This is a genomic window from Neopararhizobium haloflavum (assembly GCF_002750855.1).
Taxonomy (GTDB): domain Bacteria; phylum Pseudomonadota; class Alphaproteobacteria; order Rhizobiales; family Rhizobiaceae; genus Georhizobium; species Georhizobium haloflavum.
This window is the reverse complement of the sequence record NZ_NWUC01000004.1, coordinates 1-56788: the sequence shown is the minus strand read 5'-3', so window position 1 is coordinate 56788 and position 56788 is coordinate 1. Positions and strand designations below refer to the sequence as shown.

The window sequence follows — 56788 nt, the reverse complement described above, 5'->3', positions numbered from 1 at the left end:
GCGGCACCGAAAAGCTGATCGAGCACAAGACCTATACTCAGGCGATCCCCTATTTCGATCGCCTCGACTACGTCGCGCCGATGAACCAGGAGCATGCCTTCGCCCTGGCCGTCGAGCGGCTTTCCGATGTCGAAGTGCCAGTGCGCGGCCAGCTCATTCGCGTGCTCTATTCGGAGATCGGCCGGATCCTGTCGCATCTGCTGAATGTGACGACGCAGGCGATGGACGTCGGCGCCCTGACGCCGCCGCTCTGGGGCTTCGAAGAGCGCGAGAAGCTCATGGTCTTCTATGAGCGCGCGTCCGGTTCGCGCATGCACGCAGCCTTTGTGCGCCCTGGCGGCGTACACCAGGACTTGCCGCACCAGCTGGTCGAGGACATCGGCAACTGGATCGATCCGTTCCTCAAGACCGTCGACGACATCGATGCACTGCTGACGGACAATCGAATCTTCAAGCAGCGCAACGTCGACATCGGCGTCGTCTCGCTTGAAGAATGCTGGGCCTGGGGCTTTTCCGGCGTCATGGTGCGCGGCTCGGGTGCGGCATGGGACCTTCGCCGCTCGCAGCCCTACGAGTGTTACTCAGATTTCGATTTCGAGATTCCGATCGGCAAGAACGGCGACTGCTACGACCGCTATCTCATCCGGATGGAAGAGATGCGCCAGTCGGCCCACATCATGCGCCAGTGCGTCGATCGCTTGCTCGGAAAGGACAAAATCGGGCCAGTCTCCTCCCGAGACGGCAAGATCGTCGCTCCGAAGCGTGGTGAGATGAAGCGTTCGATGGAAGCGCTCATCCACCACTTCAAGCTCTATACGGAAGGCTATCGCGTGCCCGAAGGCGAGGTCTACGCGGCAGTGGAAGCCCCGAAAGGGGAGTTCGGCGTCTATCTCGTATCGGACGGAAGCAATCGTCCCTATCGCTGCAAGATCCGGGCGCCGGGCTACGCGCATCTGCAGGCCATGGACTTCATCTGCCGGGGTCACCAACTGGCCGACGTGTCGGCGATCCTCGGCTCGCTCGACATCGTTTTTGGCGAGGTGGACCGGTGAGGACGGCGGCTCTGCAGGCAGCTTGTGGGATGCTCACCCTGCTGATGGCCTTGCCGGCCATGGCCCAGACCCCCGTCACCGGTGGCTCCAGCAGCGAGGAACCGATCGGCAATGCAACAATGGGCGCGCTCTTGCAGCGCGGCTTTGAAATCAAGGCGTCGTCGCCCTCGGGCAACAAGTTCGTCGTCTTTCTCCAGAAGGATGCGCAGGCGTATGCCTGTGAGTTCGTGACCCTGACGAATTCGCGCTGCGGCGCCATCGATCAATAGAGGCTTATCCGCATGTCCGTCCGCCGTCTTGCAGAAGACACAGTCCAGCCCGCCGCCTTCGCGTTCAGCGATGAGAACATGCGCTGGGCGGAACAGACCATTCGCAAGTATCCCGAGGACCGCCAGGCCTCAGCCGTCATCCCATTGCTGATGCGTGCGCAGGAGCAGGAGGGCTGGGTTACGCGAGCGGCGATCGAGAATATCGCCGACATGCTCGGCATGCCGTATATACGCGCACTCGAGGTGGCGACGTTCTACACCCAGTTTCAGCTGAAGCCGGTCGGCACGCGCGCCCATATCCAGGTCTGCGGCACGACCCCGTGCATGCTGCGCGGTTCGGAAGAGCTGATCGATCTGTGCAAGCGCAAGATCAATGCCGCGCCGTTCCAGACCAATCCGGAAGGTACGCTGTCCTGGGAAGAAGTGGAGTGTCAGGGCGCCTGCGTGAACGCACCCATGGTGATGATCTTCAAGGATGCCTATGAAGACCTGACAGCCGAGCGGCTGGAAGAGATCATCGATCAGTTCGAGGCGGGCGAGGGAGCGGCGGTTCCGCCCGGTCCGCAAAACGGGCGGCATCTGTCGGCCCCGTCAGGCGGGTTGACGACCCTCACCGACGATGAGGCCATCGAAGGCGGGAAGGCACGCAAGCCTTCGTCGCGGGCCAGGGGCACTGGCGATGAAGCCCAGGCTCCGACCCAGGTCGGAAAGCCCCTTCCAAAAACCCCGCCGGAGGCAGATCCACAACTGGCTGAGCCGAAGGACGCGAAGGGTCCGGGCGGACCATCCAAGACGGACGACGAATCCGGCGGAGAGCCGGAAGACGCCAGGTCCGCTTCCAAGAAGGTTCCTGACCCCGCGGTGAGCGGGCACTCCAGGGCTCGTCCTTCCACAGCGCCGAAGGGCCAGCCTTCCGGCACCGATCGTCCCGACCAGCCGGACGATCTCAAGCTGATTTCGGGCATCGGACCGAAGATAGAGACCAAGCTCAACGAGTTGGGCATCTGGAGCTACGACCAGATCGCCGCTTGGAAGAAGGCGGAACGCGAATGGGTGGACGACCACCTTCGTTTTTCCGGCCGCATCGAGCGCGACGACTGGATCAAGCAGGCCAAGGCGCTCGCCAAGGGCGGCGAGGCCGAATACATTCGTGTCTTCGGCAAGAAGCCGCGGTAAAGGCAGGATAGATCGATGCTTGCAGACAAAGACCGCATCTTCACCAACATCTATGGGCTGAGGGACAAGTCTCTCAAGGGCGCGATGAAGCGTGGCCATTGGGATGGAACGAAAGGGCTCATCGACAAGGGTCGCGATTGGATCATCTCCGAGATGAAGGCGTCCGGCCTTCGCGGTCGTGGTGGCGCCGGTTTCCCCACTGGCCTTAAATGGTCGTTCATGCCCAAGGAAAGTGATGGGCGTCCGCATTATCTCGTCGTCAATGCGGACGAATCGGAACCCGGAACCTGCAAGGACCGGGATATCATGCGCAACGATCCGCACACTTTGATCGAAGGCTGCGTGATCGCCGGCTGCGCCATGGGAGCCCATGTCGCCTACATCTATCTGCGCGGCGAATACATGCGAGAGCGCGAGGCGCTGCAGGCAGCGATCGACGAATGCTACGAGGCGGGACTGCTGGGCCGCAACAACAAGTGTGGCTGGGATTTCGACGTCTATCTGCATCATGGCGCCGGCGCCTATATCTGCGGTGAGGAGACAGCTCTTCTGGAAAGCCTCGAAGGCAAGAAGGGACAACCTCGCCTCAAGCCGCCTTTCCCAGCCAATGTCGGTCTCTATGGTTGCCCGACAACGGTCAATAACGTCGAATCGATTGCCGTTGCTCCGACGATCCTGCGGCGCGGGGGCGCCTGGTTCGCTGGCATCGGGCGTGAGAACAACACCGGCACCAAGCTGTTTTGCGTGTCCGGGCATGTCAATCAGCCCTGCACCGTGGAAGAGGCGATGTCGATCCCGTTCCGCGAGCTGATCGACCGTCATTGCGGCGGCATTCGCGGCGGCTGGGACAACCTCATGGCGGTCATCCCTGGCGGGTCTTCCGTCCCGCTCGTGCCTGCCGACCAGATCGCCGATTGCCCGATGGATTTCGACAGCCTTCGCGACCTGAAATCCGGTTTGGGCACGGCGGCGATCATCGTCATGGACAAGTCGACCGACATCATCAAGGCGATCGCCCGGCTGGCCGCGTTCTACAAGCACGAAAGCTGCGGCCAGTGCACGCCATGCCGGGAGGGTACCGGCTGGATGTGGCGCGTCATGGAACGCATGGTGGAAGGCCGCGCGCAGAAGCGCGAGATCGACATGCTCTTCGACGTGACGAAGCAGGTGGAAGGCCACACGATCTGCGCCCTCGGCGACGCTGCGGCATGGCCGATCCAGGGCTTGATCCGTCATTTCCGCCCGGAGATCGAAGCGCGGATCGACGCCTATACCCATCGCGCCGACACGGGCAGAAGCCCCGTCATGCAGGCCGCCGAATAGGCCGGAATCGAACAAGGGCCGCGATCAAGCGGCCATCAAGCGAGGAAACGTCGACGAAGGGAATGAGAACCGCACGAACGACAGCAAGGAGCTCTCCAATGTCGCAACAAGCGAGTCCCTTTGAAATGACAGCTGAAGCAATGACCATGCCGATGAGCGAGATAGAGGACTGGATGAAGGGGATGGCCAAGTCCATGCCGACCATGCCGCTGTCGCCCTTGATGTCCCATCCAACGGCTGCGGCCGCCGCGGCGACGGCGCTCGGATTTGGTGCTGCCGGCCAGATGATGGGCCTGATGATGGGGTCGATGCAGGGCGCTCTTGAAGCCTCGCGCAAGCTTGGCATGCCGGTCACGCCGGTTGATTTCGAGGCGGGCCTGCGCTTCTGGGACGGCGAATGGGTTGTCGCGGCAGGAAAGGCCGCCCGTGATGAAACGGAGCAGACCGTCGCTCGCACGATAGACGCCGCGAAGGACGTGTCGGCGGACATGCGTTCAGATGCCGAAGACGCGGGCACGGCGGTCAAGAGCGCGTTGAAGGAGGCCGCCGAGGTTGTCGCGACGGTCAGCGCAGCCGCGACGGCTCCCGTGCGCAAGACGGTCACGAAGGCGGCCGAACCTGTAAAGCGGACACCGGAGCCGGCGGCGAAGTCTTCCTCGGTCGTGTCTGCCCCCAGCGCGCCACGCAAGATGGCCAGGCCCGAAAGTCCGGACGATCTGAAGCAGATTTCCGGCATCGGCCCGAAGCTGGAAGAGGTGCTGAACCGGATTGGCGTCTGGTCCTTCGAGCAGGTTGCCGGCTGGAGCGAGGCCGAGATTGCCTGGGTCGAGGATTATCTGCAGTTCAAGGGCCGGATCGATCGGGACGGTTGGCTCGATCAGGCAAAGGCGCTGTCAAAGAAATAGGTTGCACTGAAAGGCGCTTCGGTGTGAAAGCCGGGGCGCCACTTGCACGATGGGAAAAGGCGGCAGCGGCCGCGAAGGACTGAGAATGGCAAGGTTGAAAGTCGACGGACGCGAAGTCGAGGTTCCGGATCACTACACGCTGTTGCAGGCGTGCGAGGAGGCCGGCGCCGAGGTGCCGCGTTTCTGCTTCCATGAGCGGCTGTCCATCGCCGGCAATTGCCGTATGTGCCTTGTCGAGGTGAAGGGCGGGCCCCCCAAGCCGGCCGCGTCCTGCGCCATGGGCGTGCGCGACATGCGCCCGGGTCCCAATGGCGAGCCGCCGGAAGTCTTCACGACCACGCCGATGGTCAAGAAGGCCCGCGAGGGCGTCATGGAGTTCCTGCTGATCAATCACCCGCTCGATTGCCCGATCTGCGACCAGGGCGGCGAGTGCGATCTTCAGGATCAGGCCATGGCCTTCGGGATGGACAACTCCCGCTTCCATGAGAACAAGCGCGCCGTCGAGGACAAGTACATCGGCCCGCTCGTCAAGACGATCATGAACCGGTGCATCCACTGCACCCGTTGCGTCCGCTTCACCACTGAAGTCGCCGGAATCTCCGAACTTGGCCTTGTCGGGCGTGGTGAGGATGCCGAGATCACCACCTATCTCGAAAGCGCGATGACGTCGGAACTGCAGGGCAACGTGATCGACCTTTGCCCGGTGGGCGCGCTGACCTCCAAGCCGTACGCGTTCCAGGCGCGACCATGGGAACTCGGCAAGACCGAATCGATCGACGTCATGGACGCCTGTGGCTCGGCGATCCGCGTCGACACCCGCGGCCGCGAGGTCATGCGCATCATGCCGCGCGTCAACGAAGCGATCAACGAGGAGTGGATTTCCGACAAGACCCGCTTCATCTGGGACGGTCTGCGCACGCAAAGGCTCGACAGGCCCTATGTCAGGAAAGACGGCCGGTTGCAGCCCGCCAGCTGGGGCGAAGCCTTCGGTGCCATCAAGGCGGCCGTTGCCGGAACCTCGGGTGACCGCATCGGTGCGATCGCCGGTGATCTGGCAGCCGTCGAGGAAATGTATGCGCTGAAGCTTTTGATGGAGAGCCTCGGCTCGTCCAACATCGACTGCCGCCAGGATGGCGCCGCGCTCGATCCTGCGCTCGGTCGCGCCTCCTATATTCTCAACGCTTCGATCGAAGGCATCGAGGATGCCGACGCGTTGCTGATCGTCGGCGCCAATCCGCGTTTCGAAGCGCCGGTGCTCAATGCCCGTATCCGCAAGCGCTGGCGCCAGGGCAATTTCCCTATCGGCGTCGTCGGCGAACTGGCCGATCTGCGCTACGATCATGCCCACCTCGGCGCAGGTCCGGAGACGCTGTCCGGCCTTCTCGATGGCTCGCTCGACTTTGCTTCGGTCCTCAAGGACGCCAAGCGTCCGATGATCCTCGTCGGGCAGGGCGCGCTCGCCCGCGCCGACGGCGGCGCCGTGCTGCAATCGGCTCTTCGGCTTGCCGGCGATATCGGTGCGCTCGAAGCCGACTGGAACGGCTTTGGCGTGCTTCACACCGCAGCCGCACGTGTTGGAGGCCTGGACATCGGCTTCGTACCGAAAAAGGACGGGCTGGACGCGGCGGCCATGGTCGCCGAGAGTGACGTCCTGTTCCTGCTCGGCGCCGACGAACTCGACATGACGGCGCGCCGGGCTGGTTTCACGGTCTATATCGGAACGCATGGCGACGTCGGTGCCCATCACGCCGATGTCATTCTGCCCGCGTCGGCCTATACCGAGAAATTCGGTACCTATGTAAACACCGAGGGCAGGGTGCAGATGACCGCGCGTGCCGGTTTCGCGCCGGGTGATGCCAAGGAGGACTGGGCGATCCTGCGCGCGCTGTCCGATGTTCTGGGCCACAAGCTGCCGTTCGATTCACTGGGCGCACTTCGGGCGAAGCTCTACGAGTCGCATCCGCATCTTGCCGCGATCGACGAAATCTCGCCGGGCGATGCAGCCGACCTGAAGGGACGGATCGCGAAGCCGGGCAAGCTCGGCAGCGCTGCCTTTGCCTCGCCGGTGAAGGACTTTTATCTCACAAACCCGATTGCCCGCGCTTCCGCGGTCATGGCCGAATGCTCGGCGCTTGCGCGCGGCGAAGCACAAGTCGCTGCCGAATAGGCGCTGGGGGAAACGATTATGGACGGATTTTTCGCAACCTACGCCTGGCCGGCGATTGTCATCATCGGACAGTCGCTTCTGCTTCTGGTCTCGCTGCTGATCTTCATCGCCTATATCCTTTATGCCGACCGCAAGGTCTGGGCCGCCGTCCAGATGCGGCGCGGTCCGAACGTGGTCGGCCCGTGGGGATTGCTGCAGTCCTTCGCCGACCTTTTGAAGTTCGTGCTGAAGGAGCCCGTCATTCCGGCTGGCGCGAACAAGGGCGTGTTTCTTCTCGCCCCGCTCGTCTCGGTGACGCTGGCGTTGGCCGCATGGGCCGTCATTCCGGTCAACGAGAACTGGGCGGTTGCCTCGATCAATGTCGGCATTCTCTATGTGTTCGCCATTTCCTCGCTCGAGGTTTACGGCGTGATCATGGGCGGCTGGGCGTCGAACTCGAAATATCCGTTCCTCGGCGCGCTGCGCTCGGCGGCCCAGATGGTGTCTTACGAGGTTTCCATCGGCTTCGTCATCGTCACCGTCCTTCTGTGCGTCGGCTCGCTCAGCCTCACCGACATCGTCCTTGCACAGCGCGACGGCCTGGGCACGATGCTTGGCCTGCCCAATTCCTTCCTGGACTGGCACTGGCTGGCGCTTTTCCCGATGTTCATCATCTTCTTCATCTCGGCGCTCGCCGAGACGAACCGCCCGCCATTCGACCTGCCGGAAGCAGAATCCGAACTCGTTGCCGGCTTCATGGTGGAATATGGCTCGACGCCGTACATGATGTTCATGCTCGGCGAATATGCCGCCATCGTTCTGATGTGTGCGCTGACGACCATCCTGTTCCTCGGCGGCTGGCTGCCCCCGGTCGATTTCTGGCTGATCAACTGGATCCCGGGCATTTTCTGGTTCGTCCTCAAATGCGCGCTCGTCTTCTTCATGTTCGCCATGGTGAAGGCATTCGTGCCCCGCTACCGCTACGACCAGCTCATGCGCCTCGGCTGGAAGGTCTTCCTGCCGCTCTCGCTGGCGATGGTCGTCATCACCGCCTTCGTCCTCAAACTGACCGGCTGGGCCTGATCGGCCGGAAAGGGTTCTAGTCACATGGCTCTCGCACAAGCCGCCAAATCGCTGTTCCTGAAAGAGTTCGTCGGGGCCTTCTTCCTGTCGATGCGCTACTTCTTCGCGCCGAAGTCGACCTTGAACTATCCCTTCGAGAAAGGACCGGTCAGTCCGCGCTTCAGGGGCGAGCATGCGCTGCGCCGCTATCCGAACGGCGAAGAGCGCTGCATCGCCTGCAAGCTGTGCGAAGCGATCTGTCCGGCCCAGGCGATCACGATCGAGGCGGGACCGCGCCGCAACGACGGCACGCGGCGCACGGTGCGTTACGACATCGACATGGTGAAGTGCATCTATTGCGGCTTCTGCCAGGAGGCATGCCCCGTGGACGCCATCGTCGAAGGGCCGAATTTCGAGTTCGCCACGGAAACCCGCGAAGAGCTCTACTACGACAAGGACCGGCTGCTCGAGAACGGTGACCGCTGGGAACGCGAGATCGCGAGCAATATTCAGATGGATGCGCCTTACCGCTAGGCCGCCAGCCCTAGACGGGGCGTCAGCCCTGTTTTATGAGAACCGCGCGCGGGGACACCTCTCGCACTTGCGAAATGACATTCAATGACGCCGCTGCCGGTGCACTTCGCCGGCGTTAAGGTGGGGAAGACAAAAGGCACCGCCATGGGTCTCCAGGCCGTATTCTTCTATCTCTTCGCGTTCGTCGCGGTGGCGTCGGCGTTCATGGTGATCGCAGCGCGCAATCCCGTGCATTCGGTGCTTTTTCTGATCCTGACCTTCTTCAACGCGGCCGGACTGTTTCTGCTGACCGGCGCGGAGTTCCTGGCGATCATCCTGCTCGTCGTTTACGTCGGCGCCGTGGCGGTGCTGTTCCTCTTCGTCGTCATGATGCTCGACGTCGATTTCGCCCAATTGCGTTCAGGCTTTCTGGAATATGCGCCGGTCGGCGCGCTTGTCGGGCTGATTCTTGCGGGCGAACTCATCATCGTCCTTGGCGGCGCGACATTCTCGCCGGAGATCGCCGCCTCCGGCGCTCAGGCGATACCGGCACTCTCCGATCGGTCCAACACGGGCGCGCTCGGCGACGTGCTCTATACGGACTACATCTATTTCTTTCAGATCGCCGGACTGATCCTGCTGGTCGCGATGATCGGAGCCATCGTGCTCACCTTGCGTCACCGCGAGAACATTAAGCGCCAGGACATCAGCCGCCAGGTTGCCCGCACACCCGCGACGTCGGTCGACGTCGTCAAGGTCAAGCCGGGGCAGGGCATTTAGGAACGCGACGGGGCTTCAAACATGGAAATCGGTATTTCCCATTATCTGACCGTCGGCGCGCTGCTTTTCACGATCGGCGTCTTCGGCATCTTTCTCAACCGCAAGAATGTCATCGTCATCTTGATGTCGGTCGAGCTTATCCTGCTCGCGGTCAATCTGAACATGGTCGCCTTTTCCGCCTTCCTCAACGACATTGTCGGCCAGGTCTTCGCGCTGTTCATTTTGACGGTGGCCGCGGCGGAGGCTGCGATCGGCCTTGCGATCCTCGTCACCTTCTATCGCAACCGCGGCTCGATCGCGGTCGAAGACATCAACACGATGAAGGGCTGAGCCGGCCATGTATCACGCGATCGTCTTTCTGCCCCTCATCGGCGCGATCATAGCCGGCCTGTTCGGCCGCTCGATCGGCGCCAAGGCCTCCGAATATATTACGTCAGGCTTCCTGGTATTCGCTGCCTTCCTGTCGTGGATCGCATTCTTCACGGTCGCGCTGGGTGAGGGCGAAACACTTCGCATCCCGGTGATGCGCTGGATGGAATCCGGCGCGCTGTCGGTCGACTGGGCATTCCGCATCGACACGCTGACCGTGGTCATGCTGGTCGTCGTCAACACGGTCTCCTCACTGGTGCACGTCTACTCCATTGGCTACATGCACCACGATCCGCACCGGCCACGCTTCTTCGCCTATCTGTCGCTCTTCACTTTCGCGATGTTGATGCTGGTGACGTCCGACAACCTGCTGCAGATGTTCTTCGGTTGGGAAGGCGTCGGCCTCGCCTCGTATCTGCTCATCGGCTTCTGGTACAAAAAGCCCTCGGCGACAGCTGCCGCCATGAAGGCCTTCATCGTCAACCGCGTCGGCGATTTCGGCTTTGCGCTCGGCATCTTCGGCGTGTTCGTGCTTTTCGGATCGATCAATTTCGACACGATCTTTGCCGGCGCGGCCGATTTCATTCCGACTGAGGACGGCAGTGGCGGCGATGTAGTGCTGAACTTCCTCGGCTGGCAGCTCGATCGCGCCGACGCGCTGACCGTCACCTGCCTGCTGCTTTTCATGGGCGCCATGGGCAAGTCGGCGCAGTTCCTTCTTCACACCTGGTTGCCGGACGCCATGGAGGGCCCGACCCCGGTTTCCGCGCTCATTCACGCGGCGACGATGGTCACCGCCGGCGTCTTCCTCGTCGCCCGCATGTCACCGATCTTCGAGCTCAGCCAGGCGGCACTGACCGTCGTGGTCGTCATCGGCGCCATCACGGCGTTCTTCGCCGCCACGGTCGGCCTGGTCCAGAACGACATCAAGCGCGTCATCGCCTATTCGACCTGCTCGCAGCTTGGCTACATGTTCGTCGCACTTGGCATCGGAGCCTATGGCGCCGCGATCTTCCACCTCTTCACGCACGCCTTCTTCAAGGCCCTCCTGTTCCTCGGCGCGGGATCGGTCATTCATGCCGTATCCGACGAGCAGGACATGCGGCGCATGGGTGGCCTCCGAAAGCACATCCCGCGCACCTACTGGATGATGGTGATCGGCACGCTGGCTTTGACCGGCGTCGGCATTCCGGGTCTCTATTTCGGCACGGCCGGGTTCTTCTCCAAGGATGCGATCATCGAAAGTGCATTCGTCGCGCACAACGCGGCATCCGGCTTCGCTTTCACGCTGCTGGTCGTGGCTGCACTCTTTACCAGCTTCTATTCCTGGCGCCTGATCTTCATGACGTTCCATGGCAAACCGCGCGCTTCCGCAGACGTCATGCATCACGTCCATGAATCGCCCAACGTCATGTTGATCCCGCTCTATATCCTGGCGGCCGGCGCGCTTCTGGCGGGCATACTCTTCCACAAGCAGTTCTTCGGTGACTACTATGACGGCTTCTGGCAGGGCGCCCTCTTCACGCTGCCGGAGAACGAGATCGTGCACGAATTCCACCACGTTCCGTTCTGGGTCAAGATGAGCCCGTTCCTGGCGATGCTGATCGGTCTCGTCACGGCGTGGTACTTCTATATCCGCTCGCCGCAGACCCCGCGCGCGCTGGCAGCCCAGCATCACGGCCTCTACCAGTTCCTGTTGAACAAGTGGTATTTCGACGAGCTCTATGACTTCCTGTTCGTCCGCTCCGCCAAGGCGCTTGGTCGTTTCCTCTGGAAGCAGGGCGATGGCCGCGTCATTGATGGCCTGGGGCCGGACGGTGTGGCGGCCCGCGTTCAGGACATCACCGGCCGGGTGGTCAAGCTGCAGACCGGCTACCTCTATCACTACGCATTCGTGATGCTGATCGGCGTCGCTGCGCTCGTCACCTGGATGATGCTCGGGAGTTCCTTCTGATGACCGATTGGCCGATCCTTTCAACGGTCACCTTCCTGCCGCTCGTCGGGGCGCTCCTGATCCTGATGATCCGGGATGACTCCTCGGTGGGCCGGCGCAATATCCGCAATGTGGCGCTTCTGGCGACCGGCTGCACCTTCATTCTGTCGCTGTTCATCTGGGTCAGTTTCGACAACCAGGAAGCCAGCTTCCAGATGGTGGAGCGGGCCGAGTGGCTCAACACCGGCATTGCCTACCACATGGGCGTCGACGGCATTTCGATGTTGTTCGTCATCCTGACGACGTTCTTGATGCCGCTTTGCATCCTGGCCAGTTGGGAATCGGTCCAGAAGCGCGTCAAGGAATACATGATCGCGTTTCTGGTTCTCGAAACGCTGATGATCGGTGTTTTCTGCGCGCTCGACATCGTCCTCTTCTACATCTTCTTCGAGGCTGGCCTGATCCCGATGTTCATCATCATCGGTGTGTGGGGCGGCAAGCGCCGCGTCTATGCCTCGTTCAAGTTCTTCCTCTATACGCTCGCCGGCTCGTTGCTGATGCTTCTGGCGATCATGGCGATGTATTGGGACGCCGGCACGACGGACATTCCGTTGCTGCTCAACCACGACTTCCCGGAGTCCATGCAATTCTGGTTGTGGATCGCCTTCTTCGCGTCCTTCGCGGTGAAGATGCCCATGTGGCCGGTCCATACCTGGCTTCCCGATGCCCACGTCGAGGCGCCGACAGCCGGCTCCGTCATCCTCGCGGGCATTCTCCTGAAGCTCGGCGGATATGGCTTCATCCGCTTCTCGCTCGCGATGTTCCCGCTGGCCTCGGCTGATCTCGCCCCTTTCGTGTTCGCGTTGTCGGTGATCGCCATCATCTACACCTCCCTGGTCGCGATGATGCAGGACGACATCAAGAAGCTGATCGCCTATTCGTCCGTCGCGCACATGGGCTACGTGACGATGGGCATCTTCGCCGCGAACGCTCAGGGCGTTCAGGGAGCGATTTTCCAGATGCTGTCGCACGGCCTCGTATCCGGCGCGCTCTTCCTCTGCGTGGGCGTCGTCTACGATCGGCTGCACACACGCGAGATCGCGGCGTATGGCGGGCTGGTGAACAACATGCCCAAATATGCCGTCGCCTTCATGGTCTTCACCATGGCCAATGTCGGTCTGCCGGGCACGTCCGGTTTCGTCGGCGAATTCCTGACGTTGATCGGCATCTTCCGGGCAAACACCTGGGTCGCCCTTTTCGCGACCACCGGCGTCATCCTGTCGGCGGCCTATGCGCTGTGGCTCTATCGCCGCGTGATTTTCGGCGCGCTGGAGAAGGAAAGCCTGAAGGCGATGCTTGATCTGACGCGCCGCGAAAAGATCATTCTCTATCCGCTCGTCGCGCTGGTGATCTTCTTCGGCGTCTATCCCATGCCGGTTTTCGACGTCACCGCCGCGTCCGTCGACAACCTGTTGAACAATTACACCGCTGCGATCCAGTCCGCGAACGATCTCGCGCGCGCAAACTGACGCCTGGGGACATTCATGACCGTCGACATTCTCCTCCTAAGCCTCGAGCTCTCGCTGCCGGAGATCATCCTCGCCATCGGCGCGATGGCGCTCCTGATGGTTGGCGTCTTCACGGGCGAGGAATCGACCAGCATGGTCACCGGCTTGGCGGTCGGCCTGCTGATCATCGCCGGCGGATGTCTGCTGCTGGTTACGGGCGAGGGGGCGGCCTATGGCGGTGCTTTCCTCTCCGATCCGTTCTCCCGCTTCATGAAGGTGCTGATCCTCATCGGCTCCGTGACGGCCATGGTGATGTCCGTCGGTCAGGCGAAGGCGGAACGCATCAACCGGTTTGAGTTCCCCGTTCTCATCGTACTGGCAACCCTCGGCATGATGCTGATGGTCTCGGCCAACAATCTCATCGCGCTCTACCTCGCCCTCGAACTGCAATCACTGGCGCTCTACGTCGTCGCCGCCATCAATCGCGACAGCGTGCGCTCGACGGAAGCCGGCCTCAAATACTTCGTCCTCGGGGCCCTGTCTTCGGGCATGCTGCTTTACGGTGCGTCGCTCGTTTACGGGTTCACCGGCCACACCGGCTTCACCGAGATCGCGGCGGCCCTTGCGGGCGGTGAGCGCTCGCTCGGGTTGATCTTCGGACTCGTCTTCGTGCTGGCCGGCCTCGCCTTCAAGATATCGGCCGTGCCCTTCCACATGTGGACGCCCGATGTCTATGAAGGTGCGCCGACGCCGGTCACCGCCTTCTTCGCAGCCGCTCCGAAGGTCGCCGCCATGGGCATGACGGTGCGCATCGTCATCGAGGCGTTCGAACCCATCACGCCTGACTGGCAGCAGATCATCGTCTTCATCGCGATCGCGTCCATGGTGCTCGGTGCGTTCGCGGCCATTGGCCAGAAGAACATCAAACGGCTCATGGCCTATTCGTCGATAAGCCATATGGGCTATGCGCTCGTCGGCCTGGCCGCCGGGACGATGTCCGGCGTATCGGGCGTCGTGCTCTACATGCTCATCTACATGGTCATGACCCTCGGCACCTTCGCCTGCATCCTGGCGATGCGGAAGAAGGAAGAGGGCAATGTCGAAGAGATCGAGGATCTGGCGGGCCTGGCGTCCACCAATCCCTTCATGGCGACCGTCCTGACGATATTGATGTTTTCGTTGGCCGGCATTCCGCCGCTGGCCGGCTTCTTTGCCAAGTATTTCGTCTTCGTGGCGGCGATCGAGGCAGAACTCTATGCGCTCGCCGTGATCGGTGTCCTGGCATCCTGCGTCGGGGCCTACTACTACCTGCGCATCATCAAGATCATGTGGTTCGATGAGGCGACGGAAGCGTTCGTGCCCGTCTCCGGGGAACTGCGATTGGTCTACGGCCTGTCCGGTCTGTTCACCCTTGGGTATCTCTTGATCGGCGGGCCGATCGGAGCAGCAGCGGAAGCCGCCGCCACGACATTCTTCTGACCATTGGAGGCCGGACCCGCAGCTTCGATGACGTTTCGCCTCGCGCCCACGGCCTTGCAGGCCGGATATCGTCTCGAGAGCCTGGAAGCAGCCGGCTCGACCAATGCGATCGCGCTGGAAAGAGCCGGTAGCGGAGATGCAGGCGGCTTGTGGGTCGTGACGGATCGGCAGGAAGCCGGACGCGGGCGACGGGGCCGGCCATGGCAGACGGAGAAGGGCAATCTCGCGGCCTCCCTGCTCGTTGTCGGTGATCATGATCTGAAGCGCACGGCGACGCTTGGTTTCGTTGCCGGCCTTTCGCTCCATGATGCGTTGAGCGCGATCGTGCCGTCGGCGAATGTGGCGGTGGCTCTCGACGCTGGCCGATCGGCCGGTGGTAGTGCGCGCAACCGCTTTGAATTGAAATGGCCGAACGATGTTCTGGCGGCCGGCGCCAAACTCTCCGGCATCCTCCTGGAATCGACCTTGCGCCAGGACGGGAAGCAGGCAACGGCCATCGGGTGGGGTGTCAATGTGGTTTCACACCCAAGTGACACGCCATATCCGGCATCGTCCTTGCTGCAGCTTGGTGCGTCGTGCGATGCCAGTGACGTCTTCACGGCCCTGTCGGATGCGTGGCAGGAAAATTACAGCGTCTGGAACGGTCCGGCAGGTCTCGATCACATCCGCCTGCGCTGGCTGGATAGGGCGAGTGGAATTGGCAGTTCCGTCGCGGTCAATCTGGACGGACGGGTCGCCAGGGGCATATTCGAGACGATCGACGAGGATTGCCGCTTCGTCATCCGCCAGGACGATGGAACCCGGATGCACATTGCAGCCGGCGACGTTCATTTCGGCGCCGTCTCCTCGGCGCGCAACTGACCAAGGAAAGAGCTTCACACGCGATGGCTAAACAGGACGAACTGGTCTTCCTTCCGCTTGGCGGCGTCGGCGAGATAGGAATGAACCTGGCCCTTTACGGTTTTGGTCCGCCCGGTCATCGCGAGTGGATCATGGTCGATTGCGGCGTGACTTTTGCCGGCCCGGATCTGCCCGGCATCGACCTCGTGCTTCCCGATATCGCATTCGTGGAAGAAGAGCGCCGCAACCTCAAGGCAATCGTCATCACTCATGCGCACGAGGACCACTACGGCGCGCTGGCTGATCTATGGCCCGGGCTGAACTGTCCCGTCTATGTCACCCCGTTCACGGCCGGCATGCTTGAGGCAAAACGGGCCTTCGAGCGCGAACGCAATGAAGTGCCGGTGACCGTCTACAAGCCCGGCGAGACGTTTCAGGTCGGCCCTTTCACGATCGAGGCGATCCCGGTCAACCATTCCATCCCCGAGCCTGTTTCACTGGCGATCACGACGCCCGCTGGGCGCATCATCCACACCGGTGACTGGAAGATCGACGAAGCGCCGACCTTGTTGCCGAAAACGGATCAGCACCGCTTCCAGGCCCTTGGAGACGACGGCGTCCTCGCCTTGATCTGCGATTCCACCAACGCGATGCGCGATGGCGTCTCGCCGTCGGAGCGCGAGGTCAGCGCCAGCCTGAAGACGATCATCGAACGCGAGGAGGGCAGGGTGGCGATCACCACCTTCGCCTCGAATGTCGGCCGGATCCGTTCGATCGCCGAGGCTGCTCGCGATGCCGGCAGGCAATGCCTGCTGCTCGGGTCGTCGATGAAGCGTGTGGTCGATGTCGCCAGCGATCTCGGTCTGATGGAAGGTTTGCCACCCTTCATCGCGGAGGATGAATTCGGCTACATCCCGCGCGACAAGATCGTTGTTATCCTGACCGGTAGCCAGGGCGAGCCGCGTGCGGCGCTGGCGAAGATCGCGCGCGACGAGATGCGCCATGTCGCGCTGGCCGCCGGCGATACGGTGGTCTTTTCCTCGCGCACCATTCCCGGCAATGAAAAAGCAATCCTGGAGATCATGAACGGCCTGATCGACCAGGGCATCAAGGTCATCACGGACAGCCAGGAGCTCGTCCATGTGTCCGGTCACCCGCGGCGCTCAGAACTGCAGCAGATGTATCAATGGGTGCGGCCCGAGATTCTGGTGCCTGTCCATGGCGAAGCGGCCCATCTGACGGCACATGCGGAACTGGCGGAAGCGTCCGGCATTCGCCGCGTCCCGCGGGTTCGAAACGGGCAGATGCTGCGTCTTGCGCCCGGTCCCGTCGAGATCGTCGACGAAGCCCCGTGCGGCCGTCTCTACAAGGACGGTCGCCTGATTGGCGACTTCGATGAAATGGCGATCGGTGAACGGCGCAAGCTGGCATTCGTCGGCCATGTCGCCGTCAACATTCTGCTCGACGGCAAATTCGAGCTCGACCGTGATCCTGTCGTCGTCGCGCGGGGGGTTCCCGAACTTGACGACGAAGGCGATGCGATCGCCGAGCTTCTGGTGGATGCGGCAATCGGCGCGGTCGACTCGATCCCTCGGGCCAGGCGAAAAGACCTCGATACGGTACGCGAGGCGGTGAGACGGGCCATCAGGGCCGAAGCCAACAGCGTTTGGGGCAAGAAACCGGTCACGACGGTTTTCCTCACCCGCATCTGAGGAGGGCGACAATGATCGGCAAGCTCAATCACGTGGCGATCGCAGTCCCCGATCTCGCCGCCGCCAGCGCGATCTATCGCGAGCAGCTCGGGGCAAAGGTCTCCGCATCGCAGGCCTTGCCCCATCACGGTGTCACGGTGGTTTTCATCGATCTGGGCAACACCAAGGTCGAATTGCTGGAGCCGCTTGGCGAAGACTCGCCGATCGCGGCATTTCTGGAGAAGAACCCGTCCGGCGGCATGCATCACATCTGTTACGAGGTGGACGACATCAATGCCGCGCTCGATCGGATGAAGAGCACCGGAGCCAGGGTCCTTGGAAGTGGCGAGCCCAAGGTCGGGGCCCATGGCAAGCCCGTGGTCTTCCTGCACCCCAAGGATTTCTGCGGAACGCTGGTCGAACTCGAACAAGTCTGAATGGTGCCGGAGCATCCATAGCGATCATGTCGATATTTTCTGCCTTCGCCGTCTACTTCATCATCTGGTGGGTCACGTTGTTCGCGATCCTGCCGATTGGCGTGCGCACCCAGGCCGATGACGATGACATCATCCTGGGCACCGCCGAGAGTGCGCCTGTCAAGGCGAACCTCGGCCAGAAGGCGCTTTTGACGACACTCGTGTCTGCGGTCGTTTTCGCAGTCTATTTCGTGACGACGTCGGTCTATGGCCTGTCCTTTGAGTCCATTCCCCGCATCGTCCCCATCTTCGACTGATGGGTCCTTCAACAATTGCCTGAAGCAAAAAAAAACAAGGCTGAAAGCCTTGTTTTTGAAGTCCCGCGTGATCTGTACCGATGGTTCGGTGGCAGCGGATAAGTCGCGCCGAGATCTGATCCTCCCAAGACTTGACCGCGAATGGGCAGAAATTCATCGATCTCTGCCTCGTTTGTGGGCACAACCTAACGCAAGGGAACCGGACTGTCACCAGCAAATTCGCAAATTTGTCACATTGACGCCGTGCCGTCGTCGGTCATCTGTGAGTTGGCGAAACAGCGGGAGAGGCTGAACCGTCGGGTTTTCTTCACGCCGGGAAGCCGCTATGAACGCCGAGACTTCCTCATCGCCATTCTGCCTGATTCCGTTCGTAGATCAGGGCCATCACAGCCGGACCGTCCATGCGCCTGTCACGTTATTTCCTTCCCATCCTCAAAGAAAATCCCAAGGAAGCGGAGATCGTCTCGCATCGCCTGATGCTGCGCGCCGGCATGATCCGCCAGCAATCTGCCGGGATCTATTCCTGGTTGCCGCTCGGCAAGCGCGTGCTGGACAAGGTCAATCGCATCGTGCGCGAGGAGCAGGATCGCACGGGCGCCATCGAGGTGATGATGCCGACGATCCAGTCGGCCGACCTTTGGATGGAGAGTGGACGCTACGACGACTACGGCAAGGAAATGCTGCGCATCGAGGACCGGCAGAGCCGCCCTATGCTCTATGGCCCGACCAATGAAGAGATGATCACCGACATCTTCCGCGCCTATGTCCGTTCCTACAAGGCCCTGCCGCTCAATCTCTACCATATACAGTGGAAGTTCCGTGACGAGATCCGTCCCCGTTTCGGCACGATGCGCTCACGCGAGTTCATGATGAAGGACGCCTATTCCTTCGACATCGACAAGGAGAGCGCGGTCCACTCCTACAACAGGATGTTTCTAGCCTATCTCAGGACCTTTCATCGCATGGGCCTGAAAGCTATCCCGATGCGTGCCGATACCGGCCCGATCGGCGGCGATCTCAGCCACGAATTCATCATTCTTGCCGAAACCGGTGAATCGGAGGTCTTCTGCCACAAGGATTATCTGGGCTTCGACATTCCCGGCGCCGAGACGGATTTCGACGACCGGGCGGGGCTTCAGTCCGTCGTCGACAAATGGACGTCGCTCTATGCCGCGACCTCCGAAATGCACGACGAGGCTGCCTTTGCCGATGTGCCCGATGCGGCCAGGGTGTCCGCTCGCGGTATCGAAGTCGGCCATATCTTCTATTTCGGAACGAAGTATTCCGTACCCATGAAGGCCTCGGTCACCGGCCCGGACGGCAAGGACCATCCGGTGCACGGCGGGTCCTACGGCATCGGCCCGACGCGTCTCGTGCCAGCCATCATCGAGGCTTCGCACGATGAGGCGGGGATCATCTGGCCGGACGGTGTGGCGCCGTTCCAGGTGATGATCATCAACATGAAGAGCGGTGACGGCGCCTGCGAGGCGGCCTGCGACGATCTTTATGCAAAGCTGACGAATGCCGGCGTCGAAGTGCTCTATGACGACACCGACGACCGCGCCGGCGCCAAATTCGCTACGGCGGACCTGATCGGGGTGCCGAGGCAGGTCATCGTCGGTCCGCGCGGTATCGCGTCCGGTGAAATCGAGATCAAGGACCGCAAGACCGGTGAACGTCAGACGATGTCGCTCGAAAGTGCGATCAACCGGCTGATCGCGGAGCGCTAGAACGCGCCGTCGACGCCAGATTGGGAATGCTGAGATGACCGATGCGAGTGCCGTTGCCGAGGGCCCACCCGAACGCGGTACACCACCCTCCGCCGGACCGTTCTCCGCTTTCGAGCGCATGGTTGCCTGGCGCTACCTGCGCTCGCGCCGCAAGGAGGCCTATATTTCGGTTATCGCCGGCTTCTCCTTTGTCGGAATCGTGCTGGGTGTTGCCACGCTGATCATCGTGATGGCAGTCATGAACGGGTTTCGCACCGAGCTGATCGACCGCATCCTCGGCATCAACGGGCACATGATCGTCCAGCCGATTGATCGGCCGCTCGACGATTATGAGAACCTGGCCGCTGCCTTTGAAGGCGTCGAAGGCATTGAGATGGCGATCCCGTTGGTCGAAGGACAGACGCTCGCATCCGGCGCCCAAGGGGCCGGCAGTGGCGCCATCGTGAAGGGCGTGAGCGCAGACGACCTCACGCGCATGACCACGATCTCGGAAAACATCGTGTCGGGAGACATGGTGGGCTTTGCGGCAGGCGAGGGCGTCCTGGTCGGCTCGCGCATGGCAGAAGCACTCGGACTTGGCGCCGGCGATCTGATCACCCTTGTCGCCCCCGAAGGAGACGTGACACCGCTCGGCGTCACGCCGCGCGTCAAGGCATACCCCGTGTCCGGCGTCTTCGAGGTCGGCATGTCGGAGTTCGATGCCTCCATCGTGTTCATGCCGCTGGAGGAGGCGCAACTCTATTTCAATGCCGATGGCCTCGTCCAGTCAATCGAGCTATTCGTGGCCGATCCCGACCTTGTCGGCGAATATCGCGCCGGCATCGAGGCGGCGGCGGGACGTCAAATCTTCCTGTCCGACTGGCGCCAGCGCAATCAGACCTTCTTTTCCGCGCTGGAAGTCGAGCGCAACGTCATGTTCATGATCTTGACGTTGATCGTCCTTGTCGCCGCGCTCAACATCATTTCCGGCCTGATCATGCTGGTGAAGGACAAGGGTCGCGATATCGCGATCCTGAAGACGATGGGCGCGTCCTCGGCTTCGGTCATGCGGATATTCTTCATGACCGGCGCGGCCATCGGCGTCACCGGCACCATCGCCGGCGTCGTTCTCGGTGTCATCGTCTGTCTCAACGTGGAGTCGATCCGCTGGTTCTTCTCCTGGCTGTCCGGCACGACGCTCTTCGATCCCGAACTGTATTTCCTGTCTCAATTGCCTGCCGAGATGGATCCGGGGGAGACCGTCGCCGTCATCCTCATGGCATTGACGCTGTCCTTCCTCGCCACCCTTTTCCCGGCCTGGCGCGCCTCCCGGCTCGATCCGGTCGACGCCCTTCGCTATGAGTAGAAAGTGCCAATGAGCGCAGTTGTCAGCCAAGACGTCCTTCGCCTCGAAAAGGTCGAGCGTCACTACAGCCAGGGCGATACGCAGCTGGCGATCCTGCGCGGCGCTGATTTCGCTTTGAAGCGCGGCGAGATTGTCGCGCTCGTTGCCCCTTCCGGCGCGGGAAAGTCGACGCTTCTGCATGTTGCGGGCCTTCTGGAGCGACCGGACGACGGCGAAATTTATCTGGACGGCGAGCCCTGCGGGCGCCTTGGCGACGATCAGCGCACGGCCATGCGTCGCCGCGACATCGGCTTCGTCTATCAGTTCCACCACCTCCTGCCGGAATTCACGGCTCTTGAAAACATCATGATGCCCCAGCTCATCTCCGGGCTGAGACAGGCGGATGCAGCGGATCGGGCGCGACAGCTTCTCGACTATATGCGCATCGGCCATCGTGCCGATCATCGGCCGAGCGAGTTGTCGGGAGGCGAACAACAGCGCGTGGCAATCGCACGCGCCGTTGCAAACGCGCCGCTCGTCCTGTTTGCCGACGAGCCGACCGGCAACCTCGATCCCGAAACCGCGGGTTATGTGTTTGAGGCGTTGCAGGCGCTGGTCCGCCAGTCCGGCCTCGCCGCGTTGATCGCCACCCACAATCACGAACTCGCCGCACTCATGGATCGATGCGTCACACTCGCCGAGGGTCAGGTCGTTCCGGCCTGATCGACTCCAGCCCCGCTCACACGCCTTTGTGATTGCCGTGGTCACAAGCTGACCCATATGTCCGTGCTTCTGGTCATTCCGGCAGCAGGAGGGACGCTGCTGCCGCCCGACCCAAGCGAGCAACCGGCACCGGAGAGCCCCCACATGAAGTTCGTTCTTGCCCTGTTGACCATGATCGTCCCGCTTTCAGCGCCCGCGAGCGCTGATGAAAGCGTCTTTCTGCAACCGCTCAGCGGAAATTGGAGCGGCGAGGGATCGGCCCGACGGACTGCTGACGGCAATCCGATCGGTATCAACTGTCAGTTCACCACCGAGGCCGACGCCAACACCCTCAATCTCGACGGGCAGTGCCGCGCGCTGGCGATCGTGCGCCAGTCGATCTCCGCGACCCTCAACAATACCGGCGGAAGTTCCTACCAAGGCACGTATGTCGGCCCCAACGGCGGTCAGTCGGGCCTGACGGGAGCGCGTAGCGGCAATACGATCGATCTGGAAGTTGCTTGGGCAGAACCTGTCAATGGCGACAACCAGGCGCGCATGCAGTTGGAAGTGACAGGCGAGAACGCAATGGTCATCCGCACGATCGACACCAGCCCGACGACGGGCTCTCAGGTCGTGACGAGCGAGATCAATCTGACGAAGAACTGAAGCCCGGATCGACGCTCAACGCTGCGTCAGGACGACGAAGTCGGTGCCCTTGCCAGTTTCAGGCCCGAGACCGTTATCCGAAATGGCCAGTGAGGATCCGGGCGTGAGATTTCGGCCAATTCGCTGACGGGTCGCAGCGTCGATCTCAAGTCGATCGAGCAACGCTGCGGCAGACGTATCATGGTCATTGTCGGCTTCGATCGGCATGATCGCCGTGCCGTTGACAACCGAGCGTAGCGGGCGGTCGGCGAGCGACAGGGCCAACCATCTCGCCGTGTCGCCCTCCATCTGGTCGACGGTGAAGAGATGTGCGCCGAGCGGGCGCTCCGGCTGGCGGATCGTGACGGGGACATCAAAGATCGGCTTGAAGGCTTGGCGCGCATACAGGTGCCCCGTCGGGGCAGGTCCCTTGCCGGTCGCCGCATAGAGCTCGTCGATATCGGCTTTGGCGATGACACCGTTCGCCGGGCGCGCGACGGCTTTTTGGAACGCCTTAAGAGCAGCGCCTGTCTGCGGTCCGATGAAACCATCCACCTCGCCAGCATCGAAGTCGAGCACGTTGAGCAGGTGCTGGACGTCTCGGGTGAGATCGTGGTGCGTGCGCCGTGTGAGAAGCATGCGGATCGGCGCTGCGGGCTCGGCGGCAACCGCGTCGGAGGACGTCTCGGCATTCATCGAAGCTGCCGACGCGATTTGGACCGGGTCCTCGCCGCTTTCCTTCATCGTGAGCCGGAGCCCGATCGGGCCGGACAGCATCCGGTCCAGCGGCTGCGGCGGCTGGAACAATGTCTTGTGGCGAATGGGACGCGGCGCGGGCGCTTCGTCCGCGATGACCACATGCACAGCAAGCCCGGTCATCGCATAGAGTTCGCGCGCAAAGGCATCGGGCATCCGCACGCAGCCATGCGAGGCAGGATAGGACGGCACGTGGTTGGAGGCATGAAGTGCAATCCCCGACCAGGTCAGCCGCTGCATGTAGGGCATCGGCGCATCGGAGTAGATGTTGGAGCGATGATGGCGCCGCTTGTCGAGGATGGAAAAGATGCCGCGCGGTGTCGCATGTCCCGCCTTGCCGCTCGAGATCGGAGATGTCGCGATCTGTCGGTCTCCGGCATAGACGGTCAGCCGCTGCGCACCGAGCGAGACAATAATGGTCAAAGTGCCGTCGACCGCGGCATGGGAGATATCTGGGCGGCCCAGCGACACGGCTGCTGCACAAAAGGCAAGGAACTGGCGACGATACATCGGATCGGACTCGGAACATGACGATAGCGTCGTCAGTGTCCCGAAAAGAGCTTAAGAATTCTTGTGGTGGTTCGGAAGAATTGGTTCGGCTGCGGTAAGTATCACGTTCCGTCTTGAGACGGCCGACCGCGCGATGACCGCCCGAACGTGTATCCGGTCTCCAGGCTCTGCCGTCCGAATTTCTCGCGCACCCTGTCCATCGCCGTCTCCGCCACCGCGCGTCGCGATGCTGCCGGGTCGACAAGGTCCGGCGGATCGGCAAGACCGGCATCGCTGAGATCGGCAACGCCGATACCGAGCAGGCGGAAGCGTGTCCCGTCCATCTCGCGTTCCAGAAGCGAAAGACCGGTGCGGAATATGCGGTCGGCATAGCGGGTGGGATCGTCGAGCCGCCGATTGCGCGTCCTGATCTTGAAGTCCGACGTCTTGAGCTTGAGCACGACTGTCTGGCCCGCGATGCCGGCCTTCTTGAGCCGATGGGCGACGGACTCCGAAAGGGCCCTGAGAACCGGCACGAGATCGGCCGGTTTCGACAGGTCATGGTCGAACGTGGTTTCGGAGGAAACGCTCTTGGCGCCCTCTCGCGGCTCGACACGCCGCTCGTCGTGCCCGCGCGCAAGGCGCCATAGCCGCTGGCCCATCGTACCGTAGCGCCGCATCAACTCCGCTTCTTCCATCGCCTGCAACTGACCGATGGTGCGAATGCCATCATGGGCGAGTTTGTCGGCGAATGCCTTGCCGACGCCCCAGATCAGCGTCACCGGCTTGTCGGCGAGAAATGATGGCGCTTCGGCCCGGCCGATGACGGAGAAGCCGCGCGGCTTGTTGAGGTCGGATGCCACCTTGGCCAGGAACTTGCAGTAGGACAGGCCGATCGAAACGGTAATGCCGACCTCGCGTTCGATCCGTTGCGCGAATTTCGCCAGCGTGCGCGCTGCGCTGTCGCGATGGAGTGCCTGCGTGCCAGCCAGATCGAGAAACGCTTCATCGATGGAGACGGGCTGCACCATCGGCGTCAGATCATCCATCATCGCCCTGATCTGGCGGCCGACGGCGACATACTTCTCCATGTTCGGCTTGATGATCACAGCATCCGGGCATGCCTCCAGGGCCTTGAACATCGGCATGGCCGAGCGCACGCCGTTGATCCGCGCGATATAACAGGCCGTGGAGACGACGCCACGCCTGCCGCCGCCGATGATGACCGGTTTGTCGACGAGTGAAGGATCGTCGCGCTTTTCCACCGCGGCATAGAACGCATCGCAGTCGATATGCGCCAGCGTCAACGTGTCGAGTTCACTGTGGCGCACCAGCCGTGGGCTGCCGCAACGCTTGCAACGGCGCGCGTGCGGCTCGATGCCGGTAAGGCAATCCCTGCAAAATCCGATCTGTGGGTCGGTCATGATGCTGTCGCGTGAAAGCGGAACATAAATTGAACATCCGCAGGATACGCGTTAGTATCGCAGCGCTCAAGCGGGGGAGTCGGCTCGCGTGTCCGTGGCTTGGCTGTCGAGAAAGTCCTGGATGATGATGCAGGCCTCCCGCCAGTCCGCCGGCCGCGCCACGGCCGGCCCGGGATCGGGTGCGAGGGCGCGGAACTGGCGGTTCGCCATGAGATTGACGAGCAGAGTGTTGGGCAGATGACTTCGAACGGAATCAAGGTTCCTGAAAATATCGTCGATGAAGACCACTGGCGTCATCCGGTCGCCATGGATCAGTCGAAGGACGTCGCCCTTGGGATTTTCCGTCGCGATCATCGGGTAGTCGAGGCCATGGCCGTCGAGGAGGGCGCGGCGGACATCGAAGTGGCGTGGTGGCATTGCCGTCATGAACACGATGTCGGCCCGTTGGCTGATCTTGGCAAGGCTTCCCCTCACATCCTCGACCGGGGTCTGCCAGTCGTGTTGCTCGGCGAAGAACGCATCGAGCATTTCGGCGAACGCCGAACGCTCGATGGGTGCGCCGTTGGCTTCATCGAATATGTTGCCGTGCAGCCGGAACGATTTCGCCTCAAGACGATATCCGGCATTTTTGAGAAAACTCGTGAAGGGTGTCACGAACTCCAGCACGACTTCGTCCACGTCGCAGACCACAAGGGGGCGAGCGGACTGGGCGATCCATTCGAACGCGATGAGGTCTTCCGGAAGAGCAGTCGGCATCGCTCAAAAGCTGTTGGTGTCGAGGCCAGGCGGACCGGACAGCGCGCGGTGGGCCCGAACGATATCCTCCGGCGCGGTGTGCGTCGCCTCGCAATAGGCGATCAGCGTCGGCTCGTGATCCATCAGGAAATCCAGCAGGGCGAGATGAAATCCCGGCTCTCGTGCCGATCGGCGCAACGTATCCGCCGTCATGCCTGTCAAGGCGAGAAAGCGGCCCATCATGTCGGGCTCGTCGGCAAGCCAGGTCAGCACATCCACCGCGCGATCCTGCGCAGCATTCCGCTCTTGAGCCGGATCATTCTGTTTTAGAGCCAAGAGTTTGCGTTTCCTCAACCAAATGGCGTTACTGTAACATGCAAGTAGATGCGGTCAGCGTCATCAACCAGGCCCTGTTTGGCCCTTGCCGCACCCAGCCGCCGCATCTTCAACGGGAGCATCTATGCCCAAGACGGTACTGATTGTCGAGGACAACGAACTGAACATGAAGCTGTTCCGCGACCTCATAGAGGCGTCCGGCTACGACACCGTGCAGACGCGCAACGGCACCGAAGCGCTGGATTTGGCACGCCTTCATCGTCCCGATCTGATCCTGATGGACATCCAGTTGCCGGAGGTTTCCGGTCTCGACGTGACACGCTGGCTGAAAGAAGACCACGAACTCCACAAGATTCCGGTCATCGCCGTCACGGCGTTCGCCATGAAGGGCGACGAGGAACGCATTCGTCAGGGCGGATGCGAAGCATACATCTCCAAACCGATCTCCGTTCCGAAGTTCCTGGAGACGATCAAGACTTATCTGGGCGACGCTTGAGGGGGCGACATGACGGCAAGAATTCTGGTCGTCGATGACGTTCCAGCCAATATCAAGCTTCTGGAAGCGCGGCTTCTCGCCGACTATTTCGATGTTTTGACGGCGCAGAACGGCGCCGATGCGCTGGCCATCTGTCGCCGGGCGCATGTCGATCTGATCCTGCTCGACATAATGATGCCCGAGATGGACGGATTCGAGGTTTGCGGCCGCCTGAAGTCGGATCCGCGCACCGCCCATATCCCCGTCGTCATGGTCACCGCCCTGGACCAGCCGGAAGACCGGGTGAGGGGCCTGGAGGCCGGTGCCGACGAGTTTCTCACCAAGCCGGTGAATGATCTCCAGCTGATGACACGCGTGCGCAGCCTTCTGCGTCTCAAGACGCTCACGGACGAACTGCGCATTCGCGCCGAGACGGCGCACCTCATCAACACGCAGGACATGCTGAATGGCACGCGAGAGGGCGAGCGTGAGCCCGGCCATGTGTTGCTCGTCGACGAACGCGTCACCTCCCAGGAGCGCGTCACGCGCATTCTCGAGCCGATCGCCGAGGTTGTCGCCATGTCAGATCCGCAGGCCGCGCTGTTTGAAGCAGCCGAACGGCCCTACGATCTCGTCGTCGTCAGCGACAATTTCAGCGCTTATGACCCGCTGCGCCTTTGCTCGCAGTTGCGCTCGGTGGAGCGGACACGGTTCCTTCCGCTGATGCTGATCGCAAAGGGCAACGCCTCCCACACGGTCACGCGCGGCCTCGAGCTTGGCGTCAACGACTATATCCTGCGGCCGCTCGACGGCAACGAACTGCTTGCCCGCGTGTCGACCCAGATACGCCGCAAACGGTATGACGATTATCTGCGCCGCAGTGTCCGCGAGACCATAGAGCTCGCCGTCACCGATGGACTGACGGGCCTGCACAACCGGCGGTATCTCGACAGCCACATCCAGTCGCTCATCGAGCGGGCGGCAGCGCGCTCGCGGCCCCTGTCGATCTGCATGGCCGATATAGACCGGTTCAAGGCGATCAATGACACGCACGGGCACGAAGCCGGCGACGACGTTCTGCGCGAATTGGCCCGGCGCATCCGCCAGACGGTGCGCGGCGCCGATCTGGCCTGTCGTTATGGCGGAGAGGAATTCGTCGTCGTCATGCCCGACACCGATGCCGCGCTGGCCGAAAGCGTGGCCGAGCGGTTGCGGGTCGGTATTGAATCGGCGCCCTTTTTCCTGAAGGCCCGCAATCTGGCGCTGCCGGTCACGGCGTCGCTCGGAACGGCGACGCTGAGGGCCGGGGAGTTGACGCCGGAGCCGCTGTTCAGGCGCGCTGACGACGCGCTCTATACGGCCAAGAGAACCGGCCGCAACAAGGTCGTTGCGAACGCTGCTTGAAGCGTCATTGCCAAAATTGCGCAAGCCTGCGGCGTCGAGACCGACGTGACGACGGCGCCGTGTCGAGGGTCGGGCGGCGAACTATCTGCAGCGGCATATATTTGCGTGTATAGAATGCAGTATCCAATCGAAGTTAATCGATTTCATAGTCATTAAGCATGTTAATGTGGACCTAAACCGTGCCAAAATTAACCAACGACGTCGATGCCGACAAAAATGATTAATAGATGATTGATTTTTCGGTGTCGTTGCGCGAGAGTTGCCTATAGGGGCACTGAAGCGAAAATTCACATCAGATACCCCGTGATGTTCAGGTCCGCCGCATCTCCTGGGTCATGGGGTCGGTCGATCAGGACGCCGACATTAACGTGGCCTCCTCGTACCGCGGTCTGCGTGCTGATCGACCCCTTTCAAACACGAAGAAGCCGCCGGAGCGATCCGGCGGCTTCTTCGTATTCACGTGTCGACGAAAAAGGAAGAAAGATCCTTACTTGATCTTCGTTTCCTTGAACTCGACGTGCTTGCGCGCGATCGGGTCGTACTTCGTCTTCGACATCTTGTCGGTCATCGTGCGGCTGTTCTTCTTCGTGACGTAGAAGAAGCCGGTATCTGCCGTCGAAAGCAGCTTGATCTTGATCGTGGTTGCCTTGGCCATGGGACGTCCTGCTCTTCAAAAATGAAGCCGCGGAATGCCTGTCGGCTCCACGGCGAAAACTTGGCGCGATACCTACCCATCGGCGTGGGAAAGTCAAGGCCAAACCGGACCCTTTCCGCCTTCGAAGGGTCTCAGATGACATCGCGCGTGAAAATGCCGCCCTTCACCAGATAGAACGGCACGGGCTGGCCATAGGCCAGGCCCGGATCCCTGCGCATCTCTTCGGCAAGGTCGAGGAGCACGGTGCGGGTGATAACGGGCAGCTTGAATGTCTCGATTTCGTCGAAACCGACCCATTTCAGATCATGGAGTTCCGTGCTTTCGGCGACATCCTTCGGATTGGCCGAGATTTCATCGAAGAAGCATGCGAAGAACCGCGTGTCGAAGCGGCGGCTCTGTCGCGGCGGGGTGATGGCGCGCGCGATGTATCGCAGACGCGACAGATCCGGCCCGACGTCCTGTTTTGCAAAACCCGCCCAGGCCGCACTCTTGCCGACTGCACCGGGCGCCCCGATCGTCAGCCCGACTTCTTCATGAGTCTCGCGGATGGCGGCGACGGCCAGCGCCTGTGCCCGCGTCGGTGTCATGCCCCGGCCACAGCGCTGCAGAAGCTTCTGGAGCACGGCCGGATGAAGCGCTTGCGCCGGCCTGATACGCGAATCGCCGGCATCGCGGCGGCCGCCGGGAAAGACATACGCGCTCGGCATGAAAACATGCGCCTTGCCGCGCTTGCCCATGAGGACGCGCGGTATGTCGCCGGAACGGTCGACCAGCATAATGGACGCTGCATCCTTCGGCCGCAGCAGGGGATGCTCGGAAGACCCCGCATAGGGCTCGCCGATGCGCGGCCGCATCTCAATACTCATCGTTCGTCTTCATCATCGAGATCGTCGGCGGGTTTGTCGGGTTCTCCGCCGAACCCATGCATTCGCGCGGCCCATTGAAGCCCGATCACGCCGCCCTTGATCGGCTGCATCATCGCAAATGTCATGGCCAGCGTGATCGGCACCCAGATGCCCAGATGCTGCCAGGAGTTGAGATCGACGAGGCGCTCGCCGAACATATAGCCGCCGACGACGATATGGCCGACGATGAAGATCGACAGATAGGGCGGCAGATCGTCCGCGCGCTGATGATGCAGTTCTTCATGGCACGAGCTACAGCTGTCGACCGGTTTCAGGAACGCGCGGAAAAGGCGTCCCTCTGCGCAGTTCGGGCAGCGTCCCTTGAGGCCGTTGAGGATGGCCGGCAGCAGACGGCGTTGCGCGCGATCGGGGGAAAGGGTTGTTGCTGGGGCAGGCCCGTAGTGCATCATCGCTTGGTCTCGATCATCAATCCCTGGGATGAGGGGACATATAGGGCGTTGCGCCGCGCCTTGCACCTGCCATGGCGCCGCATCTCAGCGCCGCCCGCGCGGAGCCCGCGTGCCGGGCTGCCGTCGGCCGCGCGCCGACGCGCCCTTGGCCTTGTGGAAGGAGCGCGCGCCCTTTGGCATCTTGCGGCCTTCGCTCAGCATCTCGAAACGCAGTGCACCGGCCAGCGGCAACGCCTCGATGAGCCGGACCTCGACGCTGTCGCCAAGCCGGTAGCCAAGGCCCGTTTCCTGACCGGTAAGCGCCTGATGCGCCTCGTCATGGACGAAATAATCGAGCCCAAGGGTGGATATCGGCACGAAGCCGTCGGCGCCGAACTGAGGCAAGGCGATGAAGAGGCCGGATCTGGTCACGCCCGATATCCGGCCATCGAACGTGTCTCCCACCTTGTCGGCGAGATGGTGCGCGATCAGCCGGTCCACCGTGTCGCGCTCGGCCGCCATGGCGCGGCGTTCCGATGTCGAGATGTCTGCCGCGATATCGGTCAGCGCCGCTTCCTCTTCCGCCGTGATCCCGCCGTCGCCCAGCTTCAACGCCCCGATAAGGGCGCGATGAACGATCAGATCGGCATATCGGCGGATCGGCGAGGTGAAATGCGCATAGCGCATCAGATTGAGCCCGAAATGGCCGAGATTGTCGGGGCTGTAGATCGCCTGGCTCTGGGAGCGCAGCACCATCTCGCTGACCATCGTCTCATGCGGCTTTCCAACGGCGTTGGCGAGGATCTGATTGAAATTGTTTGCGCGCAGGTTGCCCCGCGACAACGACAGGTCGAGCGTCGCCAGAAATTCGCGAAGCGTTTCCTGCTTGGCGAGCGAGGGCGCGTCGTGAATTCGGTAAATGAGGCCCTGGCGCTTGCGTTCGAGCGATTCCGCCGCGGCGACGTTCGCTTGAATCATGCACTCTTCGATCAACTTGTGGGCGTCGAGGCGCGGTGGCACGACGACCCGGTCGACCTTGCCCTGCTCGTCGAGCAGGATCTTGCGTTCAGGCAGGTCGAGCTCGAGCGGCTGGCGCTTGTCGCGCCCCGACCGCATCGCCTCATAGGCGTCCCATAACGGGCGCAGAACGCCGTCGAGCAACGTTTCGGTCCTGTCGTCCGGCGTGCCGTCGATTGCGGCCTGCGCCTGGCTGTAGGAAAGCTTGGCAAGGCTTTTGATCATGACCCGATGGAACGAGTGGCGCAGCTTCTGCCCGGTGCCGGTGAACGTCATGCGCACGGCAAGCGCGGGCCGGTCGACCCCTTCCTTCAGCGAGCACAGATCGTTGGAAATCCGCTCTGGCAGCATCGGGACCACCCGATCAGGGAAATAGACCGAATTGCCGCGCTTCAGCGCCTCGCGGTCGAGTGCCGACCCGGCGAAGACATAGTGTGACACATCCGCGATCGCGACGGTGACGATATGGCCACCCTTGTTGTCGGGCGAAGGGTCGGGCTCGGCATGGACGGCATCGTCATGGTCCTTGGCGTCCGGCGGATCGATTGTGATGAGCGGCATCTGGCGCCAATCCTCGCGCCCCGCCATCGTCGCCGGTTCGGCCGCCTCCGCCTCCGCGGTGACGCGGTCGGGAAAGATGTGCGGAATTCCGTGATCGTGGATGGCGATCATGGAGATCGCCTTTTCACTGGCAACCGAACCCACGACATTCAGAACCTGCGCGCGGGCCAGCCCGTAGCGGCCGGCGCGCGAAACCTGGATTTCGACCAGATCGCCGTCGACCGCTCCTTTCGCGTGGTCATCGTCCACCACGAGTTCCTGTGCCTGCCGTGCGATCGGCATGATGCGCCCGCCGCCTCCCGGCATGGCGCGAAAGACGCCAAGCGAGGCATCCTTGCGCCGATCGATCAGCTTGATGACACGCGCCGTATAGGCGGGCCCCGTCTTGTCCTTGGAGGGAAAGATCTTGGCCAGCACGCGGTCGCCTATGCCCGCAGTCGGCCCTGCCTTGGCACTGCGTCCCGTCGCACGCGCCGTGCGGACCGCGACGGCGGGGGCGACCTGGCCTTCGTCGTCCCAATTCGCGGGACGGCCGATCAGCCCGCCGTGCGAATCCCGGGTCGTGATGTCGATCAGTGTAACGGGCGGCAACCTGCCGGGCCGGGTCAGCTGCTTTCGATCCTTCTGCACCAGCCCTTCATCTGCAAGTTCGCGCAGCATGGATTTCAGCGCCACGCGATCGTCGCCCTTGAGCCCGAATGCCTTGGCAATGTCCCGCTTGGTCGCACGGTCGGGGTTCTCCGTGATGAAGCGAAGCAGTGTCTCTCGGTCGGGCAGGGCGGTCTTGCTAATCGTCATTCTCCTCGGGAGTTACCCGTTGTTACGCCTTCTTGGCCTTGGCGGTCGTCTTTGTCGTCGTCGCTTTCGCGGCGGCGCTCTTCTTCTTGGCAGGTGCCTTCTTGGCCGAGGCCTTCTTCGGCGCCGCCTTCTTGCCCTTGCCGGTCTTGGCCGCCCGCTCCGCGATTAGGGCAAGCGCCTGTTCGACCGTCACGCCGGCCGGATCCTGGTCCTTCGGCAGCGTTGCATTGACCTTGCCCCAGTTCACATAGGGACCGTAACGGCCGTCACGCACGGTGATCGCGCCACCATCGGGGTGTTCGCCGAGCTCTTTCAGTGCGGCCGGGGTGGCGCGTCCGCGGCCGGGCCCCTTGGCCTTCTTTTCAGCGATCACGGTCACCGCTCGGTTCAGGCCGATGGTGAAGACATCCTCGACGGTTTCCAGATTGGCGTAGCCCCCGTCATGCAGCAGGAACGGGCCATAACGCCCGATCCCGGCCGAGATCATCTTGCCGCTTTCGGGATGCTTGCCGATATCACGCGGCAACGAGATCAGCGCCATTGCCTTTTCGTGGTCGATATCGTCCGGCTTCCAGCCCTTGGGGAGGCTAGAACGCTTGGCTTCCTTGCCGTCGCCGCGCTGGACATAGGGCCCGAAGCGGCCCGTACGCAGGGTTATCGGTTCGCCCGTATGCGGATCGTTGCCGAGATCCTTCGGCTCGTTCGCCAACTGCGCGTCGCTTCTGTTGACGGAGTCGGCCGAAAGCTGGCGCGTGAAGTTGCACTCGGGATAGTTCGAGCATCCGACGAAGGCGCCGAACTTGCCAAGCTTGAGCGACAGGTTCCCCGTTCCGCAGGTCGGGCACAGCCGCGGGTCGCCGCCGTCCTCTCGATTGGGAAAAACGATCGGCGCCAGTTCCTCGTTGAGCACGTCGAGAACGTCGGAGACGCGAAGTTCCTTGGTGTTCTCGATCTGCGCGAAGAAATCCTTCCAGAAGTCCCGCAGCACGTCCTTCCACGCCAGGTCGCCGTTCGATATCCGGTCGAGCTGCTCTTCCAGATTGGCGGTGAAGTCGTATTCGACATAGCGCTCGAAGAAATTCTGCAGGAATGCGGTAACGAGCCGGCCCTTCGCCTCGGGAATGAGCTTGCGTTTGTCGATCACCACATAATCGCGATCCTGCAGCGTCGAAAGCGTCGCCGCATAGGTCGATGGGCGGCCGATACCGAGTTCTTCCATCCGCTTGATCAGCGTGGCTTCCGAATAGCGCGGCGGCGGCTCGGTGAAGTGCTGCGTCGCATTGATCTTCTCGCGGGCAAGGTCCTCGCGGGCGTTGATTTCCGGCAGCCGGCCGTCGTCGTCTCCATCGTCGCTCTGCTCGCCGTCCTCCTTTTGGTCCGTATAGGCGGCGATAAAGCCGTCGAAACGAATGACGGAGCCAGTGGCGCGCAGTCCGGCTGTCTTGTCCGCGTTCCGTGCCGTGATCTCGGCGGTCGTGCGCTCGATCTCGGCGGACGCCATCTGGCTCGCGATCGCGCGTTTCCAGACCAGGTCGTAGAGCCGGAACTGGTCGGCATCGAGATAGCGCTTCATGTCCTCCGGCTTGCGCTCGAACCCGGTCGGGCGGATCGCCTCGTGGGCCTCTTGGGCATTCTTTGCCTTTGTGGAGTAAAAGCGCGGCTTCTCGGGGCGATAACGGTCGCCGAAATTCGTCGCGATCTCATCGCGGGCAGCTTCGATGGCGCTGATGTCCATCTGGACCCCGTCGGTTCGCATATAGGTGATGAGACCGACCGTCTCTCCGCCGATATCGATGCCTTCATAGAGCTTCTGCGCTACCTGCATTGTCCGCTTGGCATTGAAGCCCAGCTTGGAAGAGGCCGCCTGCTGAAGCGTCGACGTGGTGAAGGGCGGTGAAGGGTTGCGTTTCGTCGGCTTTGCCTCGACGCTGTCGACGGTGAAGGCAGCACCTTCGAGCATCGCCTTGATGACGTCTGCTTCGCCGGCCTTGCCGATCGTCTGGCGCTGGATGCGCTTGCCCTCGAAAGCGGAAAGGCGCGCGTTGAAGACGTCGTTGCGCGGCGTCTTGAGATCGGCGCTGATCTGCCAGTATTCCTCCGATACGAACCGCTCGATCTCCGCCTCGCGGTCGCAAACGAGGCGCAGCGCAACCGATTGCACCCGGCCGGCCGAGCGGGCGCCCGGCAGTTTACGCCACAGCACCGGCGAGAGATTGAAGCCGACCAGATAGTCGAGCGCGCGGCGCGCCAGATATGCTTCCACAAGCGGTGCGTCGATGTCGCGTGGATTGGCCATCGCGTCGAGGACGGCCTTCTTGGTGATCGCGTTGAAGACGACGCGCTGGACAGATTTCTCCTTCAACGCCTTCTTGCGCTTCAACACTTCCAGCACATGCCAGGAGATCGCTTCACCTTCGCGATCCGGGTCGGTCGCGAGAATCAGGTTGTCGGCCGATTTCAGTGCGTCGGTGATGTCCTTCAGCCGCTTGTTGGAGGCGGTATCGACCTCCCAGCTCATCTCGAAATCTTCGTCGGGTTTCACCGACCCGTCCTTGGCCGGCAGATCGCGCACATGGCCGAACGAGGCAAGCACCTTGTAGTCCTTGCCCAGATATTTGTTGATGGTCTTGGCCTTGGCGGGCGATTCGACAACGACAACGTTCATGAAAACCACTCAAATGAAATGCTGGCAAAGCGCTCCCTGCATCGGTCTGATGGTGCGGAACGGACTTGGGCTCCGAAATGGACAGGGATTGGTCCCCGGTCAAGGCCTACTGCCGAACTAACCGCCGATCAACCGGATATGCAACCAAAGCGAGAGTTGCATTGAAACACAATTATAGGTAAACAATTCGGGATGGCTGCTCGCTTGGCAGTCATGGGACAAATCGCTGTCGCATCGCGGCAGAGGGGACGCGGAGCTGGGATAGATGACCTCGCAGAACAATGGCGAGCATATGGAGAATATTGCCTACGTGCGGCACATGCTCGGAGAATTGCGTGCCGTCGCCGAGGCCGAAGGCTGTGCCATGCTGTGCTATCTGATCGAGATGGCCTATGTCGAGGCGGGCGACATCCAGCTCGGCCGGCGTCCCTCACGCGTCAGGGACATCAAGTCCGACGCGCCCCCCGGCGTGTCGATGTAGACGCCCTGCAAGGTCGAGTTCGAGCAGAATGAGATAGACACTCGGCGCGGAAAGGCCGGTGTGGCGGATGATGTCGTCGATGTCGACGGGGGTCGGGCCGAGGGCGGCCAGAACGATCGCGCGGTCGTCTTCGCTCGGCGGCGCTTGAAACGCTTCGCCCTCGATCTCGCTTTCTTCCACCAGCGCGGGCGGCTCGCGATCGCGGCCGACGACGGGCGCCAGCGCGTCCAGGACATCGCGAGCCTCGGTCGTCACGATGGCGCCATCCTTCAGCAGGGCATTGGTGCCGTGGCATCTTGGGTCGAGCGGCGAACCGGGCACCGCGAAGACGAGCCGGCCGAAGTCGGCGGCACGCCGCGCCGAGATCAGTGATCCCGATCGGTGCGCCGCCTCCACCACGATCAGGCCATGCGATATGCCGGCGATCAGACGGTTGCGTCGGGGAAAATCGCGGGCCCGTGGCTCCCAGCCGAACGGCATCTCGGAGATCGCCAACCCCTGACCGGCGCAAATGTCCTGATAGAGAAGCAGGTTCTCCGGAGGATAGGGCTTGTCGAGGCCACCGGCCATCGCGGCGATCGTTCCGGTTTCCAGGCTAGCATGATGGGCGGCGGCATCGATCCCGCGTGCCAGCCCGGAGGCGATGGCATAGCCATCCGCCGCAATCGAGCGCGCTAGCCGCGCTGCGAACTTGCAGCCCGCAATCGATGCATTGCGTGCGCCGACGATGGCCACCGAGGGCATGGCCACGACATCGCTGGAGCCTTTCGCTGCGATCACCGGCGGGGCCGCATCTATGCTGCGCAGCAACGGCGGATAGTCCGGTTCACCAATGCCGATGAACCGCGCGCCGAAGCGCTCTGCGATGTCCAGTTCGCGCTCCGCGTCGTCCTTGCTGCAGACCTTGATGGCCCGCGCCGCTCCGCCTCGCCGTGACAACTCCGGTAGCATTTCGATGGCGGCTTCGGCGGTGCCGCAGTGATTGATGAGATCGCGAAACGTGGCGGGGCCGACATCGTCGCTTCGGATGAGACGTAGCCAGGCCAGGCGCTGCCGGTCGGACAGCACGATCCCTCCTGGCCGCCCCATCAGCCCTTGGCTCCGATGCGGCTCTCGGTGCCGTTCATCAGGCGCGCGATGTTCGTCCGATGCTTGATGAACGTGATGATGCTCATGATCACGAAAAGTTCGGTCAGCCGGCCTTCGCCCATCAGAAACAACGAGATCGGAACCACGATTGCCGCGAGGAGCGCGGCAAGAGAAGAATAACGCGTCAGATACGCCGTTGCGATCCACACCACGGCGAAGACGACGACCATCACCGGCATCAGCCCGAGAAGCACGCCGACATAGGTTGCCACGCCCTTGCCACCCTTGAAGCCGAGCCACATGGGGAAGAGATGTCCCAAGAATGCGCCGAAGCCCGCAAGCACCGCCGCCTCGAAGCTGAAATGCGCAGCGACGACGACCGCAACCGTTCCCTTCAGCGCGTCCAGAAGAAGCGTCACGGCAGCCAGCATCTTGTTGCCGGTACGCAGTACGTTCGTCGCCCCGATATTCCCCGAACCGATCTTGCGCACGTCGCCAAGCCCGGCCATGCTCGTCAGGAGCAGCCCGAACGGGATCGATCCGAGCAGATAGCCGAAGGCCAGAGCGGCGGCAAAGTGCGACAGGGGCAACTGGGTGAAGATGGGTTCCGGCATCGGGAACGGACTTTCGTGTCAATCGATGGTGAAAACTGTGCGGCCTGCAACCATGGTTTGCAAGACCCTGCCCTGAAAGCGGGCATCCTCGAACGGTGTGTTCTTGGATGTGGAGACGATCCGATCCTTAGCGACCACGAAAGGATCGTTAAGATCGACGATGGCGATGTCGGCTTGCGCACCCTTGCGCACGGTGCCGCCTTCCAAACCGAATATCTTGGCCGGTCGCGTGGACAGCGCGTCGATCAGGCGAAGAAGGTCGACCTCGTCGCTGTGATAGAGACGCAGCGCCGCCGCCAGCAGGGTTTCCAGGCCGATGGCGCCCGGCTCGGCGTCTGCGAAAGGGAGCCGCTTGGTGTCGACGTCCTGCGGGTCGTGCGACGAGGAGATCACGTCGATCGTTCCCGTCTTCAGCGCTTCAACCATGGCACGTCGATCGTCCTCGGCGCGCAGTGGCGGCGAGGTCTTGAAGAAGGTCCGGTATTCGCCGACGTCGTTCTCGTTCAGCGCCAGGTTGTTGATGGAAATTCCCGCTGTCACGTCAAGGCCCTTGTCCTTGCCCCGCGCGACGATGTCGGCGCAGTCCGAGACGGAGATCTTGGCAGCGTGATAGCGCCCGCGTGTTAGCCCCACGAGACGCATGTCGCGTTCCAGCGGGATGATCTCGGCTTCGCGTGGAATGCCGGGCAGGCCAAGCCAGCTTGCCAAAAGACCTTCGTTCATGACGCCGCGGCCGGCAAGGTCCCGGTCCTGGGTCTCGCAGGCGATCACTGCGTTGAAGTCGCGCGCATAGGTGAGGGCGCGGCGCAGGACGACGCTGCTGGACAGCGTGTGCCGTCCATCGGTCAATGCCACCGCGCCAGCACCGGCAAGAAGACCGAACTCGGTCATCTCTTCGCCGGCAAGGCCCTTGGTTATGGCGGCGGAGGGGTGCACGCGTACGAGCGCCTCGTCGCGCGCCGTCTTCAGCACGAATTCCACCAGGGCGATATCGTCGATCACCGGGTCCGTATCGGGCATCATGATCAGCGACGTGACGCCGCCCGCCGCCGCCGCCCGACTTGCCGATGCGATGGTCTCGCGATGCTCACCGCCGGGCTCGCCGATGAAGACACGCGAATCGATCAGGCCGGGAATGACGAGCCGGTCGCGGCAGTTGATCACGCTCGCGCCGTCCGGAACCCCTTGATTTGTAGCCTCCGCCCCGGCCGCCGCAATGCGGCCATCTACGATGATCACCGTTCCGATTTCGTCGAGATCGCGCGACGGATCGACGATGCGGGCGTTCTGGAGGACGGTTGTGGTCATCGGCCTGCCTCCCTGTCCGGGCCGTCAAGCAGGAGCGTCTCCATCACCGCCATGCGCACGGCGACACCCATTTCGACCTGACTTTCAATGACGCTCTGCGGTCCGTCGGCGATCTCCGATGCGATCTCCACACCCCGGTTCATCGGGCCGGGGTGCATGACCAGCGCATCGTCCTTCGCGCGCTTCAGCTTCTCCGCGTCGAGGCCGTAAAAGCGGAAGTACTCGCGCACGGACGGCACGAATGCGCCGGCCATCCGCTCGCGTTGCAGGCGCAGCATCATGACGACGTCGGCATCCTTGAGACCTTCTTCCATGGAGGTGAAGACCTCGACGCCCATCTGTTCGATGCCCGATGGCATGAGCGTGGAGGGGCCGACGACGCGGACCCTGGCGCCCATCAGGTTGAGAAGGACGATGTTGGAGCGCGCAACGCGGCTGTGAAGCACGTCGCCGCAGATCGCGACGATCAGTCGGCCGATCCGGCCCTTCGCGCGCCGGATGGTCAACGCGTCGAGAAGCGCCTGGGTCGGGTGTTCGTGGGCGCCGTCGCCCGCATTGATCACCGAGCAGCCCACCTTCTGGGCAAGCAGCGCCGTGGCGCCGGCCGAACTGTGCCGCACGACGAGAATGTCCGGCCGCATCGCGTTGAGCGTCATCGCGGTATCGATCAGCGTTTCACCCTTCTTCACGGACGAATTGCCGACGGCCATGTTCATCACATCCGCGCCGAGCCGCTTTCCGGCCAGCTCGAACGATGATTGCGTGCGCGTTGACGCTTCGAAGAAGAGGTTGATCTGGGTCAGCCCGCGCAGTGTGCTGGATTTCTTCTCCCGCTGCCGGCTGAGCTTGACGGCCTCGTCCGCCTTGTCGAGCAGATGGATGAGATCGGGCTCGTTGAGACCCTTGATCCCGAGGAGATGGCGGTGCGGAAATGGCATGGGCGGAAACGCTCCGGCTTTGGGCTCGCGGTTCTATAGGGGGCGCCGTCCATCCCGGCAAGCATTGCGGGCGGTAGCCCCGGTGCAGAGGCGCGAAAATGGGCGCGCCGACCCCTGCATTCGCGTTCGAATCCCTGTAGGAAAGGCCATGAACAGCCGAACCAGCCGCCCCACCCACAGCGTCGAGAACCAGCCGCCTTCATTTTCGGGCCTCAATGCCTATCGCAATGATCCTTTGTTGCTGGAACTCAGCCTCGATATGCCACGCGCGCTGCGCGAGGATTTCGAAACTGTCGGCCGATTCGTGATGTCTGCCGAGGCGCAGGATCTGGCGCGCCTCGCCAACCGGAATCCGCCTGAGCTGCGCGCCTACGACCATCAGGGTCACCGGCTCGACCAGGTGGATTTTCATCCTTCCTACCACGCGCTCCTGCGCCGCTCCGTTGCCTCCGGGCTGCATGCATCGATCTGGGAGGACGGCGCTGCTGAAAAGGGCATGCGCCATAGGGCCAGGGCCACCCGATTCTTCATGATGGCGGGCCTCGAAACAGGGCACCTTTGCCCCGTGACGATGACGAACGCCTCCCTTGCCGCGATCATGTCGGCGCCGCGCGTTGCGCGCGATTGGACCCCGAAAATCCTCTCGCGAACCTACGATTCCTCGCGCCGGCCCGCCATGCAGAAATCGGGGGTCACGCTCGGCATGGGCATGACCGAAAAGCAGGGCGGTACCGACGTGCGCGCCAACACCAGCCGTGCCGAGCGGGTGGGCGAGGGGATCTATCGGCTATCCGGCCACAAATGGTTCATGTCGGCGCCGATGAGCGACGCCTTCGTCATGCTGGCGAAGGCCGATGACGGCGTCGGCTGCTTTCTCGTTCCCCGCATCCTCGAGGATGGATCGCCCAACGGCCTGGAATTCCAGCGTCTGAAGGACAAGCTCGGCAACAGGTCGAACGCCTCCAGCGAAGTCGAGTTCACTTCGGCCTACGGATTTCTGCTCGGCCGTTCCGGCGAGGGCATTCGCACCATCCTGGACATGGTGACGCTGACACGCCTCGACTGCGCGGTCGCCTCCGCGGGGATCATGCGCGCCTCGCTCGCCGATGCGGTTCATCACACCCGCCACCGGCAGGTTTTCGGCAAGGCGCTGATCGACCAGCCGCTCATGACCCGCGTTCTGGCCGACATGGCGCTCGATGCGGCGGGCGCCACGGCGCTGGCGTTTCGCCTGGCCCGCGCCTTCGATGAGGCTCGGGACAACCCGGAGGATGCCGCCTTCGCCCGCTTGATGACGCCTGTCGTCAAGTACTGGGTCTGCAAGATCGCGCCGGCGCTTGTCTATGAAGCGATGGAGAGCGTTGGCGGCAATGGCTATGTGGAGGAAAAGGCGCTTGCGCGTCATTACCGGGAAGCACCGGTCAACGCCATATGGGAAGGCTCCGGCAACGTGATGGCACTCGATGTGCTGCGCGTCCTTTCACGCGGGCGTGACCTGTTCGATGTCGTTGTCGACATGATCGCGCGTGACCTCGGACCTGCCGGGGGGCGCACGCGCGACGTGCTCGCGGCCGCCATGGCCGTGTGCGAACGCGATGAAGGCGCCGCACGCATGCTGACCGAACAACTCGCCCTGACGGCGGCGGCTGCCGAACTGTATCGGATCGGCGCGGGCCGTGTCGCCGATGCTTTTGTCGAGACGCGGCTTGCCGGCTCCTGGCGGTCGACCTACGGCATGCTGGACGCGCGCTTCGACGCGCGCCAACTCCTGGACCTGCTCTATCCCGAACCGAGTTGAGCGGCCAGCGCCAGGACCAGCGGGATCGTCAGGAAGGAGGCAGCGGTCTGGACCGTCGTGATCGCTGCGTAGAGCGGCGCATCTCCGCCCATCTGCCGCGCGAGCAGGTAGCCATTCATTGCCGTCGGCACCGCGCCGCACAGCGCCATCAGGAGCAGCGATTCACCGTCGATCCCGACCAGGAGCGAGAGGAGAACCATCAGGAGCGGAAAGGCGAGCAGCTTCAGCGCGACCGAGACCAGAACGATTGGTCGCGGCATCAGCGCGTCGCGGATCCTGAGGCCGGCACCGACCATCAGCAGCCCGAGGCCAAGCGCAGCGCGGGCAATGAGGTCGATGGCATCGACGAGCGGTGCGTAGAGCGGGAACGGCAGGAAACGCAGCGCAACGCCGGCGATGCAGCCGAGGATCAGCGGGTTTGTCGCGAATCGCACGGCCAGAGCCCTAATGCTGCGCGACTGCGAGCCCATCACGGCGAGCACCGAGACATTGATGACGTTGATCGGCAGTATGATGAGCGCCATCACCAGTGCCACCAATGCGAGCCCGCCCGAGCCGAAAAGCTTGTCGGCGATCGCAAGCGCCACGAAGGCGTTCCAGCGTGTCGAGGTCTGAAAGAGCGTCGAAAATGATCCCGAGGCAACACCGAGCCGTTTGGCGAGCGGCCAGAAAGCCAGAATCGCGATCGAGGAGACGATGATCGATCCGATCGCGACAAAGGCCACGTTGCCGATCGCGAGCCCGCTGAAATCTGCTCGATAAAGCGTGACGAAGAGAAGCGAAGGAAAGAGAACGAAATAGCCGAACTGATCCAGACCTTCCCAAAGCCCTGAGGAGATCGTGCGCCACCGCTTCAGCAGGACGCCTAGAACGACGATCAGAAAGATCGGAAGAATGCTTTCGAAGATGACGGACACGAGCGGTATCGGCGTTGGGAGGGGCTCACCTGCTTAAACCCATTTGGCAATAAGGCGCAATCGCGCGTGGCGCCCCTGCTTGTCCGTTAACCATAACGGGCGTTTCCCGCCGCCGCGCGTGGCCGTGGATCGATCGCTGCCTTATGGTTACTGAGATGTTAATGCGCTGCTGCGGATCGAAAGTGCGATGAGGCAGCCTCGCAGACATCGAGCGATAAAGCGGATGATGCAAAGACCATGCGCGCATTCTTGAGTACGCTAGCCCTGTTCTGGACGGCCCATTTCGCGCTGTCGGGTCTGGCGCGCGCTGTCGTGCCGTCGTCGACCGCCTTGCCGTCGGGATTGCTGCAGGCATTCGGCGTGGCGGAGTTTGCAGTTTCCGGCTTGTTCGCTCTCGCCTTCCTTCAACTGCTCGTCGGACTGGATGAGGAGCGCGGCGAAGCGGCCAGGTTCGTTGAATGGGCGGGTGCCGGCGCTTTGGCCATTCTTGCCGCCGAGCACGTCGTCGCCGGATTGGTCGCGTCGCAGAACGGCCCACCTTATTCCGCAGCCATCCTCCTCGTAATGACGACGCTCGCGTTTCGCTGGACGATCGATATTCAGCCGGCGCGCGGCACCGACGAGGCGGGGCCGGCGCACGGAGCGGCCGGGGCGCGCGCCAGGCTTGCCGCCATGACGACCGACCTTGCCTATCTGCGAAGACGGAGGCCTATGCCATGAAGTGGTTTGTGATCCTGTGGGCAGGCCCGATCGCGTTCCTGGGCGCTTGGTATGGGCTGTCCTACCACGACATCAGCTTCGGCTTCTTCATGCTGACGCGAGAGACGCACGACCTCGTCTTTGAGATCTACGGCAACATTCTGGGCATGGAGCCGGATGCGATCCCGCCACTGGTCGCCCGCGCGCTGATCGTCGATACGCTTCTGGTGATCGCTATCCTGGTATTCAGGCGTCGAAGGGTCATTGCCGCCTGGTGGAAATCGCGCCGCGCTTACGATCCGGCTGTCGTCTCGCGGGACAGCGACGCAAGTCTGTCGAGCGCGCCCTGAAGGATGAAGGCCGCTGCCGCCGCGTCGATCCGTTCGGCCCGTTTCGCGCGGGAAACGTCCATGTCGATCAGCTGACGCTCTGCGGCGACCGTCGATAGCCGCTCGTCCCAGAATGCAATCGGCAGATCGCTCATCTGTCCGATATTGCGCACGAAGGCGCGCGTTGCCTGGGCGCGCGGCCCTTGGCTTCCGTCCATGTTCACCGGTAGGCCGATGACCACGCCGCCTACGTTCTCGCTTGCCAGCAGCTTCAGCAGCGTGTCCGCGTCCTTGCTGAATTTCGACCGCCTGAGCGTGCCGCGCGGTGTCGCCAGTTGCAGGCCCAGATCGGAGATGGCGATGCCGATCGTCTTCGTTCCGAGATCGAGCCCGGCGATGGTGTATCCCTTGGCGATGCTGGCCGGAAGTTCTTCGAGCGGGATGATCGACACCTGATGGGCCTTTCGCAAGGTTTGCATTTCGCACTATCTGCGCCATCTATGCGGGCTGCGCAATCGCATGAGATATTTGAACGATGGGAGTGTGACGAATGAAACTGACCTGGCTCGGCCATGCCGCCTTTCGCATCGAGACCGGAAAATCGACAATCCTCGTCGATCCTTTCCTGTCAGGCAATCCCGGTTTCGAAGGCCTTGATCGGAAGGACGCGACGAAGGATGTCAGCCACATCGTTCTCACGCACGGCCATGCCGACCATGTCGGCGACACGGTCGCGATCGCCAAGGAGACCGGTGCAACCGTCGTCGCCAATGCCGATCTTGCAGACTGGCTCGCCACCCGTCACGGCGTGGAAAAGGTCGACCCGACGAACACCGGCGGCACGGTTTCGCACGAGGGATTTTCGGTCACCTATGTCAATGCCCTGCATTCTTCTGCGACGGTGACGGAGGATGGCGTTGCGCATGGTCTCGGCAATGCCAATGGCTGCGTCTTCCACTTTTCGGATGCACCGACCCTGCTGCATATGGGCGACACCGACATTTTCTCCGACATGGCGCTGATCAACGAACTGCACAAGCCGGAAATCGGCATCGTGCCGATCGGCGATCGCTTCACGATGGGCGGCGCCGTTGCGGCTCTGGCCTGCCGGCGCTATTTCGATTTCCGCACGATCATCCCTTGCCACTATGGCTCGTTTCCGATCATCGACCAGACGGCCGACAAGTTCGTCGAGGCGCTGGAGAGCCAGGCGGATCGCGCAAAGGTCCAGACCGCCGGCACCGCCCAGCGCTTCTGAGCGAGACGGCGCAAGGCGCGGCACGCCGCGCCTTGCTCTTCGCGTGACTGGTCGCTATAGCGGGCCCAAATCCGAACCGTCGAATGGAGCCTGCTTGAAATGTCCGTCGATCTCGCCACGGTGAAGCGTGTCGCCCGGCTGTCGCGCCTGGCTGTCAGCGATGAGGAAGCCGCCCGCATGGAAGGCGAACTCAACACCATTCTCGGCTTTGTCGAACAACTGGACGAAGTCGATGTCACCGGTGTCGAACCGATGACGTCGGTTACTCCGATGGCGATGAAGAAGCGCGTCGATCAGGTCACCGATGGCGACAAGGCTGCTGACGTCGTCGCGAACGCGCCTGCCAGCGATGAGGGTTTCTTCCTGGTCCCCAAGGTGGTGGAGTAGGCGCGATGGCGATCGCGATCGCCGTCGAAACGCCCCTGCAGGATGATGTGCGGGCCATGGTGGCCGAGCTCAACGAGACCATGATCCCGCTGACGCCGCGCGAATTCCAGTTTCAGCTGTCCGCCGAGCAGATGGCCGAGCCATCCGTCACGGTCCTCATCGCGCGAGACGAGGCGGGCAGGGCGGTCGGCATGGCCTCGCTCAAGGAGCATGGCGATAGGCTCGGCGAGGTGAAACGCATGTTCACGCTGCCCGAGGTCCGCGGCCGTCGTGTCGGCTCGCAACTGCTGCAGCGGATCGAAGAACTCGCCGTCGCCCGCAACGTCGCCCGTCTCGTTCTCGAAACGGGGGAGGCGCCGGGTTTCGAGGCCGCCTGGCGCGTTTACGAGCGTGGCGGCTACAAGGTGTGCGGAGCCGTGCTCGACTACCCGGATTCCGGCTATTCAAGATTTTATGAAAAGAAGCTGTCCCAATGAGTGAACTGACGAAACTGACGATCGCCGAAGCCCGAGAAAAGCTGCGCGCCCGGGAGGTGACGTCGGAGGAACTGACGAACGCCTATATTGACGCCATCGAGGCCGCGAACCCGACATTGAACGCCTATGTCACCGTCACCTCCGAGAAGGCGCGCGACATGGCCAGGCGCTCGGATGCCAGATATGCCGCTGGCGAAGCCGGCGCGCTTGAAGGCATTCCGCTCGGCATCAAGGATCTTTTCGCCACCGAGGGCGTCCACACCCAGGCCTGCAGCCATATCCTCGATCATTTCGAGCCGCGCTATGAATCGACGGTTACGCAGAACCTCTGGGACGATGGTGCCGTCATGTTGGGCAAGCTCAACATGGACGAGTTTGCCATGGGCTCGTCCAACGAGACCTCCTACTACGGCCCGGTGACCAACCCCTGGCGGGTCGAAGGATCCAACCGGAACCTCGTTCCGGGTGGCTCGTCCGGCGGTTCTGCCGCGTCGGTCGCAGCCATGCTTTGCGCCGGCGCGACAGCAACCGACACGGGCGGCTCAATCCGCCAGCCCGCCGCTTTCACCGGCACGGTGGGCATCAAGCCGACCTACGGCCGCTGCTCGCGCTGGGGCATCGTCGCCTTCGCGTCTTCGCTCGACCAGGCCGGACCGATCACGCGCGACGTGCGCGATGCGGCGATCATGCTGAAATCCATGGCCTCCAGCGATCCCAAGGATACCACCTCGACCGATCGCGAGGTTCCCGACTACGAAGCGGCGATCGGCCGCTCGGTCAAGGGGATGAAGATCGGTATTCCAAGGGAATACCGGGTCGACGGCATGCCGGGCGAGATCGATGGCCTTTGGCAAAAGGGCATCGACTGGTTGAGGGACGCCGGCGCCGAGATCGTCGACATTTCATTGCCGCACACGAAATACGCTCTGCCCGCCTACTACATCGTCGCGCCCGCCGAGGCCTCTTCGAACCTGGCCCGCTACGACGGTGTGCGCTACGGCCTGCGCCACAATGGCAAGGACATTCTCGACATGTACGAGAAGACCCGGGCCGATGGCTTTGGCGCCGAGGTGAAGCGGCGCATCATGATTGGCACCTACGTTCTTTCGGCCGGCTATTACGATGCCTATTACCTCAAGGCCCAGAAGGTGCGCACCCTGATCAAGCGCGATTTCGAGACAGTGTTCGCCGACGGCGTCGATGCGATCTTGACGCCTGCGACGCCCTCCGCCGCTTTCGAGATCGGCGATGCTGAAATGGCAGCGGACCCGGTGAAGATGTACCTGAACGACATTTTCACCGTAACGGTCAACATGGCCGGCCTGCCAGGCATTGCGGTGCCGGCAGGGCTGTCCGAGAGCGGTCTGCCGCTCGGTTTGCAACTGATCGGTCGTCCCTTCGATGAGGAGACGCTGTTCGCGACCGCCAACGTGGTGGAGCAGGCCGCCGGCCGCTTCACGCCAAAGCGGTGGTGGTGATCCGTCCCGCCAGGCAGGACGATGCCGCGATCCTCGCGGATGTCGGTTTTCGCGCCTGGCAGGACAAGCTGTCGGTTTGGGCGTCCAGCCCCGACGACGCGGCTGCGATCATCCCGAACGCGAAAGCCGCCTTTGCCTCCTTCACGCGCGATGGCTGGCAGACCATCCTCGTCGCGCAGATCGACGGGGCCATCGTTGGATGGGGCGCACGCGAAAACGGCGACCACACGATTTCCGATCTATGGGTCGACCCTTCGTTGCAGCATCACGGCGCCGGCTCGGCCCTCCTCATCCAACTCGAAAACGACATGGTTGCCGCAGGCTATAAGGTGGCCGCACTCGAAACCCACGCCCGCAACGAAGCAGCGATCGCCTTCTACCAGCGTCGGGGCTACGCCGTGAAATGGCTCTCCACCAAATACGCCGCCGGCCTCGACCGTGATATCGAGAAGGTCGGCATGGAGAAATCGCTGACGGCGCGTGTCGAGGCGTCCGATGCGGTCGACTGAGCCGCATTGGCCTGGGTTAACGGCCAAAGTCCTTGCGTCCGCCCCATCGATGTTCTAGCCAAACGCCAATTCTTGGACGACCCAAAAAGAGTTCTTCCGATGACCATCGTCGATACCCGCACCCCTGAACCCAAACGTTTCATTCCCGGCGCGACTGGCGATTGGGAAATCGTCATCGGTCTGGAGGTGCACGCGCAGGTCACCAGCAAGTCGAAGCTGTTCTCCGGCGCATCGACAGAGTTCGGCAAGGCGCCCAACGCCAACGTCTCGCTCGTCGACGCGGCGATGCCGGGCATGTTGCCGGTGATCAACGAGGAGTGCGTCAAGCAGGCCGTGCGTACTGGCCTCGGCCTCAAGGCGCAGATCAACAAGCGGTCGATCTTCGACCGGAAGAATTATTTCTATCCCGATCTGCCGCAGGGCTATCAGATATCCCAGTACAAGGACCCGATCGTCGGCGAAGGCAAGATCGTCATCTCGGTCGGCCCGGACCGCAAGGGCAATTTCGAAGATATCGAGATCGGCATCGAGCGGCTGCATCTGGAACAGGATGCCGGCAAGTCGATGCACGACCAGCACCCGACCATGTCCTATGTCGACCTCAACCGTTCCGGCGTCGCATTGATGGAGATCGTCTCGAAGCCGGATCTGCGCTCGGCTGACGAGGCGAAGGCCTATCTCACGAAGCTGCGCACCATCCTGCGCTATCTCGGCACCTGCGACGGAAACATGGACGAGGGCTCCATGCGGGCCGACGTCAACGTATCCGTTCGCCAGCCGGGCGGTGCGTTCGGCACGCGCTGTGAGATCAAGAACGTCAACTCCATCCGTTTCGTCGGTCAGGCGATCGAGTTCGAAGCCCGCCGCCAGATCGCGATTCTGGAGCAGGGCGGCACGATCGATCAGGAAACCCGTCTTTTCGACCCCTCCAAGGGCGAGACGCGGTCGATGCGCTCCAAGGAAGATGCGCACGACTACCGCTATTTTCCCGATCCCGACCTTCTGCCGCTCGAGTTCGACGACGCCTTCGTTGCTGACCTCGCCGCCCATCTGCCCGAACTGCCCGACGACAAGAAGAATCGCCTGATCGGCGACCTCGGTCTTTCGGCCTACGACGCCTCGATCCTCGTTTCGGACAAGGCGATCGCTGATTATTTCGAAAAGGCCGCCGCGGGGCGCGACGGCAAGATGGTCGCCAACTGGGTCATCAACGACCTGCTCGGCGCCCTCAACAAGAACGGGCAGGGCATCGAGGAAACGCCGATCTCGCCTGCTCAGCTCGGTGCCATCGTCGATCTCATCAAGGAAGGCACCATTTCCGGCAAGATCGCCAAGGACCTTTTCGAGATCGTCTGGAACGAGGGGGGCGACCCCTCCGAACTCGTCGAGACGCGCGGCCTCAAGCAGGTCACCGACACCGGCGCGATCGAAGGCGCTGTCGATGAGGTCATTGCCGCCAATCCGGACAAGGTCGAGCAGGCAAAGGCCAAGCCGGCGCTCGCCGGCTGGTTCGTCGGCCAGGTCATGAAGGCAACAGGCGGCAAGGCCAACCCGCAGGCGGTCAATGCCCTGGTCAAGACGAAGCTCGGCATCGAGGAATAGGCATCCGTGTTCTTCATCCGCAGCGCCAGCGAGGAAGACCTGCCGGAAGTCGGCCGGCTGCTGACGGAAACCTGGCATGCGACCTACGATGCGATCCACGGTGCCGAGAAGGTCGACGAGATCACACAGGCCTGGCATTCCGTTGGCGCGCTGAAGGCAAACCTTCATCGGCCCGCATCGGAGTTCATCGTCGCCGACGACGGGCGACGCATTGCTGGCACCGCCTATGCGTCGGTGACGGCAAGGAACACGGTGACGCTCCACCAGCTCTACGTGCATCCGGCGCTGCAGCGACAGGGCATCGGTCTCGATCTGTTCGCTGAAATGGAAACCTGTTTCGACGGTGCCAGCCTGATGCGCCTCGAAGTGGACCCGAAAAACGCCGCTGCGGTCGCCTTTTATCGCCGCATCGGTTTCGTGGAAACCGGCGATGCCGGGAGGGACGCAGCGCCGGGATCGACGATTGAAACGATCGTGATGGAAAAGTCGTTGATCTGACCGGCAGGGCATCCGCCGCGCCACTGGACTTCGCGTTGGTGACGCGGCATAAGCGGGCCGAACGTCGGCACAATCCTCAATATGGGCGAGCGCAGTCGCATGAAACAGTTTCTCCTGCAGTTCTTCACCTGGTGGAACGGCACGACATTGAACACGAAGTTTCACACCTGGCGCTTTGGCGAAAAGGTCGGCGAAGACGAGGTCGGCAACATTTACTATCAGGGCGGCAAGGATTCGGAGGGCCGGACTCGCCGCTGGGTCATCTATAACGGCCTTGCCGACGCCTCGCGCATCCCGCCCGGCTGGCACGGCTGGATGCATCACCGCACCGACGTCACCCCTGCGAGCGCCGCCTATCAGGCGCGGACCTGGGAAAAGCCGCACAAGCCGAACGTCACCGGCTCCTCGGCGGCATACCGCCCCAAGGGATCGATTCTGACGGGCAGCGAACGGCCGCGCGTCACCGGGGACTACGACGCCTGGACACCGAAATCCTGAATCCTTTGAGGGAGAAGTTCGGCCACATTCCGCGTCTATCGCGAATTGGATCGACAATAAGGACGAACGGCGACAACGTGCCCAGCCCCTTTAGACCAGAGCCATTGAGACGAACCGCGCGGGCTGCCACATGGGTAATGCTCGCCGGTCTCGCCGCGATCGTCTCGATCCCGCCGGCTCAAGCGGCGCGGATAGAGAACAGGGTCGCCGTCTTCTCCGGCATCGACAAGATCACCGGCCGCATCACGACATTCGACGTCTATATCAACGAGACGGTGCAGTTCGGCGCGCTGCAGGTGACGCCGCGGGTCTGCTACACCCGTGACGAAACGGAGGCGCCGAAGACGACGACCTTCGTCGAGGTCGACGAGATCACGCTCGACCGCAAGATCCGCCGTATCTTCACGGGCTGGATGTTCGCCGATTCCCCTGCGCTCAACGCTGTCGAGCACGCCGTTTACGACGTTTGGCTCGATACCTGCAAAATGGAATCGGACGTCCCCGCACCTGAGACGAACTGAATATAGCGGTGAGCGGGCAGGGCGGGGCAGCCACTGGCCGCCCCGCTGCTTTGCATGAAGGGCGTCAGGCCGCCATTGCGCCTGCTTCATAAGAATCGGTGACGAGCCCGACGAGCAGTCCGGCATAACCGTCCTCTGCGACGACATCGTCCCAATAGTCGAGTTCGGCCGTATCGGCCTCACGCCCATAAGCGTTCAGATAGAGAAAATCGATTCCCTCTTCGACCGGGCCGCTGGTCACGAGCGAAACGAATTCGGCACTGTCGGCAAAGCGGTGCGCCGTCGCGATGATGTCTACGCCCGCGCTTTCATTGAGGCCGCTCCAGTACTCGGTTCCGGCTGGATCGCCCGGCCGGTCGAATGCGATTTCGTAGAGGATGTCGAGCTGCGCCTCATAGGGATCGGCCGCATTGTCGACGAACACGGCATCCTCACGCAGATCGAGGTTCTGTATCCGCAGGTCCTCGCTCTCCGATGTTTCCGCCGAGGCAAAGGCGTTCGTCGCAAACTCCGATTGCAGATAGTCGCCGAGAGCCTGCTGCTCGCCGAGTGCGTTCTCGGGCGGTGCGGGGATTGCCTCTTCACCGGCCACGAGGGCGGGATCGATCGGTTCGCCGAGCGAGCCGTCTTCGAGCAGATAGCGATAGTTGGTGGCATGCTCACGGAACGGATAGCCGTCGCCGCCATCGGCCAGGAAGTTGAGCGTCACGATCGAGATGGTCTGCGGTGCGTCGCTCGCGATCTCACCGTCAACGACAACGGGCGCAAAGACGTTTCCGTCCTCGTCGATCAGCGCGACATTCTTGATCCGGCTGCCCGATTCCGCACCTTCGTCATAGGAGTAGCTGATGCCGCCTACCTGCGGGAAAGCGCCGGCATTGTTGGCAACGCCAGCCATGAAATCGAGGATGTTGAGCAGGCCTTCCGGAGTCGTGTCGACAAGGATCAGCTTGTTGTCGAAGCGAAGGGCATTTTCGATATCGAGTTGCGAGATGCCGCCTGTCGGCTTGCCGGCATCGGGGTTTTCCTGCGGCGGCAGAGGATTGCCGGCATTGTCGACGGCACCGATCGAAGCACGGATGCCGCCGCCATTCTTGATGGAGACGACGAAGCCTTCGGCGTCGAGGGCGTCCAGCGCTGCAGCCCGGTTGGCATCGGCGGTCAGGTTCCCGAGATTTGTTTCCTCGCTGCGCACGATCGCCCGCTCGCCTTCCAGAAACACGTCGGAAAGGCCGAATACGGTGCCGTCCTTGATGTTGATGACGTCGTCGACGGCCTCGGTGATTTCGCGTACCTCGGCGCCCATCGAGCCCTCCGCGAAGGCAGCGGCTTCCAGGTCCTCCGGGGCGACGCCATAGGCTTCGGCGACAACGTCGATCGACGCGGCATAAGCCCCGCCCGCATCCGCATCGTAGCTGCCGGCCACGTAGTTGCCGTCGGCATCGAAGTCGACCACGAGGCGGCCGAGATAGGTGAACTCGTTGTCGGTGTTGACGATCAATGTCGTGCTGCCGTCGGCGTTGGCGACTTCGAGCGGATAGGCGTCGGCGAAATCAGCCGCATGGCCGGGAAAGCTGACGGCCGTGTCGTTCTCGTCGCCGAGACGGGTGTTCGACCCGGCTGCGAGAATGATGTCGACGCCGGTCAGAAGCCCAGCCAGTTCGACCTCATTGCTGATCTCCTGCAGATGCGACGTGAGGATGATCTTGTCGATTCCGTCGGCGATCATCGCATCGATGATCGGTTGCAACTGGCTGGCCAGCAGTTCCATGTCATCCTGCGAATCGCTGACGCCTTCGACGGTCGTGCCGGTCGGAGAGGAGAGGTTTTCAAGCCGCTGCGTCGTGGCGCCGAGGATGCCGATGCGCTCGCCCCCTTCGGTGACGACGGTCGCCGGAACGATGGCGCCCGGGGCAAACGTGGAAGCGTCCGGCAGTGCGCTTCCGAGGGTATCGATGAAGTTGTCGCTCAGCGCGCTGTCGGCGGAAAAGTCGAGATTTGCCGTGATGTGCGGGAAAAGAGCGCCCGCCCAGTTGCCCGATGCGCTTATCGCGTCGTTGAAGACGCTGGACCCGAGGTCGAATTCGTGATTGCCGATGGCGGATGCGTCAACGCCCAAGGCGTTGAGGATCGCGATGTCGGGGCGCCCCCGACCCTCCGCGCCGATGACGTCGGCCAGTGATGGGTCACCGCCAGCCGTGAGGAACGGCCCGGGAATGAAATTGTCGCCGCCTGAAAGCGTCAGCGAGTTCGCGTAGGTGTCGTCAAACAGGTCGATGAGCGCCGCAAGATAGGGCGCCGTGTCGCCGGCGAGCAGCCCGGCCTCGGCGTCAGCAAAATGCAGGAGCTGCAGCGTGTAATGGGAAGTCTGGTCCATGGACGGTCTCCGCTGTTGCCCGGACGCATGGACGGTTGGACACGCCCGGATTGTGGTCCATGGAGGGCCATAGCGGTGTCAGATGTAGGGTATGTGACAGCAAGGGCGTCGAGGGATGGCCGATCACGGACGCCAGCGCACCGGCGGCCGTCACTTGGGCGCTGAACATTGCCGGCCGTCGGTCTCGAGAGTCGGTCTCAAGAGAATGTGACGATCGCAACTTCGCCTTCGAGCGCGCCCTGGTAGGCCGATGCGTGCGGCTCTTCATCCGGGCTGCCGTCCAGGGTCCCGATCTGATCCAGTTCCGCTTCCTCGTAGCCTTCCTCGACCAGCGCGTTCAGCGCTTCGCGCACGGCGGTGTCGTCATCGGGCGCGGAGAGCATGATGTGCATGTCGACAGGCTCTCCGTCCTTCTCCCGCCACGCGCGACCGATGATGATGAACACCATGGGCGTCGTCGGGTCGTTCTCGTTTGCTGGAATGTCGATCATGGATGCCTCGCCTCGCGGGTGGTTGGTCGAATAGCGTCCCGGAGCGTGGATGGTTCCCAGACGGCGTCGCGCGAGGCATGACAACGGATGCCGGCTTGCGTCAATGGGCTGATTCTGCGATTTCGCGGCATCGATCATGGGAGCGGCTCGGCCGCCGGAAGAATGCGTCGCATTGAAGGCGGCAGACGAAACGATCTTGCGCCCATGCGCGCGGACCGCAGACCTGCCGCTCGGTGGCGACAATTGTGGAGCCGCGGCACTTGACGTTAACCGGCCAAATCAGTATGACCCGCCCACCAAAGCCGATGTGAGGCCGGCATCTTCGAAGCGACGCGCTTTGGAATTCGCCTCAAACAAGGCTTGAACCGCAGACGACGACACGGCTGTTTGCAAGAAGCGCCAAGCGCTTCCTCTGCCTTTTGTGGGCCATCCACCGATTTTCGGGGACGGCTCGCTTCGTGCATGTTCGCTCGTTTGTGGCTGACGGCCTTTCGCAGGGCTTTGAGATAGATTTGTCAAGGGATGGTTGAATGCCTACCGTAAACCAACTGATCCGCAAGCCGCGCCAGGCGCCGGTCAAGCGCAACAAGGTTCCCGCGCTCGAGCAGAACCCGCAGAAGCGCGGCGTTTGCACGCGCGTCTACACCACGACCCCGAAGAAGCCGAACTCGGCTCTGCGTAAGGTTGCCAAGATTCGCCTGACCAACGGTTTCGAGGTCATCGGCTACATTCCGGGTGAGGGCCACAACCTTCAGGAGCACTCCGTGGTGATGATCCGCGGCGGCCGCGTGAAGGACCTTCCGGGTGTGCGTTATCACATCATCCGCGGCGTTCTCGATACCCAGGGTGTCAAGAACCGCAAGCAGCGCCGTTCCAAGTACGGCGCCAAGCGTCCGAAGTAAGATATCCGGCGTTGCCGCCATGCGGCAGGCCACGTTCAATCAGTGAGAGACGAAAAACATGTCGCGACGTCACCGGGCAGAAAAGCGTGAGATCAATCCCGATCCGAAATTCGGCGATCTGGTCATCACGAAGTTCATGAACGCCATCATGTATCACGGCAAGAAGTCGGTCGCCGAATCGATCGTCTACGGCGCCTTTGATGTGGTCGAGGCAAAGACCAAGCAGGAGCCGGTCGCCATCTTCCACCAGGCGCTCGACAACATTGCGCCGCACGTCGAAGTGCGCTCGCGCCGTGTTGGTGGTGCGACCTATCAGGTTCCGGTCGACGTTCGTCCAGAGCGTCGCCAGGCACTTGCCATCCGCTGGCTGATCAACGCAGCACGCGGCCGCAACGAAACGACCATGATCGAGCGCCTGTCCGGCGAACTCATGGACGCGGCGAACGGTCGTGGCAGCGCGGTCAAGAAGCGCGAAGACACGCACAAGATGGCCGATGCCAACCGCGCGTTCTCGCACTACCGCTGGTAATCGCAAATTGAATGGGCGCGCTTTGAAGGCTGCGCCGACGCATTGAAAGGCTGACCAAAATGGCCCGCGAATACGCAATCGAAGACTACCGCAACTTCGGCATCATGGCGCATATCGATGCCGGCAAGACGACGACGACCGAGCGCGTCCTGTTCTACACCGGCCGTTCGCACAAGATCGGCGAAGTCCATGACGGCGCTGCCACCATGGACTGGATGGAGCAGGAGCAGGAACGCGGCATTACGATCACGTCGGCTGCGACCACGACCTTCTGGAAGGGCCGTGACGGCAAGATGCGCCGCTTCAACATCATCGACACCCCCGGACACGTCGACTTCACCATCGAGGTCGAGCGTTCGCTGCGCGTGCTCGACGGCGCGATCGCGCTTCTCGACGCAAATGCCGGCGTCGAGCCGCAGACCGAGACCGTTTGGCGTCAGGCCGACAAGTACGAAGTCCCGCGGATGATCTTCTGCAACAAGATGGACAAGATCGGTGCTGACTTCTATCGCTCGGTCGAGATGGTCAAGTCACGCCTCGGTGCGACCCCTGTTGTCGTCCAGCTGCCGATCGGCGCCGAAAGCGATTTCAAGGGCGTTGTCGACCTGATCGAGATGAATGCCCTGGTATGGCGCGATGAGTCGCTCGGTGCGCAGTGGGATATCGTCGAGATTCCGGACGACCTGAAGGAAAAGGCCGAGGAATATCGCGAGAAGATGATCGAGACGGTTGTCGAGATCGACGAAGCCGCGATGGAGGCCTATCTCGAAGGCGAAATGCCGGACAACGACAAGATCCGTGAACTGATCCGTCGTGGCACGATCAACGTCCAGTTCTTCCCGATGTTCTGCGGCTCGGCCTTCAAGAACAAGGGCGTTCAGCCGCTCCTCGACGCCGTCGTGGACTTCCTGCCTTCGCCGATCGACATCGCCGCCATCAAGGGCATCGACGTCAAGACCGAAGAGCCGACCAAGCGCAAGGCCAACGACGACGAGCCGGTCGCACTGCTCGCGTTCAAGGTCATGAGCGACCCGTTCGTCGGTTCGCTGACCTTCTGCCGCATCTATTCCGGCAAGCTGGAAAAGGGCGGTGCGCTGCTCAACACGGTCAAGGAAAAGCGCGAGCGCATCGGCCGCATGCTGCAGATGCACTCCAATTCGCGTGAAGACATCGACGTGGCCTATGCGGGCGACATCGTTGCTCTGGCAGGCCTAAAGGAAACGACGACAGGCGACACGCTGTGCGATCCGCTCGCACCGGTGATCCTGGAGCGCATGGAATTCCCTGATCCGGTCATCCAGATCGCGATCGAGCCGAAGACCAAGGCCGACCAGGAAAAGATGGGCCTTGCGCTCAACCGTCTCGCCGCCGAGGATCCCTCCTTCCGCGTCAAGACCGACGAGGAAAGCGGCCAGACCATCATCGCTGGCATGGGCGAGCTTCACCTCGACATTCTCGTCGACCGCATGAAGCGCGAGTACAAGGTCGAGGCCAATGTCGGTGCGCCGCAGGTGGCTTACCGCGAAACGATCACCAAGGCCGCCGAGATCGACTACACCCACAAGAAGCAGTCGGGTGGCTCGGGTCAGTTCGCGCGCGTCAAAATCGTGTTCGAACCCAACCCGGACAGCGAGGATTTCGTTTTCGAATCCAAGATCGTCGGTGGTTCGGTTCCGAAGGAATACATTCCGGGCGTCCAGAAGGGCATCGAGAGCGTTCTGTCCTCCGGTCCGCTGGCGGGCTTCCCGATGCTGTCGGTCAAGGCGACCCTCATCGACGGTGCCTACCACGACGTCGACTCTTCGGTTCTGGCGTTCGAGATCGCCTCGCGTGCCGCTTTCCGCGAAGGCGCACAGAAGGCCGGTGCTCAGTTGCTTGAGCCGGTGATGAAGGTCGAGGTTGTCACGCCGGAAGACTACGTCGGCGACGTGATTGGCGATCTGAACTCCCGCCGCGGCCAGATTCAGGGCCAGGAGCAGCGTGGTATTGCGATCGTCATCAACGCGCACGTGCCGCTCGCCAACATGTTCAAGTATGTCGACAACCTGCGTTCGATGTCCCAGGGCCGCGCCCAGTACACGATGCAGTTCGACCATTACGCGCCCGTTCCCTCGAACGTGGCACAGGAGATCCAGGCCAAATACGCCTGATCGTCTGACGAGCATTAGAAAACAGAAGAACGGTCCCCAGCGGGACAACAGGTAAAACGGAGAGCCTCCAATGGCTAAAGGCAAGTTTGAACGCAATAAGCCGCATGTGAACATTGGCACGATTGGTCACGTTGACCATGGCAAGAC

56 protein-coding genes (1 of these 56 cut by a window edge) are annotated in these 56788 nt (G+C 62.3%); 39 read left to right on the top strand and 17 right to left on the bottom strand.

The window, feature by feature from the left end; translation table 11 throughout:
- The 21 genes from CN673_RS10250 to CN673_RS10150 form a co-directional block, all read left to right on the top strand.
- On the top strand, positions 1 to 1052 hold the 3' portion of the coding sequence (locus CN673_RS10250; RefSeq protein WP_099866199.1) for an NADH-quinone oxidoreductase subunit D. Its footprint begins 139 nt before the window's first position; only the last 1052 of its 1191 coding nucleotides appear in the window; its start codon lies beyond the left edge, outside the window; the stop codon is at positions 1050 to 1052.
- A gap of 29 nt (positions 1053 to 1081) precedes the next feature.
- Positions 1082 to 1321: a hypothetical protein gene (locus CN673_RS10245; RefSeq protein WP_099866198.1), complete on the top strand. Its 240-nt coding sequence runs from the start codon at positions 1082 to 1084 to the stop codon at positions 1319 to 1321.
- Between the two features lie 12 nt (positions 1322 to 1333).
- Positions 1334 to 2497 (top strand): NADH-quinone oxidoreductase subunit E, encoded by a 1164-nt coding sequence (locus tag CN673_RS10240; protein ID WP_099866197.1) that lies wholly within the window; start codon positions 1334 to 1336, stop codon positions 2495 to 2497.
- Between the two features lie 15 nt (positions 2498 to 2512).
- Complete coding sequence (nuoF, locus tag CN673_RS10235) at positions 2513 to 3820, top strand: NADH-quinone oxidoreductase subunit NuoF (protein WP_099866196.1); 1308 nt, start codon at positions 2513 to 2515, stop codon at positions 3818 to 3820.
- A 125-nt stretch (positions 3821 to 3945) separates the two neighbouring features.
- On the top strand, positions 3946 to 4725 hold the full coding sequence (locus tag CN673_RS10230; protein WP_157928867.1) for a helix-hairpin-helix domain-containing protein: 780 nt from the start codon (positions 3946 to 3948) through the stop codon (positions 4723 to 4725).
- Positions 4726 to 4810: 85 nt separating this feature from the next.
- Positions 4811 to 6892, top strand: coding sequence for an NADH-quinone oxidoreductase subunit NuoG (nuoG, locus tag CN673_RS10225; protein ID WP_099866434.1), 2082 nt, complete (start codon positions 4811 to 4813; stop codon positions 6890 to 6892).
- 18 nt (positions 6893 to 6910) lie between these two features.
- Positions 6911 to 7954, top strand: coding sequence for an NADH-quinone oxidoreductase subunit NuoH (nuoH, locus tag CN673_RS10220; protein WP_099866194.1), 1044 nt, complete (start codon positions 6911 to 6913; stop codon positions 7952 to 7954).
- A 24-nt stretch (positions 7955 to 7978) separates the two neighbouring features.
- Positions 7979 to 8467 carry an NADH-quinone oxidoreductase subunit NuoI gene (gene nuoI / locus CN673_RS10215; protein ID WP_099866193.1) on the top strand — a complete coding sequence of 163 codons (489 nt, stop codon included), beginning with the start codon at positions 7979 to 7981 and terminating at the stop codon, positions 8465 to 8467.
- A 144-nt stretch (positions 8468 to 8611) separates the two neighbouring features.
- A complete protein-coding gene (locus CN673_RS10210) occupies positions 8612 to 9226 on the top strand; it encodes an NADH-quinone oxidoreductase subunit J (RefSeq protein WP_099866433.1) in 615 nt (204 codons plus the stop codon).
- A 21-nt stretch (positions 9227 to 9247) separates the two neighbouring features.
- Positions 9248 to 9556, top strand: a complete 309-nt coding sequence (gene nuoK, locus CN673_RS10205; RefSeq protein ID WP_099866192.1) for an NADH-quinone oxidoreductase subunit NuoK — start codon at positions 9248 to 9250, stop codon at positions 9554 to 9556.
- A gap of 7 nt (positions 9557 to 9563) precedes the next feature.
- The gene (gene nuoL, locus CN673_RS10200) at positions 9564 to 11549 is read left to right on the top strand and encodes an NADH-quinone oxidoreductase subunit L (RefSeq protein ID WP_099866191.1); all 1986 of its coding nucleotides are present in this window, start codon (positions 9564 to 9566) and stop codon (positions 11547 to 11549) included.
- Positions 11549 to 13057 (top strand): NADH-quinone oxidoreductase subunit M, encoded by a 1509-nt coding sequence (locus tag CN673_RS10195; protein WP_099866190.1) that lies wholly within the window; start codon positions 11549 to 11551, stop codon positions 13055 to 13057. The genes nuoL and CN673_RS10195 overlap by 1 nt, the downstream gene beginning before the upstream one ends.
- Positions 13058 to 13072: 15 nt before the next feature.
- Entirely contained in the window at positions 13073 to 14515 is a 1443-nt protein-coding gene (gene nuoN / locus CN673_RS10190) for an NADH-quinone oxidoreductase subunit NuoN (protein WP_099866189.1), read from the top strand.
- Between the two features lie 27 nt (positions 14516 to 14542).
- On the top strand, positions 14543 to 15376 hold the full coding sequence (locus tag CN673_RS10185; RefSeq protein WP_099866188.1) for a biotin--[acetyl-CoA-carboxylase] ligase: 834 nt from the start codon (positions 14543 to 14545) through the stop codon (positions 15374 to 15376).
- A 23-nt stretch (positions 15377 to 15399) separates the two neighbouring features.
- Positions 15400 to 17067: a ribonuclease J gene (locus tag CN673_RS10180; protein ID WP_099866187.1), complete on the top strand. Its 1668-nt coding sequence runs from the start codon at positions 15400 to 15402 to the stop codon at positions 17065 to 17067.
- Between the two features lie 11 nt (positions 17068 to 17078).
- On the top strand, positions 17079 to 17483 hold the full coding sequence (mce, locus tag CN673_RS10175) for a methylmalonyl-CoA epimerase (RefSeq protein ID WP_099866186.1): 405 nt from the start codon (positions 17079 to 17081) through the stop codon (positions 17481 to 17483).
- Between the two features lie 26 nt (positions 17484 to 17509).
- Positions 17510 to 17779, top strand: a complete 270-nt coding sequence (locus CN673_RS10170) for a DUF1467 family protein (RefSeq protein WP_370853025.1) — start codon at positions 17510 to 17512, stop codon at positions 17777 to 17779.
- 401 nt (positions 17780 to 18180) lie between these two features.
- The gene (gene proS / locus CN673_RS10165; protein WP_099866184.1) at positions 18181 to 19509 is read left to right on the top strand and encodes a proline--tRNA ligase; all 1329 of its coding nucleotides are present in this window, start codon (positions 18181 to 18183) and stop codon (positions 19507 to 19509) included.
- A gap of 34 nt (positions 19510 to 19543) precedes the next feature.
- Complete coding sequence (locus tag CN673_RS10160; RefSeq protein WP_099866183.1) at positions 19544 to 20854, top strand: lipoprotein-releasing ABC transporter permease subunit; 1311 nt, start codon at positions 19544 to 19546, stop codon at positions 20852 to 20854.
- A 9-nt stretch (positions 20855 to 20863) separates the two neighbouring features.
- Positions 20864 to 21556, top strand: coding sequence for an ABC transporter ATP-binding protein (locus tag CN673_RS10155; protein ID WP_099866182.1), 693 nt, complete (start codon positions 20864 to 20866; stop codon positions 21554 to 21556).
- 57 nt (positions 21557 to 21613) lie between these two features.
- On the top strand, positions 21614 to 22204 hold the full coding sequence (locus tag CN673_RS10150; RefSeq protein WP_099866181.1) for a hypothetical protein: 591 nt from the start codon (positions 21614 to 21616) through the stop codon (positions 22202 to 22204).
- A 15-nt stretch (positions 22205 to 22219) separates the two neighbouring features.
- Here the strand turns inward: CN673_RS10150 and CN673_RS10145 are convergent, their stop codons facing one another.
- The 4 genes from CN673_RS10145 to CN673_RS10130 form a co-directional block, all read right to left on the bottom strand.
- Entirely contained in the window at positions 22220 to 23449 is a 1230-nt protein-coding gene (locus tag CN673_RS10145; RefSeq protein ID WP_099866180.1) for a L,D-transpeptidase family protein, read from the bottom strand.
- A 101-nt stretch (positions 23450 to 23550) separates the two neighbouring features.
- A complete protein-coding gene (locus tag CN673_RS10140; protein WP_099866179.1) occupies positions 23551 to 24852 on the bottom strand; it encodes a DNA polymerase IV in 1302 nt (433 codons plus the stop codon).
- Between the two features lie 66 nt (positions 24853 to 24918).
- Positions 24919 to 25608, bottom strand: coding sequence for a hypothetical protein (locus CN673_RS10135; RefSeq protein WP_099866178.1), 690 nt, complete (start codon positions 25606 to 25608; stop codon positions 24919 to 24921).
- A gap of 3 nt (positions 25609 to 25611) precedes the next feature.
- Entirely contained in the window at positions 25612 to 25923 is a 312-nt protein-coding gene (locus CN673_RS10130) for a DUF3572 domain-containing protein (protein ID WP_099866177.1), read from the bottom strand.
- Positions 25924 to 26047: 124 nt separating this feature from the next.
- Here CN673_RS10130 and CN673_RS10125 point away from each other — a divergent pair, with 124 nt between their 5' ends.
- Together CN673_RS10125 and CN673_RS10120 are read left to right on the top strand one after the other, a co-directional pair.
- The gene (locus tag CN673_RS10125) at positions 26048 to 26419 is read left to right on the top strand and encodes a response regulator (RefSeq protein ID WP_099866176.1); all 372 of its coding nucleotides are present in this window, start codon (positions 26048 to 26050) and stop codon (positions 26417 to 26419) included.
- A gap of 9 nt (positions 26420 to 26428) precedes the next feature.
- Entirely contained in the window at positions 26429 to 27802 is a 1374-nt protein-coding gene (locus tag CN673_RS10120) for a PleD family two-component system response regulator (protein WP_099866175.1), read from the top strand.
- Between the two features lie 487 nt (positions 27803 to 28289).
- Here the strand turns inward: CN673_RS10120 and rpmG are convergent, their stop codons facing one another.
- The 5 genes from rpmG to topA form a co-directional block, all read right to left on the bottom strand.
- Entirely contained in the window at positions 28290 to 28457 is a 168-nt protein-coding gene (gene rpmG, locus CN673_RS10115; protein WP_099866174.1) for a 50S ribosomal protein L33, read from the bottom strand.
- Between the two features lie 131 nt (positions 28458 to 28588).
- Positions 28589 to 29323, bottom strand: a complete 735-nt coding sequence (locus CN673_RS10110; protein WP_157928866.1) for an NUDIX hydrolase — start codon at positions 29321 to 29323, stop codon at positions 28589 to 28591.
- The gene (locus CN673_RS10105; RefSeq protein ID WP_099866172.1) at positions 29320 to 29772 is read right to left on the bottom strand and encodes a DUF983 domain-containing protein; all 453 of its coding nucleotides are present in this window, start codon (positions 29770 to 29772) and stop codon (positions 29320 to 29322) included. The genes CN673_RS10110 and CN673_RS10105 overlap by 4 nt, the downstream gene beginning before the upstream one ends.
- An 84-nt stretch (positions 29773 to 29856) precedes the next feature.
- Positions 29857 to 32127 carry a ribonuclease R gene (rnr, locus tag CN673_RS10100; protein WP_099866171.1) on the bottom strand — a complete coding sequence of 757 codons (2271 nt, stop codon included), beginning with the start codon at positions 32125 to 32127 and terminating at the stop codon, positions 29857 to 29859.
- Positions 32128 to 32149: 22 nt separating this feature from the next.
- Complete coding sequence (gene topA / locus CN673_RS10095) at positions 32150 to 34792, bottom strand: type I DNA topoisomerase (RefSeq protein WP_099866170.1); 2643 nt, start codon at positions 34790 to 34792, stop codon at positions 32150 to 32152.
- Between the two features lie 265 nt (positions 34793 to 35057).
- Here topA and CN673_RS10090 point away from each other — a divergent pair, with 265 nt between their 5' ends.
- Positions 35058 to 35273 (top strand): hypothetical protein, encoded by a 216-nt coding sequence (locus tag CN673_RS10090; protein ID WP_099866169.1) that lies wholly within the window; start codon positions 35058 to 35060, stop codon positions 35271 to 35273.
- Here CN673_RS10090 and dprA read toward each other — a convergent pair.
- Genes dprA through CN673_RS10070 form a run of 4 tightly spaced genes read right to left on the bottom strand, consistent with a single transcriptional unit; the run spans position 35223 to position 39222 of the window.
- Positions 35223 to 36362 carry a DNA-processing protein DprA gene (gene dprA, locus CN673_RS10085; RefSeq protein ID WP_099866168.1) on the bottom strand — a complete coding sequence of 380 codons (1140 nt, stop codon included), beginning with the start codon at positions 36360 to 36362 and terminating at the stop codon, positions 35223 to 35225. The genes CN673_RS10090 and dprA overlap by 51 nt on opposite strands.
- On the bottom strand, positions 36362 to 36976 hold the full coding sequence (gene plsY, locus CN673_RS10080; RefSeq protein ID WP_099866167.1) for a glycerol-3-phosphate 1-O-acyltransferase PlsY: 615 nt from the start codon (positions 36974 to 36976) through the stop codon (positions 36362 to 36364). Before plsY ends, dprA begins: the two co-directional genes overlap by 1 nt.
- A gap of 18 nt (positions 36977 to 36994) precedes the next feature.
- Positions 36995 to 38284 (bottom strand): dihydroorotase, encoded by a 1290-nt coding sequence (locus CN673_RS10075; RefSeq protein ID WP_099866166.1) that lies wholly within the window; start codon positions 38282 to 38284, stop codon positions 36995 to 36997.
- Positions 38281 to 39222, bottom strand: coding sequence for an aspartate carbamoyltransferase catalytic subunit (locus CN673_RS10070; protein WP_099866165.1), 942 nt, complete (start codon positions 39220 to 39222; stop codon positions 38281 to 38283). Before CN673_RS10070 ends, CN673_RS10075 begins: the two co-directional genes overlap by 4 nt.
- Before the next feature lie 148 nt (positions 39223 to 39370).
- On the opposite strand from CN673_RS10070, the gene CN673_RS10065 reads away from it, so the two are divergent.
- Positions 39371 to 41020 (top strand): acyl-CoA dehydrogenase family protein, encoded by a 1650-nt coding sequence (locus tag CN673_RS10065; RefSeq protein ID WP_099866164.1) that lies wholly within the window; start codon positions 39371 to 39373, stop codon positions 41018 to 41020.
- Here CN673_RS10065 and CN673_RS10060 read toward each other — a convergent pair.
- Positions 41002 to 41937, bottom strand: coding sequence for an AEC family transporter (locus CN673_RS10060; protein ID WP_099866163.1), 936 nt, complete (start codon positions 41935 to 41937; stop codon positions 41002 to 41004). The genes CN673_RS10065 and CN673_RS10060 overlap by 19 nt on opposite strands.
- A gap of 249 nt (positions 41938 to 42186) precedes the next feature.
- Here CN673_RS10060 and CN673_RS10055 point away from each other — a divergent pair, with 249 nt between their 5' ends.
- The gene (locus tag CN673_RS10055) at positions 42187 to 42657 is read left to right on the top strand and encodes a hypothetical protein (protein WP_157928865.1); all 471 of its coding nucleotides are present in this window, start codon (positions 42187 to 42189) and stop codon (positions 42655 to 42657) included.
- On the top strand, positions 42654 to 42986 hold the full coding sequence (locus CN673_RS10050; RefSeq protein ID WP_099866161.1) for a DUF6105 family protein: 333 nt from the start codon (positions 42654 to 42656) through the stop codon (positions 42984 to 42986). Before CN673_RS10055 ends, CN673_RS10050 begins: the two co-directional genes overlap by 4 nt.
- Here CN673_RS10050 and ruvX read toward each other — a convergent pair.
- Positions 42929 to 43417 (bottom strand): Holliday junction resolvase RuvX, encoded by a 489-nt coding sequence (gene ruvX, locus CN673_RS10045; protein ID WP_099866432.1) that lies wholly within the window; start codon positions 43415 to 43417, stop codon positions 42929 to 42931. The genes CN673_RS10050 and ruvX overlap by 58 nt on opposite strands.
- A 98-nt stretch (positions 43418 to 43515) precedes the next feature.
- On the opposite strand from ruvX, the gene CN673_RS10040 reads away from it, so the two are divergent.
- The 9 genes from CN673_RS10040 (at position 43516) to CN673_RS10000 (ending at position 50192) form a co-directional block, all read left to right on the top strand.
- A complete protein-coding gene (locus CN673_RS10040; RefSeq protein ID WP_099866160.1) occupies positions 43516 to 44223 on the top strand; it encodes a metal-dependent hydrolase in 708 nt (235 codons plus the stop codon).
- 99 nt (positions 44224 to 44322) lie between these two features.
- Positions 44323 to 44610 carry an Asp-tRNA(Asn)/Glu-tRNA(Gln) amidotransferase subunit GatC gene (gatC, locus tag CN673_RS10035; protein ID WP_099866159.1) on the top strand — a complete coding sequence of 96 codons (288 nt, stop codon included), beginning with the start codon at positions 44323 to 44325 and terminating at the stop codon, positions 44608 to 44610.
- A 5-nt stretch (positions 44611 to 44615) separates the two neighbouring features.
- Positions 44616 to 45086, top strand: coding sequence for a GNAT family N-acetyltransferase (locus CN673_RS10030; RefSeq protein WP_099866158.1), 471 nt, complete (start codon positions 44616 to 44618; stop codon positions 45084 to 45086).
- The gene (gatA, locus tag CN673_RS10025) at positions 45083 to 46564 is read left to right on the top strand and encodes an Asp-tRNA(Asn)/Glu-tRNA(Gln) amidotransferase subunit GatA (protein ID WP_099866157.1); all 1482 of its coding nucleotides are present in this window, start codon (positions 45083 to 45085) and stop codon (positions 46562 to 46564) included. The genes CN673_RS10030 and gatA overlap by 4 nt, the downstream gene beginning before the upstream one ends.
- Complete coding sequence (locus CN673_RS10020; protein ID WP_157928864.1) at positions 46561 to 47073, top strand: GNAT family N-acetyltransferase; 513 nt, start codon at positions 46561 to 46563, stop codon at positions 47071 to 47073. Before gatA ends, CN673_RS10020 begins: the two co-directional genes overlap by 4 nt.
- Positions 47074 to 47172: 99 nt before the next feature.
- A complete protein-coding gene (gene gatB / locus CN673_RS10015; protein WP_099866155.1) occupies positions 47173 to 48675 on the top strand; it encodes an Asp-tRNA(Asn)/Glu-tRNA(Gln) amidotransferase subunit GatB in 1503 nt (500 codons plus the stop codon).
- Between the two features lie 6 nt (positions 48676 to 48681).
- A complete protein-coding gene (locus CN673_RS10010; protein ID WP_099866154.1) occupies positions 48682 to 49173 on the top strand; it encodes a GNAT family N-acetyltransferase in 492 nt (163 codons plus the stop codon).
- A gap of 99 nt (positions 49174 to 49272) precedes the next feature.
- Positions 49273 to 49671 carry an NADH:ubiquinone oxidoreductase subunit NDUFA12 gene (locus CN673_RS10005; RefSeq protein WP_099866431.1) on the top strand — a complete coding sequence of 133 codons (399 nt, stop codon included), beginning with the start codon at positions 49273 to 49275 and terminating at the stop codon, positions 49669 to 49671.
- A 137-nt stretch (positions 49672 to 49808) separates the two neighbouring features.
- Positions 49809 to 50192 (top strand): DUF2155 domain-containing protein, encoded by a 384-nt coding sequence (locus tag CN673_RS10000; RefSeq protein ID WP_099866153.1) that lies wholly within the window; start codon positions 49809 to 49811, stop codon positions 50190 to 50192.
- 64 nt (positions 50193 to 50256) lie between these two features.
- On the opposite strand, the gene CN673_RS09995 is transcribed toward CN673_RS10000, so the two are convergent.
- The gene (locus tag CN673_RS09995) at positions 50257 to 52569 is read right to left on the bottom strand and encodes a 5'-nucleotidase C-terminal domain-containing protein (RefSeq protein ID WP_099866152.1); all 2313 of its coding nucleotides are present in this window, start codon (positions 52567 to 52569) and stop codon (positions 50257 to 50259) included.
- Positions 52570 to 52766: 197 nt separating this feature from the next.
- Complete coding sequence (locus tag CN673_RS09990; RefSeq protein ID WP_099866430.1) at positions 52767 to 53060, bottom strand: transcriptional regulator; 294 nt, start codon at positions 53058 to 53060, stop codon at positions 52767 to 52769.
- Positions 53061 to 53590: 530 nt separating this feature from the next.
- On the opposite strand from CN673_RS09990, the gene rpsL reads away from it, so the two are divergent.
- Genes rpsL through fusA form a run of 3 tightly spaced genes read left to right on the top strand, consistent with a single transcriptional unit; the run spans position 53591 to position 56641 of the window.
- On the top strand, positions 53591 to 53962 hold the full coding sequence (rpsL, locus tag CN673_RS09985; RefSeq protein ID WP_099866151.1) for a 30S ribosomal protein S12: 372 nt from the start codon (positions 53591 to 53593) through the stop codon (positions 53960 to 53962).
- 58 nt (positions 53963 to 54020) lie between these two features.
- Positions 54021 to 54491 (top strand): 30S ribosomal protein S7, encoded by a 471-nt coding sequence (gene rpsG / locus CN673_RS09980; protein WP_099866150.1) that lies wholly within the window; start codon positions 54021 to 54023, stop codon positions 54489 to 54491.
- 59 nt (positions 54492 to 54550) lie between these two features.
- Positions 54551 to 56641, top strand: coding sequence for an elongation factor G (gene fusA, locus CN673_RS09975; RefSeq protein ID WP_099866149.1), 2091 nt, complete (start codon positions 54551 to 54553; stop codon positions 56639 to 56641).
- Positions 56642 to 56788: the final 147 nt, after the last annotated feature.

Coding starts and splice junctions, on each gene's coding strand:
- nuoF (WP_099866196.1), top strand. CDS start 2,513: ATGCTTGCAGACAAAGACCGCATCTTCACCAACATCTATGGGCTGAGG.
- CN673_RS10155 (WP_099866182.1), top strand. CDS start 20,864: ATGAGCGCAGTTGTCAGCCAAGACGTCCTTCGCCTCGAAAAGGTCGAG.
- CN673_RS10150 (WP_099866181.1), top strand. CDS start 21,614: ATGTCCGTGCTTCTGGTCATTCCGGCAGCAGGAGGGACGCTGCTGCCG.
- CN673_RS10030 (WP_099866158.1), top strand. CDS start 44,616: ATGGCGATCGCGATCGCCGTCGAAACGCCCCTGCAGGATGATGTGCGG.
- nuoN (WP_099866189.1), top strand. CDS start 13,073: ATGACCGTCGACATTCTCCTCCTAAGCCTCGAGCTCTCGCTGCCGGAG.
- CN673_RS10145 (WP_099866180.1), bottom strand. CDS start 23,449: ATGTATCGTCGCCAGTTCCTTGCCTTTTGTGCAGCAGCCGTGTCGCTG.
- CN673_RS10050 (WP_099866161.1), top strand. CDS start 42,654: ATGAAGTGGTTTGTGATCCTGTGGGCAGGCCCGATCGCGTTCCTGGGC.
- CN673_RS10195 (WP_099866190.1), top strand. CDS start 11,549: ATGACCGATTGGCCGATCCTTTCAACGGTCACCTTCCTGCCGCTCGTC.
- CN673_RS10180 (WP_099866187.1), top strand. CDS start 15,400: ATGGCTAAACAGGACGAACTGGTCTTCCTTCCGCTTGGCGGCGTCGGC.
- topA (WP_099866170.1), bottom strand. CDS start 34,792: ATGAACGTTGTCGTTGTCGAATCGCCCGCCAAGGCCAAGACCATCAAC.
- CN673_RS10170 (WP_370853025.1), top strand. CDS start 17,510: ATGTCGATATTTTCTGCCTTCGCCGTCTACTTCATCATCTGGTGGGTC.
- CN673_RS10040 (WP_099866160.1), top strand. CDS start 43,516: ATGAAACTGACCTGGCTCGGCCATGCCGCCTTTCGCATCGAGACCGGA.
- CN673_RS09990 (WP_099866430.1), bottom strand. CDS start 53,060: ATGATCGACATTCCAGCAAACGAGAACGACCCGACGACGCCCATGGTG.
- CN673_RS10210 (WP_099866433.1), top strand. CDS start 8,612: ATGGGTCTCCAGGCCGTATTCTTCTATCTCTTCGCGTTCGTCGCGGTG.
- plsY (WP_099866167.1), bottom strand. CDS start 36,976: ATGCCGGAACCCATCTTCACCCAGTTGCCCCTGTCGCACTTTGCCGCC.
- CN673_RS10230 (WP_157928867.1), top strand. CDS start 3,946: ATGACAGCTGAAGCAATGACCATGCCGATGAGCGAGATAGAGGACTGG.
- gatC (WP_099866159.1), top strand. CDS start 44,323: ATGTCCGTCGATCTCGCCACGGTGAAGCGTGTCGCCCGGCTGTCGCGC.
- CN673_RS10240 (WP_099866197.1), top strand. CDS start 1,334: ATGTCCGTCCGCCGTCTTGCAGAAGACACAGTCCAGCCCGCCGCCTTC.
- nuoI (WP_099866193.1), top strand. CDS start 7,979: ATGGCTCTCGCACAAGCCGCCAAATCGCTGTTCCTGAAAGAGTTCGTC.
- CN673_RS10185 (WP_099866188.1), top strand. CDS start 14,543: ATGACGTTTCGCCTCGCGCCCACGGCCTTGCAGGCCGGATATCGTCTC.
- nuoK (WP_099866192.1), top strand. CDS start 9,248: ATGGAAATCGGTATTTCCCATTATCTGACCGTCGGCGCGCTGCTTTTC.
- gatB (WP_099866155.1), top strand. CDS start 47,173: ATGACCATCGTCGATACCCGCACCCCTGAACCCAAACGTTTCATTCCC.
- CN673_RS10005 (WP_099866431.1), top strand. CDS start 49,273: ATGAAACAGTTTCTCCTGCAGTTCTTCACCTGGTGGAACGGCACGACA.
- CN673_RS09995 (WP_099866152.1), bottom strand. CDS start 52,569: ATGGACCAGACTTCCCATTACACGCTGCAGCTCCTGCATTTTGCTGAC.
- CN673_RS10140 (WP_099866179.1), bottom strand. CDS start 24,852: ATGACCGACCCACAGATCGGATTTTGCAGGGATTGCCTTACCGGCATC.
- fusA (WP_099866149.1), top strand. CDS start 54,551: ATGGCCCGCGAATACGCAATCGAAGACTACCGCAACTTCGGCATCATG.
- CN673_RS10110 (WP_157928866.1), bottom strand. CDS start 29,323: ATGAGTATTGAGATGCGGCCGCGCATCGGCGAGCCCTATGCGGGGTCT.
- gatA (WP_099866157.1), top strand. CDS start 45,083: ATGAGTGAACTGACGAAACTGACGATCGCCGAAGCCCGAGAAAAGCTG.
- proS (WP_099866184.1), top strand. CDS start 18,181: ATGCGCCTGTCACGTTATTTCCTTCCCATCCTCAAAGAAAATCCCAAG.
- nuoL (WP_099866191.1), top strand. CDS start 9,564: ATGTATCACGCGATCGTCTTTCTGCCCCTCATCGGCGCGATCATAGCC.
- rpsL (WP_099866151.1), top strand. CDS start 53,591: ATGCCTACCGTAAACCAACTGATCCGCAAGCCGCGCCAGGCGCCGGTC.
- CN673_RS10075 (WP_099866166.1), bottom strand. CDS start 38,284: ATGACCACAACCGTCCTCCAGAACGCCCGCATCGTCGATCCGTCGCGC.
- CN673_RS10245 (WP_099866198.1), top strand. CDS start 1,082: ATGCTCACCCTGCTGATGGCCTTGCCGGCCATGGCCCAGACCCCCGTC.
- CN673_RS10070 (WP_099866165.1), bottom strand. CDS start 39,222: ATGCCATTTCCGCACCGCCATCTCCTCGGGATCAAGGGTCTCAACGAG.
- CN673_RS10000 (WP_099866153.1), top strand. CDS start 49,809: ATGCTCGCCGGTCTCGCCGCGATCGTCTCGATCCCGCCGGCTCAAGCG.
- rpmG (WP_099866174.1), bottom strand. CDS start 28,457: ATGGCCAAGGCAACCACGATCAAGATCAAGCTGCTTTCGACGGCAGAT.
- rpsG (WP_099866150.1), top strand. CDS start 54,021: ATGTCGCGACGTCACCGGGCAGAAAAGCGTGAGATCAATCCCGATCCG.
- CN673_RS10120 (WP_099866175.1), top strand. CDS start 26,429: ATGACGGCAAGAATTCTGGTCGTCGATGACGTTCCAGCCAATATCAAG.
- rnr (WP_099866171.1), bottom strand. CDS start 32,127: ATGACGATTAGCAAGACCGCCCTGCCCGACCGAGAGACACTGCTTCGC.
- nuoH (WP_099866194.1), top strand. CDS start 6,911: ATGGACGGATTTTTCGCAACCTACGCCTGGCCGGCGATTGTCATCATC.
- CN673_RS10125 (WP_099866176.1), top strand. CDS start 26,048: ATGCCCAAGACGGTACTGATTGTCGAGGACAACGAACTGAACATGAAG.
- CN673_RS10090 (WP_099866169.1), top strand. CDS start 35,058: ATGACCTCGCAGAACAATGGCGAGCATATGGAGAATATTGCCTACGTG.
- mce (WP_099866186.1), top strand. CDS start 17,079: ATGATCGGCAAGCTCAATCACGTGGCGATCGCAGTCCCCGATCTCGCC.
- CN673_RS10105 (WP_099866172.1), bottom strand. CDS start 29,772: ATGATGCACTACGGGCCTGCCCCAGCAACAACCCTTTCCCCCGATCGC.
- CN673_RS10065 (WP_099866164.1), top strand. CDS start 39,371: ATGAACAGCCGAACCAGCCGCCCCACCCACAGCGTCGAGAACCAGCCG.
- nuoG (WP_099866434.1), top strand. CDS start 4,811: ATGGCAAGGTTGAAAGTCGACGGACGCGAAGTCGAGGTTCCGGATCAC.
- CN673_RS10160 (WP_099866183.1), top strand. CDS start 19,544: ATGACCGATGCGAGTGCCGTTGCCGAGGGCCCACCCGAACGCGGTACA.
- CN673_RS10135 (WP_099866178.1), bottom strand. CDS start 25,608: ATGCCGACTGCTCTTCCGGAAGACCTCATCGCGTTCGAATGGATCGCC.
- dprA (WP_099866168.1), bottom strand. CDS start 36,362: ATGGGGCGGCCAGGAGGGATCGTGCTGTCCGACCGGCAGCGCCTGGCC.